52 protein-coding genes are annotated in these 55,529 nt (G+C 37.3%); 16 read left to right on the forward strand and 36 right to left on the reverse strand.

What is annotated here, in order from left to right:
- Positions 1–105: 105 nt before the first annotated feature.
- Positions 106–720: an alpha/beta fold hydrolase gene (locus KIT27_06835; GenBank protein ID MCW5589365.1), complete on the reverse strand. Its 615-nt coding sequence runs from the start codon at positions 718–720 to the stop codon at positions 106–108.
- Between KIT27_06835 and KIT27_06840 the strand changes: the two genes are divergently transcribed.
- Positions 719–1,528 (forward strand): DUF2169 domain-containing protein, encoded by an 810-nt coding sequence (locus KIT27_06840; protein MCW5589366.1) that lies wholly within the window; start codon positions 719–721, stop codon positions 1,526–1,528. The genes KIT27_06835 and KIT27_06840 overlap by 2 nt on opposite strands.
- Positions 1,529–1,601: 73 nt before the next feature.
- On the forward strand, positions 1,602–5,372 hold the full coding sequence (locus KIT27_06845) for a hypothetical protein (protein MCW5589367.1): 3,771 nt from the start codon (positions 1,602–1,604) through the stop codon (positions 5,370–5,372).
- Between the two features lie 38 nt (positions 5,373–5,410).
- Here KIT27_06845 and waaA read toward each other — a convergent pair whose 3' ends face one another.
- Complete coding sequence (gene waaA / locus KIT27_06850) at positions 5,411–6,685, reverse strand: lipid IV(A) 3-deoxy-D-manno-octulosonic acid transferase (GenBank protein MCW5589368.1); 1,275 nt, start codon at positions 6,683–6,685, stop codon at positions 5,411–5,413.
- Positions 6,686–6,792: 107 nt separating this feature from the next.
- Here waaA and KIT27_06855 point away from each other — a divergent pair, with 107 nt between their 5' ends.
- Complete coding sequence (locus KIT27_06855; GenBank protein ID MCW5589369.1) at positions 6,793–7,428, forward strand: thymidine kinase; 636 nt, start codon at positions 6,793–6,795, stop codon at positions 7,426–7,428.
- On the opposite strand, the gene KIT27_06860 is transcribed toward KIT27_06855, so the two are convergent.
- Positions 7,397–8,062 (reverse strand): hypothetical protein, encoded by a 666-nt coding sequence (locus tag KIT27_06860; GenBank protein MCW5589370.1) that lies wholly within the window; start codon positions 8,060–8,062, stop codon positions 7,397–7,399. The genes KIT27_06855 and KIT27_06860 overlap by 32 nt on opposite strands.
- Before the next feature lie 536 nt (positions 8,063–8,598).
- Between KIT27_06860 and KIT27_06865 the strand changes: the two genes are divergently transcribed.
- Complete coding sequence (locus tag KIT27_06865; protein MCW5589371.1) at positions 8,599–9,936, forward strand: MFS transporter; 1,338 nt, start codon at positions 8,599–8,601, stop codon at positions 9,934–9,936.
- Between the two features lie 83 nt (positions 9,937–10,019).
- Here the strand turns inward: KIT27_06865 and KIT27_06870 are convergent, their stop codons facing one another.
- Complete coding sequence (locus KIT27_06870) at positions 10,020–10,868, reverse strand: AraC family transcriptional regulator (GenBank protein MCW5589372.1); 849 nt, start codon at positions 10,866–10,868, stop codon at positions 10,020–10,022.
- A gap of 351 nt (positions 10,869–11,219) precedes the next feature.
- On the opposite strand from KIT27_06870, the gene KIT27_06875 reads away from it, so the two are divergent.
- Both KIT27_06875 and add read left to right on the forward strand, forming a co-directional pair.
- Positions 11,220–11,519, forward strand: a complete 300-nt coding sequence (locus KIT27_06875; GenBank protein ID MCW5589373.1) for a hypothetical protein — start codon at positions 11,220–11,222, stop codon at positions 11,517–11,519.
- 120 nt (positions 11,520–11,639) lie between these two features.
- On the forward strand, positions 11,640–12,623 hold the full coding sequence (gene add / locus KIT27_06880; GenBank protein ID MCW5589374.1) for an adenosine deaminase: 984 nt from the start codon (positions 11,640–11,642) through the stop codon (positions 12,621–12,623).
- On the opposite strand, the gene KIT27_06885 is transcribed toward add, so the two are convergent.
- The 10 genes from KIT27_06885 to KIT27_06930 all read right to left on the reverse strand — a co-directional run bounded on the left by KIT27_06885 (position 12,581) and on the right by KIT27_06930 (position 23,388).
- Positions 12,581–12,742, reverse strand: coding sequence for a hypothetical protein (locus KIT27_06885; protein ID MCW5589375.1), 162 nt, complete (start codon positions 12,740–12,742; stop codon positions 12,581–12,583). The two genes, add and KIT27_06885, sit on opposite strands and share 43 nt — an antisense overlap.
- Before the next feature lie 293 nt (positions 12,743–13,035).
- Positions 13,036–13,470, reverse strand: a complete 435-nt coding sequence (locus tag KIT27_06890) for an IS3 family transposase (GenBank protein MCW5589376.1) — start codon at positions 13,468–13,470, stop codon at positions 13,036–13,038.
- A gap of 496 nt (positions 13,471–13,966) precedes the next feature.
- Positions 13,967–14,239, reverse strand: a complete 273-nt coding sequence (locus tag KIT27_06895; protein ID MCW5589377.1) for a hypothetical protein — start codon at positions 14,237–14,239, stop codon at positions 13,967–13,969.
- A 3,148-nt stretch (positions 14,240–17,387) separates the two neighbouring features.
- Entirely contained in the window at positions 17,388–17,888 is a 501-nt protein-coding gene (locus KIT27_06900) for a helix-turn-helix transcriptional regulator (protein MCW5589378.1), read from the reverse strand.
- A 54-nt stretch (positions 17,889–17,942) separates the two neighbouring features.
- Positions 17,943–18,689 carry a hypothetical protein gene (locus KIT27_06905; GenBank protein ID MCW5589379.1) on the reverse strand — a complete coding sequence of 249 codons (747 nt, stop codon included), beginning with the start codon at positions 18,687–18,689 and terminating at the stop codon, positions 17,943–17,945.
- Positions 18,682–19,428 carry a methyltransferase domain-containing protein gene (locus KIT27_06910; GenBank protein ID MCW5589380.1) on the reverse strand — a complete coding sequence of 249 codons (747 nt, stop codon included), beginning with the start codon at positions 19,426–19,428 and terminating at the stop codon, positions 18,682–18,684. The genes KIT27_06905 and KIT27_06910 overlap by 8 nt, the downstream gene beginning before the upstream one ends.
- A gap of 266 nt (positions 19,429–19,694) precedes the next feature.
- Positions 19,695–21,179, reverse strand: coding sequence for an oligopeptide:H+ symporter (locus KIT27_06915; GenBank protein ID MCW5589381.1), 1,485 nt, complete (start codon positions 21,177–21,179; stop codon positions 19,695–19,697).
- 473 nt (positions 21,180–21,652) lie between these two features.
- Positions 21,653–22,363 carry an RES family NAD+ phosphorylase gene (locus KIT27_06920; protein ID MCW5589382.1) on the reverse strand — a complete coding sequence of 237 codons (711 nt, stop codon included), beginning with the start codon at positions 22,361–22,363 and terminating at the stop codon, positions 21,653–21,655.
- Positions 22,364–22,774: a DUF2384 domain-containing protein gene (locus tag KIT27_06925; GenBank protein MCW5589383.1), complete on the reverse strand. Its 411-nt coding sequence runs from the start codon at positions 22,772–22,774 to the stop codon at positions 22,364–22,366.
- Between the two features lie 197 nt (positions 22,775–22,971).
- A complete protein-coding gene (locus KIT27_06930) occupies positions 22,972–23,388 on the reverse strand; it encodes a hypothetical protein (GenBank protein ID MCW5589384.1) in 417 nt (138 codons plus the stop codon).
- 215 nt (positions 23,389–23,603) lie between these two features.
- Between KIT27_06930 and KIT27_06935 the strand changes: the two genes are divergently transcribed.
- The 7 genes from KIT27_06935 to KIT27_06965 are packed head-to-tail and all read left to right on the forward strand — an operon-like array spanning position 23,604 to position 30,508.
- Positions 23,604–24,599, forward strand: coding sequence for a MoxR family ATPase (locus tag KIT27_06935; protein MCW5589385.1), 996 nt, complete (start codon positions 23,604–23,606; stop codon positions 24,597–24,599).
- 29 nt (positions 24,600–24,628) lie between these two features.
- The gene (locus tag KIT27_06940) at positions 24,629–25,597 is read left to right on the forward strand and encodes a DUF58 domain-containing protein (protein MCW5589386.1); all 969 of its coding nucleotides are present in this window, start codon (positions 24,629–24,631) and stop codon (positions 25,595–25,597) included.
- Positions 25,584–26,057: a DUF4381 domain-containing protein gene (locus KIT27_06945; protein ID MCW5589387.1), complete on the forward strand. Its 474-nt coding sequence runs from the start codon at positions 25,584–25,586 to the stop codon at positions 26,055–26,057. The genes KIT27_06940 and KIT27_06945 overlap by 14 nt, the downstream gene beginning before the upstream one ends.
- Complete coding sequence (locus tag KIT27_06950) at positions 26,054–27,058, forward strand: VWA domain-containing protein (protein MCW5589388.1); 1,005 nt, start codon at positions 26,054–26,056, stop codon at positions 27,056–27,058. Before KIT27_06945 ends, KIT27_06950 begins: the two co-directional genes overlap by 4 nt.
- Positions 27,058–28,053 carry a VWA domain-containing protein gene (locus KIT27_06955; protein ID MCW5589389.1) on the forward strand — a complete coding sequence of 332 codons (996 nt, stop codon included), beginning with the start codon at positions 27,058–27,060 and terminating at the stop codon, positions 28,051–28,053. Before KIT27_06950 ends, KIT27_06955 begins: the two co-directional genes overlap by 1 nt.
- Positions 28,050–28,787 carry a tetratricopeptide repeat protein gene (locus tag KIT27_06960; GenBank protein MCW5589390.1) on the forward strand — a complete coding sequence of 246 codons (738 nt, stop codon included), beginning with the start codon at positions 28,050–28,052 and terminating at the stop codon, positions 28,785–28,787. The genes KIT27_06955 and KIT27_06960 overlap by 4 nt, the downstream gene beginning before the upstream one ends.
- Positions 28,787–30,508 (forward strand): protein BatD, encoded by a 1,722-nt coding sequence (locus KIT27_06965; GenBank protein MCW5589391.1) that lies wholly within the window; start codon positions 28,787–28,789, stop codon positions 30,506–30,508. The genes KIT27_06960 and KIT27_06965 overlap by 1 nt, the downstream gene beginning before the upstream one ends.
- A 203-nt stretch (positions 30,509–30,711) precedes the next feature.
- On the opposite strand, the gene KIT27_06970 is transcribed toward KIT27_06965, so the two are convergent.
- The 16 genes from KIT27_06970 to KIT27_07045 are packed head-to-tail and all read right to left on the reverse strand — an operon-like array spanning position 30,712 to position 45,829.
- Complete coding sequence (locus tag KIT27_06970) at positions 30,712–31,413, reverse strand: N-formylglutamate amidohydrolase (GenBank protein ID MCW5589392.1); 702 nt, start codon at positions 31,411–31,413, stop codon at positions 30,712–30,714.
- Complete coding sequence (locus KIT27_06975) at positions 31,410–32,639, reverse strand: glutamate--cysteine ligase (protein ID MCW5589393.1); 1,230 nt, start codon at positions 32,637–32,639, stop codon at positions 31,410–31,412. Before KIT27_06975 ends, KIT27_06970 begins: the two co-directional genes overlap by 4 nt.
- 11 nt (positions 32,640–32,650) lie before the next feature.
- Positions 32,651–34,108, reverse strand: coding sequence for a RimK family protein (locus KIT27_06980; protein ID MCW5589394.1), 1,458 nt, complete (start codon positions 34,106–34,108; stop codon positions 32,651–32,653).
- Entirely contained in the window at positions 34,086–34,829 is a 744-nt protein-coding gene (locus KIT27_06985) for a C39 family peptidase (GenBank protein MCW5589395.1), read from the reverse strand. The genes KIT27_06980 and KIT27_06985 overlap by 23 nt, the downstream gene beginning before the upstream one ends.
- Positions 34,830–34,840: 11 nt before the next feature.
- Positions 34,841–36,397, reverse strand: a complete 1,557-nt coding sequence (locus KIT27_06990; protein ID MCW5589396.1) for a GNAT family N-acetyltransferase — start codon at positions 36,395–36,397, stop codon at positions 34,841–34,843.
- Between the two features lie 52 nt (positions 36,398–36,449).
- The gene (locus KIT27_06995; GenBank protein MCW5589397.1) at positions 36,450–37,850 is read right to left on the reverse strand and encodes an amidase; all 1,401 of its coding nucleotides are present in this window, start codon (positions 37,848–37,850) and stop codon (positions 36,450–36,452) included.
- Between the two features lie 6 nt (positions 37,851–37,856).
- Complete coding sequence (gene rfaD, locus KIT27_07000) at positions 37,857–38,804, reverse strand: ADP-glyceromanno-heptose 6-epimerase (protein MCW5589398.1); 948 nt, start codon at positions 38,802–38,804, stop codon at positions 37,857–37,859.
- The gene (gene hldE / locus KIT27_07005; GenBank protein ID MCW5589399.1) at positions 38,801–40,237 is read right to left on the reverse strand and encodes a bifunctional D-glycero-beta-D-manno-heptose-7-phosphate kinase/D-glycero-beta-D-manno-heptose 1-phosphate adenylyltransferase HldE; all 1,437 of its coding nucleotides are present in this window, start codon (positions 40,235–40,237) and stop codon (positions 38,801–38,803) included. Before hldE ends, rfaD begins: the two co-directional genes overlap by 4 nt.
- Before the next feature lie 44 nt (positions 40,238–40,281).
- Entirely contained in the window at positions 40,282–40,644 is a 363-nt protein-coding gene (locus KIT27_07010) for a hypothetical protein (GenBank protein ID MCW5589400.1), read from the reverse strand.
- A 15-nt stretch (positions 40,645–40,659) separates the two neighbouring features.
- Positions 40,660–41,835: a hypothetical protein gene (locus tag KIT27_07015; GenBank protein ID MCW5589401.1), complete on the reverse strand. Its 1,176-nt coding sequence runs from the start codon at positions 41,833–41,835 to the stop codon at positions 40,660–40,662.
- A gap of 3 nt (positions 41,836–41,838) precedes the next feature.
- Complete coding sequence (locus KIT27_07020) at positions 41,839–42,873, reverse strand: uroporphyrinogen-III C-methyltransferase (GenBank protein MCW5589402.1); 1,035 nt, start codon at positions 42,871–42,873, stop codon at positions 41,839–41,841.
- Positions 42,866–43,642 carry a uroporphyrinogen-III synthase gene (locus KIT27_07025; GenBank protein ID MCW5589403.1) on the reverse strand — a complete coding sequence of 259 codons (777 nt, stop codon included), beginning with the start codon at positions 43,640–43,642 and terminating at the stop codon, positions 42,866–42,868. The genes KIT27_07020 and KIT27_07025 overlap by 8 nt, the downstream gene beginning before the upstream one ends.
- Positions 43,643–43,663: 21 nt before the next feature.
- Positions 43,664–43,933, reverse strand: a complete 270-nt coding sequence (locus KIT27_07030; GenBank protein ID MCW5589404.1) for a hypothetical protein — start codon at positions 43,931–43,933, stop codon at positions 43,664–43,666.
- Between the two features lie 15 nt (positions 43,934–43,948).
- Positions 43,949–45,184 carry a hypothetical protein gene (locus KIT27_07035; GenBank protein ID MCW5589405.1) on the reverse strand — a complete coding sequence of 412 codons (1,236 nt, stop codon included), beginning with the start codon at positions 45,182–45,184 and terminating at the stop codon, positions 43,949–43,951.
- 10 nt (positions 45,185–45,194) lie between these two features.
- Positions 45,195–45,533 carry a P-II family nitrogen regulator gene (locus tag KIT27_07040; GenBank protein ID MCW5589406.1) on the reverse strand — a complete coding sequence of 113 codons (339 nt, stop codon included), beginning with the start codon at positions 45,531–45,533 and terminating at the stop codon, positions 45,195–45,197.
- Between the two features lie 5 nt (positions 45,534–45,538).
- Positions 45,539–45,829 carry a hypothetical protein gene (locus tag KIT27_07045; protein ID MCW5589407.1) on the reverse strand — a complete coding sequence of 97 codons (291 nt, stop codon included), beginning with the start codon at positions 45,827–45,829 and terminating at the stop codon, positions 45,539–45,541.
- Between the two features lie 120 nt (positions 45,830–45,949).
- On the opposite strand from KIT27_07045, the gene KIT27_07050 reads away from it, so the two are divergent.
- Both KIT27_07050 and KIT27_07055 read left to right on the forward strand, forming a co-directional pair.
- Positions 45,950–46,189, forward strand: a complete 240-nt coding sequence (locus KIT27_07050) for an accessory factor UbiK family protein (protein ID MCW5589408.1) — start codon at positions 45,950–45,952, stop codon at positions 46,187–46,189.
- A 9-nt stretch (positions 46,190–46,198) separates the two neighbouring features.
- Entirely contained in the window at positions 46,199–47,692 is a 1,494-nt protein-coding gene (locus KIT27_07055) for a YifB family Mg chelatase-like AAA ATPase (protein MCW5589409.1), read from the forward strand.
- Between the two features lie 155 nt (positions 47,693–47,847).
- On the opposite strand, the gene KIT27_07060 is transcribed toward KIT27_07055, so the two are convergent.
- The 5 genes from KIT27_07060 to polA all read right to left on the reverse strand — a co-directional run bounded on the left by KIT27_07060 (position 47,848) and on the right by polA (position 53,608).
- Positions 47,848–48,756, reverse strand: coding sequence for an alpha/beta fold hydrolase (locus KIT27_07060; protein ID MCW5589410.1), 909 nt, complete (start codon positions 48,754–48,756; stop codon positions 47,848–47,850).
- A 53-nt stretch (positions 48,757–48,809) separates the two neighbouring features.
- Positions 48,810–49,676: a bifunctional methionine sulfoxide reductase B/A protein gene (locus KIT27_07065; protein ID MCW5589411.1), complete on the reverse strand. Its 867-nt coding sequence runs from the start codon at positions 49,674–49,676 to the stop codon at positions 48,810–48,812.
- Between the two features lie 102 nt (positions 49,677–49,778).
- Entirely contained in the window at positions 49,779–50,258 is a 480-nt protein-coding gene (locus KIT27_07070) for a hypothetical protein (GenBank protein MCW5589412.1), read from the reverse strand.
- Between the two features lie 30 nt (positions 50,259–50,288).
- On the reverse strand, positions 50,289–50,843 hold the full coding sequence (locus KIT27_07075) for a hypothetical protein (protein ID MCW5589413.1): 555 nt from the start codon (positions 50,841–50,843) through the stop codon (positions 50,289–50,291).
- An 80-nt stretch (positions 50,844–50,923) separates the two neighbouring features.
- The gene (gene polA, locus KIT27_07080) at positions 50,924–53,608 is read right to left on the reverse strand and encodes a DNA polymerase I (protein MCW5589414.1); all 2,685 of its coding nucleotides are present in this window, start codon (positions 53,606–53,608) and stop codon (positions 50,924–50,926) included.
- Positions 53,609–53,714: 106 nt separating this feature from the next.
- On the opposite strand from polA, the gene KIT27_07085 reads away from it, so the two are divergent.
- Complete coding sequence (locus KIT27_07085; GenBank protein MCW5589415.1) at positions 53,715–54,641, forward strand: homoserine kinase; 927 nt, start codon at positions 53,715–53,717, stop codon at positions 54,639–54,641.
- On the opposite strand, the gene dapF is transcribed toward KIT27_07085, so the two are convergent.
- On the reverse strand, positions 54,619–55,529 hold a 911-nt coding region (gene dapF, locus KIT27_07090; GenBank protein ID MCW5589416.1), incomplete at its 5' end, for a diaminopimelate epimerase. The genes KIT27_07085 and dapF overlap by 23 nt on opposite strands.

Genomic DNA, 55,529 nt, shown 5'->3' on the forward strand with positions numbered 1-55,529 from the left:
CTGTCCGCCTACAGCGGACTAAATTAAGAAACCAAAACTTGATAGCCAACACCGAACCCCGCAATTAAATAAACACGGTGTTGCCGGCTGGGCTGATTCTCACGACTATTTATTTTCAGTTTTGTTAATAAAATTCTCAACTTCTCTAAAATAGTTGTCGCTATCATCCCAAAAGGAAAAGTGTCCACCATTAGGACAAATAAAAATATAGCTATCAGGAATTACTTTTTTCATCTGAAAGAGTTCATGTTTGTCTACAAAATCACGGTCCCCACCAATTAATAGTGTTGGTTCTTTGATAGATTGTAGTCTATCGTATATGTCCCAAGATGAATAATTAGTAATGTAAAATCTTCTATTATTCTTTCTTGAATTAACCATTGGTTCAGGTATTGGTTGTATTGTACGAAGGTATCTTCTTTCGAAATCGAGGTCAATTTTTTTTAATGTCGATGTATCAGAAACTTGTTTGCCTGATTCAAGTTGTTTAATAATTTCTTGCCCTGAGGCGTATCCTTTGGCTATTTCATTCCAAAGTTTTACTCGTGAGTTAATTAAATTTGGTGTACTGTATCCCTTATTGGAGATGATTAGCCCCTTTACATTGTTAGGGTATTTAATTGCATATTCCATTGCTAAGGCACCACCCCAAGAGTGGCCTAGAATGTAGAATTCATTTAATTCATCCGGAGAATTATTCTTTTCACACTCTGCTGAAATTTATGAACATCATTTATTCCTTGGTGAAAAGAATAACAGTAGTTTGCAGCATGCCGCAGATAATGTCCCTTTTAAACAAGGTGCAGAAATTTTAGTTCAAGGAATGGCGTATCCTAATGGAAATGAATATTGCGATGTTTCATTAATCGTAAACCGTGCCAAACTCACAAAACCACTAGTTGAAAAATCTTTACGAGTATTTGGCGAACGTGAATGGCGCCGTTCGCCTATCCATTTTTACATCAGCAAAAAACCTCTTAGTGAGCCGTTAGCCTTGCACTATGAATATGCTTACGGCGGGAAAGATCCGGCAAATCCCTATAATATTTACCCGTATAATCCCTGTGGTTTAGGTTTTACCGAAGATTATTTCAAAATAAATCGCTTAGCATTACCGCGCATCGAAAAATTATCACGCTTAATTGAAAAAATTTCCGACCAAGTCGCCCCAGGCGGCTTTGGCCCTATGCCAGTAGAATGGCTAGCACCCAATCATGCTCACGCCAAAATTTATGATCGCCCCGAGTATTTTTACAATGCTGCACCACGCGATCAACGCATTGAAAGCGCTTGGCTTGGTAATGAAAGTATTTGTTTAGCAGGATTTTTTCCCGACCAGCCAGCACTCACCCTAACACTACCTGATCTGAAATTACGCCTAATCACCCCACAACAAGGCACCATCACTCCGTTATGCGATACGATACTGATTGATACCGAAAAACATTCACTAGAGATGATTTGGCGCTTTGCCTATTGCGAAAATATTAATAGGCTAAGTGGGGAGATTGTTATCCAATGTGAATGATTTGTCATATTTCATTAATAATAGATTGCTAGACTTGCCCAAGTTTAATATAAAAATAACAATATAGAATATTATGCAAAGCACGCCATCCAATCCTCAACTTTTGATAACTGAAAATTACTGCATCCAATCTGAACTCTTGATTCAGGAAATTAATAAAAATTTTCATCCTTATGCAATAAGTTCTTCAGAGATTATAAACAGTGATGATACTTTACACGATATTGAAAAAAATCTAAAAAGCGCACGCGCCCAGGCGATAGAAAATATTTTAAATCAAATTAAAGCGCATTTTCTAGGAAAAAAAATAAACAAAGTATTATTGCCAAAAAAAAACGCGTTAGATGACCACATTAAAAATACTCTAAAAGAAAACTTCAGAAAAATTTTTGAACCCGGAAGCAATAGAGAAAAAACAAAATCATTCATTACCATGATGATATGCTCCTTAGGAAGTTGGGAATTATATGATTACTTTACAAATAACCTGGAAGTTAATCTTCCCATACAGTTAGGCGCCAATTTACATAAAAAACTGCAAATACAGTTAAAACTCTCTAAATTTGTTAATAATAAAGACAAGATAAAATATTGGGATATTATTTTTCACGCCTTAGTTATGAGCCCACTATCTTTTGTCCGCGAAAAAATCGAATTTTTGGAAAAAATTTCACAATCATCCAATTCTGTTATCCCTATATACCATCCATTTCTCTTGAATGAAAAGCATTTTCAAGTTCCATTAGCTTTAATCACCCAAAATCCTGATAAAAGACTCGTTTATTTCATTAGAGATAAAATACCAAACGATCAATATCTAACTCAGATTTTAAGCATTGATGAGTATCTTTCCCCTTCGGCGCCAACTGGATATTTAATCTTAAAAAGTGATAAGCATCACGTAATGGACTATTCCCGTGAAGATTTTAGTTTTTCTCAAATATTAACAACTTGTGTTGAATCAATTATAAAACCTCAGTTATTCGATCAACAACCCATAGATGGTCTTAAGAATCATGAAATTTATATTTATAACATAATCGATAAAATTTTTAAAAAGTTTACTACATTTTACATGGCTCTAACACTAGCCCATCCACAATATCAATTTCTGACAGCTAGTGACGAAATTAATAATGATAATCTTACGTTCATATTAAGCAACGCTTTAAATGATATTGTCAGCGACGTGATTGATCCTAAAATTAGCAAAATCAACCAGGGTAAAACAAAATCAGGGTTAAAAAAATTTTCTGATTATATAGAAAAAGAAATAAACATTGAAAATCTATTTTATAACAATATTAATGGGATTCGATATATAGTAGAAGGTTTCTTTATATTATCTGAACTAAAAGAAATTAATAGATGCTATCAAAATGGGAGTAATTTTTCCTTAACAAACACTGAAGTTAGCTACTTGGAAAAAATTATTAGCAATTATCTAATATTAATCAATTCACTGAATAATCAAACAAAATTAATAATAAAAAGAACCTCCGAATACTATAAGTATAATGAACACAATCTTTGGCCTGACTTCCTCGCCAATTTACACCCTAATGAATCCGACCTCAAAATTGAATCTGAAATTAACTCCGAAGAAGATATTATTCAAAAAATTGATAATCTATTAAAATCTAATGATATACGAACCTCCCAACCCGAGAATCAGCCTTTACTCTCTAAACCATCAAAAAAAAATTCTAATGCCAAGATAAAAAAACCAGTTATAGGAAAAAATCAGAAAAAACATCGCCGCGCCCCCGATTTCAGCTCGCCGGATAATGAATCAGAGCAAGAAGAATGCCCCATTAATAACGAAAATGATAATCAAAACGCTTCGAAGCAATCAAGCAATGATAATAACCCAACACCTGCATCTTCATCTTCTTTAAAGCGAAACCAACGTTCTAAACTACGTAGGAAAAAAAAGCGAGAAGAAATATTAAGTGGCCGAAAGAAAAATAAAAATCAAGAACTGAATTCTCAGTCTAGAGAATCAGATACATCAAATATATTAGATGAGCAAGATGAAGAACATACAGCACAGCAAGAAATTAAAAAGCAAGCAGAATACAGTGATGAGGAAGAAGATACACCAGGAGTTACAAATACCCTAAATACAATACAAGCATCTGATCAAGAACTCACAGCACAACAAGAAAGCAAAAGACAAGCAGAATGCCTAGAAGCCGAAGAAGATATAACAGGAAGTAGACTGGTCGACTCATCAAAAACAACAGAAAACTCTCAAACTATTCATGATGCTGAATTACAAAAATTATTCAATAGACTTCATCAGCAAGTAAAAAATCATCTAACATTAGCAAAAAATATTAACGTCACCTTTACGACAACCAACCCTAACTCTTTAAAAAATTATTTAAATCAGTTTATCTCATTATTATCAAATTTGGATGAATACTTATCCAAAAAATTTAATGATTTTATGATTAATCATTCACAGTATAATCAAGAAGAAACTTTAAGCAACGACATAAACGAACCCCATCTTCTAATTAAAAGCTGGAACCATACATTATGTTTATTTTCTAGCAAATTAAACGAACACTCACCATCTGAGGTAGTTAGCGAGCTTGTATTAACTTTATCTGATTTCTATTTTAAGTTATTACCAATTAACCTAGATGAGGAAAATATTAGAAATATTATGTTTTCTGTATTTAATTTAGGTGATAACTGTGCAAAAAAATACGATATATATCAAGTAGGTTCGCAGCTATTGTGTGGCCCCATGTATAACACGCCGCTAAATGATTGCGATTTTGTTATCTACACCAATGATGATAATTTTTCCATAGATGTCACTGCTATAGAAGACACTCTGAAAAAAATTACAAGTCTTAAAAAAATTACTAACTTCTTGGGGACTGATGAAGAAAATTACAAGTTTAAAAACTATCAATTTTATTTATATTCTAATAATCAATATTTTTCAAATGAAATATCGGTTGATTTAACGGTTTCTACTCGACCTAAATATAAAGATTTAGAATTGCGTCATGTTAATATGGCTTCAGTGTTATTATCTCCTCAAAATCGCATGAGCTTATTACCAGGCACTTACGACGCTTTAATCAATAGACAAGTATTATTAAATAAAAAACTGCCACTTATTACAGACTCCAATCTCAATAATGTCCATATTAAAATTAGCATCACCATCCGTATGTTTGCCAAGCTTTCGTGTGCAACTACCGCTTTTTGCACGCTAGACGAATCGGTTATCAAAGCAAGTAAAGAGATAGAGTATTTAAATTCATTTGAAACAGCATTGTGGACATTATGGACTAAAAAAATTAACTTCAGAGGGTTATTTAGTTTTTTTGAAAAAACTGATTTTAACATTTTAAAAATCATTGATAATTCAAGTCAAATTTTATTAACCACTGAGTATATAAACCACCTTAAAAATTTAGAAAATTCTCAACTTAACTGTTTAAGAGACTATGAATTCCGAACACAACAATACCCCAATACTCAATACGCAGGAAATCGTTTTTTCAATAACGCCAACTCAGTAAAAAAAGTTTATGCCTCAGTTCAATTTTTGGCGATACTCTATTTAGGTTCTTGGATTGAGGATAATGATAATCATGCCAAAATAATTAGCAAGCTAGAAAAAATAATTGCCCCTAGTTGCCGCAACCCCATAACACAGCTATTAGAAGCCTTATCAAATTGCTTAAGCATGAAATCTAACAATAACGATAATTCAATATATGAATATCACTCATGTGCTGAATATTTAATTAAAAATTTCGAACTATCTAATTATTTTAATGCAAGAAATTTAAAAAAAAACCAGATTAAATCATAATTAATTATTAATTTTTTGACATGTATTTTTTAACTATTTTATAAATTCACGGCTGCTTGTATAATCGCCAGATGTTTATCCAAAGCACCGCGATTTTTTTCAACGACGTGCTTCCCCTTTTCGCCAATTTGCACACGTTTTTCGGTATTTTGTAACAGGTAAATCACCTCATTTGCGAGTTCTATTTCTGAATGCACTTGTTTAGCCGCCGCGACATCGACAAGTAAGCGGGTAATTTCGGTGAAATTAAACATAAATGGGCCGGTTAACATTGGAATACCAATAGCGGCGGGCTCTAACAAATTGTGCCCACCCACTTCAACAAAACTACCACCTACAAAGGCCAAATCGGACGCGGCGTAAAATAACATTAATTCTCCCATGGTATCGCCAAGAAAGACTGCAGTATTTTTGTTACAACGTTCACCCGAACTGCGCAACACCACTTCGTATCCTTCGCGTTCTGCTAAGTGCGCGACTTTGTTAAATCGTTCAGGATGACGCGGCACTAAAACCAGTAACGTGGTGGGTAACGCTTTTTTAACTAACGCAAATGCGCGCAAAATAATTTCTTCTTCACCGTCATGCGTACTCGCAGCAATCCATATAGGTCGATCGACTCCCCATTGTTGACGGAGTATTTCTGCACTTTCACACAAACTTGCTGGCAGTTGCAAATCAAATTTCATACTACCACTGACGGTTATTTTATTTTTATCAACACCGAGTCGCAGATAGCGATCAGCATCGTCTTGCGTTTGCGCAATAATTTGCGTCACATTATTTAACATAGGTTTTACTAAATATAAAAACCGCGCATAACGTTGATAAGAACGTTGTGATAAACGCGCATTTGCCACAAACAGCGGGATTTTTTTACGCTGACAATAATAAAAAATATTAGGCCACAGTTCTGTTTCCATCATGATGGCCATTTTTGGTTTGATTATTTTTAAAAACCGTTCGACGACATGAGGTAAATCATAAGGTGCATAGATATGAAAAATATCTTGCGTTTTCATATTAACAAAATGTTTTTTAATTTGCTGTGAACCTGTGGGGGTGGTAGAGGTTATTACAATGGCAAAATCAGGATAGGCTTGTTTTAATTTTTTGATTAGAGGAATAGCGAGGATCACCTCACCCACAGAAACGGCATGTACCCATATCACCTGTTGCGTGGGCGACTCAATATGGGCAAAACGTTCGTGGATACGACGACGATAATCTGGCGCACGTCGCGAACGCCAAATTAGCCGCAGTACTATAAAAGGAGTCAATAAATACAATAATATGCTGTAAAGAATACGCAAGGTGATTATCTTCGTTACACTGTAGAGGCTGCCATTTTAACTTTGCCATTTAGCCCTAATCAAGCTAGCATAGCGAATTAATTTATCATTTTTGTCATGGTGAGAGTGTGGCCAAGCTATATTTTTATTATTCTGCAATGAATGCCGGTAAAAGTACGACGTTGTTGCAATCGAGCTATAATTATCAAGAGCGTGGTATGGCTACTATTTTATTTACTCCGGCCATTGATACGCGTTACTCACGCAATAGCATCCATTCGCGCATTGGTCTTTCAGCAGAAGCTATCACTTTTACCACCGAAACCAATTTGTTCGATTATGTTCAAGCCTGCATGCCAGGCCTAAAAAAATTGGCTTGTGTCTTAGTGGATGAAGCACAGTTTTTAAGTAAACAACAAGTTCATCAATTAACTGAAATTACCGATCGTTTAAATATTCCTGTCCTTGCCTATGGTTTACGCAGTGATTTCCAAGGTGAAGTTTTTCCAGGCAGTTTATATTTATTAGCTTGGGCAGAAGAAATTATTGAAATCAAAACCATTTGTTATTGCGGGCGCAAAGCCACAATGAATATGCGAATTGATGAACAGGGTCGAACCGTGACCGAAGGTAATCAAATCGAAATTGGTGGCAACGATCGCTACATTGCCACTTGTCGTAAATGTTTTAAAAAAGCATCGCCTCCACAGGAGTTATTTACCCCCATTATTCTTAACGAGAATGAACCGGCGGACGTGGGATAAATTCATCGGGTTCTACTAACGGGTAATCGGCAATTAACTCTTGAGCCTTTAAAAGAGGTAATCTTAGTAAAAACTCATGTTCTTTTTGGGTAATTAACTGATTATCCATCATTTTTTCTAAAATCTCATAGGCGCGATTATTATTATCACATATAGTGGTATAAATATTTTGAACACGTTCTATTATTTCTGGGGCAGGAATACGGTCGTCATGGAAAAGATTGTAAATTGCCACGTTATAACTTAGCAAAATTTCTTCTTCTTGTTTTTTCAGTAAATGAAAATACTCGTAAAAAGTTGAGTCTACTCCCCTTCTGACTATTAAATCTAGATGAAATCGATACTTAGCAACAAAAATGTTAGGATTATTTTTAAAAATATTCATCAATATCGCTATCATTTTCATGGCCATTTGATTAAGCATTTTTAACGAAACAGGTAAAACTTTTTGAGTTCTATAACTTAAATTTATGTAGGAATTATGTTCAAATAAAAATGCAATAATTTCCTTGCAAAATTTTTTTAATCCAATGAATTCTTCATGAGCTTTTTTTATTTGCTCTTCCAGAGTTTTTTCCCATTTTTTAACTAAATTTTCACCGTGTTCAAGATGGTTTTTCAATAATTTTTCCATAAATTTCGATAATCCTTGATTAGATAATATTTTGTTTGGCCGCGCTATTCTAATCTTTAATCTATTTATAAACAATCAGTTTTAATTATTAAGCCTAGCTTAATAATTTTGTAAAAATTCTGCGGTAGGTAATGTGAGTTTACCCTGTTTAACCATTTTCTTAGCCTCTGTTAAAGGATGTTTTTGCAAATAATGATGAACCATTAAAATAGAAGCTATAGTAACAAAAACGCTGTTTTGTTTATTATAGAAAAATCTAACTAAAAGAATTTTATTAAGCAATCACGTTAATAAAAGAAAGTGCCTTTTTCTTTATCAAAAAGAGAAATTTTTGAGAACACTTGGCCGTTATGATGCGTTTTTTTATTGGTCGCAGTATTGGCAAATATTTTATTCGTTACTTAGGGCGTGTTGAACTAGCACTAGCCCAGCCGATTTTGTTATGCATAATAAGCACAGAAATTCAATTTCCTCTATTACCATAACTCGTAACTTCTGTTAGAATGGCGCGATTTTTTAACTCTGGCAGAGCATACATGCAAACCCATTTTACTAACTCACAAGGCGCAACCACTTTGACTACTTCAACTCGTTTTTCTTTGTATCCTTGGTTCGTATTAGTTTGTACCTCTTGTTTTTTCTTTTACGAATTCGCTCAACTCAATATTTTTAATGCGATCGATGAACAAGTCAGAATATCATTTTCCCTAAATGCCTCCGATTTAGGCCGTTTTTCCGCGTTTTATGCCGATGCTAATTTATTATTTTTATTTCCCGCCGGCTTATTGCTCGACCGCTTCTCTGCACGTAATTTAATTATCCTAGCCATGTTAGTTTGTTCTGGCGCGACGTATGCCTTTGCCCACGCGCATAGTTTGTGGATTGCAGAGCTTTGTCGTTTTTTAACAGGAATGGGTGGTTCGTTTTGTTTACTCGCCTGTTTACGTCTAGCCTCTCGTTGGTTTACGCCGAAACACATGGCACTGGCATCAGGAATTATTGTCACCCTAGGCATGGCCGGTGGCGCGGTGGCGCAAGCACCGTTTACTTATCTGGTCGAAAATTATGGTTGGCGCCAAGCAATGACGATCAACGCATTCGTTGGTTTAGCCATTATTCTGATCATCTTAGCCATTGTGCGTGACTACCCTCCTACGGAACAACAACACTACGAATCCGATCATAACAAACTTCATCAACTCGGATTTTGGCGCAGCATTGTTTTGGCACTGTCTAATCGTCAAAATTTTTTATGCGGTGTTTACACCAGTTTATTAAATTTACCCGTAGCGTTATTAGGCGCCATTTGGGGCGTGCCATATTTGCAAACAGCGTGTGGGTTAACTCGTGATCAAGCATCACTCGTTACCATGATGATTTTTATCGGCACGTTAATTGGTAGCCCTACTGTAGGTTGGATCTCCGATAAAATCGCGCGTCGCAAATTACCCATGCTCATCGGTGGGATTTTATCCTTAGCCTTTATTTTATTAGTCATGTATATTCCTTTTCATTCTTATCTCACTTATATGATTTTATTTTTAGCCCTCGGTTTTATAACAAGCTCTCAAGTGATCTCTTATCCTTTAATTGCAGAAAGTAATCCCAGTTTTTTAACGGGTACCAGCACCAGTATTGCTTCTATTTTAATTTTAGGTGGCTATGCATTTTTCCAACCGATTTTTGGAAAATTAATGGATTTAAATTGGCATGGTCATTTAGAACATGGCGTGCGTCATTACTCGCCCAGCGACTTTACGCTTCCCATGTTAGTATTTCCAGCCGCGTTCGCCGTGGGCATTGTGATTACCTTTTTTATCCGCGAAACGTATTGTCGCTCGGTGGAAGAATTAAAGTCGGCGAAAGAAATTTAAATTGAATTGATAATATGCCAATAAATATCATGTCCTATCAGTGTCGAAAATGTTACCCATAGGACATGATGTAAAGCAGGATCTTACTTCAGCAAGACCCAAATTTCCGTGAGCAGTTCTGTTTCTGCCACTTCATGATCAAAATTATGGTAGCAGAAAATGCAGGGTAAATCGCCCAACTCCTCTCCAGATTGCGGAAGCCAATCACGATACAAACCGTAAATTGTATCGCCGATATTATCGCGGGATCCCTTATGAGTAGTAACCGCATATCGACCCGCAGGCAATTCTCTTTCGATGACTTCATCGTTGAGTTTAAAGTCTTGCGGCACAGTAAGTGCTAAATCAAATTGCCATTCTTCTGCTGGGGTTTCTCGAGGATCGTGATATCCAAATCCAAAGGCTTCTCCAGCTTTAGGCTTTAAATTAATTGGCTGAGCTTTAGCCCAGGATATTAATTTATCCACCGTCATGGATAATTTCATTGGATCGCCATGATGTTCCATTACTGCCAATCTTCTTGATGGCAGATCTTTTATGGTGATGGTCATAATTTTTTTACCTTTAATATGCAATGAATACGGTGGGTTTTCCCATGTCCGCCAATTCGCTTTATGTCTAAAACTACTTGGCGATTGGCCACAAGCTTGTTTAAAAGCTCGGCTAAATGCTTCATGAGAGTCAAACCCCGCAGCCAAAGCGATGTTAATAATGGTATCTTCTTTTTGCACAATCAATTGGTGAGCAGCTCGTTTCAGCCGCAGCCATTTGATATAACTTTTCAAAGATACACCGGCGTGTGCGGTAAATAGACGATGAAAATGGTATTTTGAAAAACAAGCAATGCGACACAGTTCCTCCAGCACAAGATCTTCATCCAGATGCTGGCCTATAAATTCAATCACTCTGTTAACACGTTCTTGGTAACTCATCATAACCCTAATTTTTTGTCTATCTATTCACGACGTCAAGAATATAGGTAATGCAGATTTTGTGCTTGACCACTTTTGCTAAAATCTCGATAAACATTTAGTAGTACCACATACTCCGCATAATTTATACAGGCAAGAAACGGATGGGGTTATGGACGCGATGAAAGAATTTATTTTGAATCATGGCTAAGAAAATGCGCACACAAATTTCCGACATTGTCTATAAAAAATACCGTCATTATATGTCATAATAACGCTATGGCAATTTTATGACTTGTGGAAATGGAGCAATAACAATCCCTTCTAATCTCAATCACGTTTTTTCACAAGAGCACAACACGGAGGTGTGTGATGAAATTACGGATTCATTCCATTGGCGTTAATTCTAACTACTTTCATAGCGATTTACGCAAAATTGGTTTAGCGTGTATGTTAGGCTGTTTAACGCATTTTTTTATGATTAAACAACCGGAACGCATCATTCCCTTGGTGGTAATTTTCGGTATTGGCATTTTCATTTGGCTGATTGGAATTTGCGCTCCTTTACCTCATAGCAATGCTTATGAATATGCGCAATATCACGTGACGTATTCACCAATCCACCACGAACATGTTATTGAGGTGGCAGACATAAAATATCGTGCGGAATAAAATTAAATCATCAGCCTGGATGTGAGTTCAGCCGTTAAAAATCCAATACGGCTATAGCAATTGCCCTGCAAAATTCGGTATTATATTAACCCTTAATTTATGATTAAAAGCAGGTGCCACGTGATCCCAAAAGCCGAATTACATGTTCATTTTGAAGGTTCGATTTTTCCCGATCTCGCGAAAAAGCTCGCACAAAAAAATAAAATAACATTACCCGATGAAATTTTTACGCCGCACAATACTTATGCCTGGAAAGATTTTAGCGATTTTCTCAACGCCTATGATGTGGTAAGCCAAGTCATTCGCACTCCGGAAGATTATCGTGATATCGGCTACGAGTATTTAAAACGCTCCGCTCAAGAAGGAGTCATTTACACTGAGTTAATGCCCTCACCCGATCATGCAAAAAATTCAGGTTTAAGTTATCAAGATATGCTAGAAGGCGTGGTGGCAGGCATGCAAGATGCCAAACGAGATTTTAATATTGAATCGCGGATTATGATCTCCGGCGTTCGGCATTACGGCATAGAAGCCTGTGAAGCGGTGGCAAAGTTAACCCAGCAATACCCCCATCCGCTCGTCACTGGATTTGGTTTAGGTGGAGATGAATTGAATTTCCCGCCGCAGTTATTTAAAAAAACCTACGCCATTGCCAAAGACGCCGGATTACAATTAACCTGTCACGCCGGTGAATGGGGCGCACCCGACACGGTTCGCACCGCGATTGAAGTATTAAATTTACAACGCATTGGCCATGGCGTACGCAGCATTGAAGACGATGCTGTCTTGCAATTCATTATCGATCGCAATGTTACCTTAGAAGTAGCGCCCGGTAGCAATATCAGTTTACGTGTCTATCCTAATTTTGCTGCTCATCCCTTATTAAAATTACGCGCCAGAGGTGTGCGCGTTACGCTGAACTCGGATGATCCTCCATTTTTTGGCACGACTATCGGCCAAGAATATGAAACTGCGAAAACTCAATTTAATTTGACGGATAATGAATTAATCTCGATAACACAAAACGCTATCCTTGGCGCCTTTGTGGATGAAAACACACGTCAAGAATTATTGGCAAGAGTGAAAAAATTGACTAGGCAGTAATTTCGTCTGTTTTTCTTAGAGACAACTTGAAAAACCATAGGTTTTTGGTGTGAAGCGCCATAAAATCCAGCTGCGCTGAGTAATGCAACATAGTACTCTGCATCAAGATATTTCATCATAATAGGAATTAATTCCTCAGCTGGAATAGAACCCTATAATTTGTGTTTAGAAGATACTATAACGTATAGTCTGTTAACTGGATTAATAAGCTTTCCAGCTCTTTTTAGTCGAGACAAACCCGCTCTTGCAGCACCATAAGAGAGGTTAAGAGCTTACATGATCTCTTGAGAAGTAAAACATCTCTTACCGCCAGATCGTAATTTTTCAAGATACTCAATAAACACGAGATGTCCTAATAGTGAGGTTTTTTATCACTATTAGGACATATAATTATTGAATGGTTAATGTGATCCTACCCCACCTCAATACACTGAAAAATACTTTGTTTGGCGATTTCTCGTGTAGCATATTGTTGCGTATAAATTAATTCTGTTTTTAAGGTATGGAAAAAACTTTCACTCACTGCATTATCCCAATAATTACCTTTACGACTCATACTACAAATAAAATTAAATTTTTTAAAAAATTTCTGATAATCGTGCGAGCAATATTGAGAACCCCGATCGGAATGAAATAACACACCGCGAGGAAAACCGCGTCGCCACAAAGCAATCATCAGCGCATTACAGACGAGATCTCGTGATAGGGTAGACTGAATAGACCAACCGAATACAGCACGCGAATACAGGTCAATAGCAACAGCTAAATATAACCAACCTTCATTTGTCCAAATGTAACTAATATCACCGACCCACTTTTGGTTAGGATCATTTATCAGTTTGAAGATGAAGCGTTGGCAAAGTGGATCAGGGGTTTATAACATTTGCATTGAATATATTGTTCTTCCACATCAGATTAATAATTAATATCTTCGAGGGTGACGCTCAAATATTTTAAGCAAATTAATGAGGTTCTGGCTGCACCACGCTCATTACAACCGAATGCATTATCGCCCACCCAAAAATTTCAGTGGCTTCATTTTGCGATAGCAGCAGTATGTATTTTCTGATCTAATAAATTTCAGTTTGAGTGAGTGGCCATCTATTTCAGCTTTAAAAGCATCGCACGCTTTTATTTTTAAATGTGGGAGTGAAGTAACGTAAATTCTGCCACGAATGGTGTCGCTAACGAGACAAGTTTTTACTAGACTCGACAATTTTACGCAGACTTGTTTTTCCAAAATGTTTTCTATTGTCCTTAAATCCTTAAAAATCTCTCCTCAGGTACAAAACCTAAGGAGAGTAGTTACACACATTGGCTATCGGGCAAGCCTAGTTGGATTTTTAGTCGTTCTTAAGATTTAAATGCGTCTCATCACAGGAAACAACAAATTTTTTATTCAACAAACTCTGATTCGATTCCCAACCGTAAATGTAACTAATTAATTTTTTATCTCTAACGCTAAAATCAGCCAGTTTATTATCATCATTAAATAATGCTTGTGCTGTTGTTCTATCTGTTTCTTCTGCTTCATTATCGTAAACGACTAACTGACATTGCGGATCACCGGGTGTAAAATCTTGACTGAGCAATTGATAACGAGTGGTGTTTTCCATAGCAATTTTCCTCATTTTTCCAAACTTGCATGTCTATTTTGCTCATTAATTGCTATAGCAATAATGTAATAGCTTCAATGAGCAGGCTTTAACGGTGAGCAATATATTTGCTCACCCCTTATTGTTCCTTCATCATTATCCTGTTTCCCTTTCAACAGATGTGATGTTTGTCTGTAATAATTATGTTTTTTTTGCTATTTACCTCCCTCTTATGTTATTAAAATTTGATTGCATTGCTCACACATAGTAAAGACATAGCAAACACTTACCATTGCTTCAGATAATCCAGGTTGATAATTTCCTGTTGCTCATCTATTAAGTCGCGTGGATCCTCAATCATCACTGTAAAAATCCCTGCCCTTTTAGGATTGCCTTGTGGTGTCATATTTTATTCAACTCCCGTAATAAAAATTTTTTTGCTACTTAGTATTCTGTTTTTCTTTCTTAAAAATTAGTTTCTTGTTATATTTTTAAAAAATATGTAACCTAGCCTTTATTATTCATTTATTGAAAAATAAATCAATATTTGATATATATTATCAAATATTGCTAATTAGTCAACAGGTGATTGTAAAATAAAATTTTTGTTCATATTTTGAACTAAACTGGATATGTATGAGAAAGACTTCTGCTATTTTAACAATCGGTATCAACAACTATAAAGACACCTCTTTTTCCCCTTTATCTTTTGCTATTAGTGATTCAGTAAAAATTAACAGACTTCTAAACGCTATTGAATTATATGAAAATTCGACTTCATTACACAATGAACATGCTACTACTGCTAATATAATTAACGAAGTTAGTAAATTGGGCAAAAAATCAAAAAAAATATTTATTTATTTCTCAGGACATGGCGAATATATTGATGGAATCTCTTACCTTTGCACGTATGATACTCAGAAAAGAGATATCATTAATACTGCTCTTTCTCTAAATAAATTAATTCAAATAATTAAAAAAGAAAATTTCACTGAAATAACTTTATTATTAGATGCTTGTGATCTTATCGTTGAGAAAATTAATATAGATAAAAAAATAAAGGTGTTTTCCCCCAAAGATAGGGTTGCTTACGAAGATACACTATTAAGCGGAAGCCTCTTTACAAAGAAATGGATATTAAATTTTCTGCATAACCTTGACGGAAAAAATTTAAATATGAATCGTCATCAGAGAATTAAGAAAAATTTAGAAATCATATTCCACACAGAAAGCAATCAAGTATTAATACATGGCAAGTCTGGATTAGGAAAAAGTTACTTCTTAATAGAAACAGCAGAAAATGATAAAAATATTTTTTACATTTCTGTTCCTAAAATTAAAGGAATGACTTTTCAATTGTTATTGAATTTGATTAGTGAGGCCATAGCAAGCAAAATATCCAATAGAGATAGGCCATCTTTAGATTCAGATCCCGAAAGATATATTAGATTTTATGTTCAAAATAACCCACATGTCATTTTCATGGTTGATCATGTTGATCACCTAGGAAACGTCTTACGTCAAAGACTTTCTGAATTTTTGTCTGAACTTCCCGTGTGCAAAATATTAGCATCCCGATATAAACATTCATCATTGAAAAATTATAAACATTACAAATTCCCTGCTATGAAAACCCATGATATTGAAGAAACTCTTAGATTAATGGGAATTAACAATTTTGTAACCATTCGTCGTTGTAAAGAAATATCGAAAGGTAATTATTTAGAATTATTAAAAGTAATTAATGATCAAGAGCCATTGAAAAACCAAAATAAAAATGAGATTTTTAGTAATCCATCTATGATAATCACTGTTTCATCTATCATTATTAGCGGCGGATTCGTTAACCAAGATTTATTCTGTAAAACAACTGGATCAACAAATGGCGATTTGGAAAATTTAAAAAAACTAGGGATGCTAATATACCATCAAGGATTCTATTATCCACATGACTCTATATACGATCTCGACATTTCTGAAAAGTCAAAAGTCATTGAGGAAAAGGTATGTCATTACTGGAGGTCAGAAATAGAACTTAATACGAAAAACTATCCTGCCATAAAAAATTATATCTTAGTTTTGAAGCACCTTAATCCAAAATTTAATTCTGAAGATGAATCAACCTATATGAAAATTTTTGAAAGTCTTAATGGTAGGCAAAATTCCGCATTTATATTAATGTTAAGTCACTATCTTGAAGATAAAGCGATATCATCAAGAATAAAAAATTTACTTATTGAGAAATTAATTGACATAGGTGAATTTGAAACAGCTCTACATATAGTTAAATATGATTCTAATAATAGCTGCATTGAAATTGACATCCTAGAATCAGAAATTCTTTGGTGGTTAGGAAAGTTTGATGATTGCATAACTCTAGCTACTCATTTTTTAACAAAAAAAATTTCTAAAGAAGCTAAAGCACTTTTCAAGTGCGCAAGGGGAATAGGTTATTTTTTTATAGGAAAATGGGATGAATCTCAAAAAGATCTAGAGTATCTTGTGAGCGATAATAATATTACTAAGAAAAAAGCTATATTTTTATCTTATTTAGTTTTAGCAACGATACAAGGACTACGAGGAACTAATTTTCCAGAGAGCGTTAAAAATTTTAAATTAGCAATTGATTATGCCAATGAATCAGGAAAACTTTATTGGCTTGCACTTACTTTCGGTAATATTGGTGAAATGTTATGGAAAGCAGGTTTTTATAAAAATTCAATTAATGCCCTTGAGATGGGAAGTCATTTAGCGTATATAACTGGGAACGATCCTGTAGAATTAGAAATGAATCGCAATTTGTTACATGCGTACCACTATTCCCGTCAATGTGACAAAGAGAGAACTCAGCTTGCTAGATTAGAAAACATATTTAAAAAGAACGTCGATAGCTATGTAAAAATGCAAATTATTAACACATTGGCGACTCATTACATTTTTAATGGTAACAAAAAATATCAGCCACTTATTAAAGAAGCATCTGAATTAACAAAGGATAATTTAGAATATAAAATTTATACCCTAGCAAATAGAGCAATCGCAGACTTAAGTAAAGGAAAACAAAATACCGCAAAAAAATTTATGGAGGAAGCGCTAAATTTATGTGAAAAAGGTTCAAATTGGCTTGCAATGAAGCAAATATTAGATGATTGGGATGAAGTAATTTTTATTCATCAGCGCAATCTAAACGGTTCACAACAAGTCTTTCAAAAATGGCATCAAATGCTTGGAAAAAAACTTCTACCATACCTTTCTCATCTTGAACTTTTGTGCAAATATCTTGAACACATTTAAATATAGTAGTAGCCAAATAAATTTTAGCTGAATTTTCTACATCTATTTTATAACGATCACATAATTTTTCAAGTTTCGTATAAATTGTTGGAATGAGATAAATATCTACACTATCTGAATTTTTATTAGATAGGTCACTATTGGTATCGCTTATATTATCTTCATTTAAAAGCTTAGAGACTGGAACTTTTAAAGCTTTAGCTAATTGAGACAACATATCAATTGTCATCTGTGTTTCACCACGTTCCATGCGGCCTACTTTCTGATAATCAACTCCCATTTTATCTGCGAGATCGTGCAATGACATGCCTTTCTCTCTACGAACATCACGTAGTTTTAAAAGTATTTTCTTTTTTTCATCTGAATTAGGCATTTTGAAATATCCTGCTCAATGATTTAAAGTAACCTATTTATTGTAAAATTATATTTATTTTTGAATACTCAGTTGTTCAAACGCTTTTATAAAACTGTTTTTATCTTCTAAAAATGGATAATGTCCTAAACCTGGAATTATCACAGCATGTTTTAGTAAAACTTCATCATTTGTAAAAAAAACATCTTTATCACCAGCAATATAGCCCCAAGGTATGTCCAATGATTTAACTAAATTTTTATCATTATAATCTGTTATTTGACCTGAAATATCTAAACATGCTTGGATATCAAAGGGAACTTCCATTCTGCTAACCGATTTTTCAATATAAAATGGCATTAAATCATTAAACAGTTCAACCCCATTATCATGAGCACTAAGTTCTGGTTTTTCACATTTTTCTAATACTTTTGGTGTAAAGCGAGTTCCAAGTGTTTTTATACATTTTTCCCATTCGCTCATTTCTAAGGGCATAGGTGATAACATTAAAAGCGCTGATACATTGTGATCTTTTTGTTCTAATATTCTTAACGCAATATAATTACTAAATGAATGTGTTATTAACCCATATTTTTTTAATCCAAGGTTATTTGCCACATCCGTAACTTGTTTGACTAAATCATTTATGGTAATTCCAGTTCTTTTAGCAGATTCAGGCGCACCATACACGTCGTAAAAATGAAGTTTACAAGTACTGTTTAATGGTTCTAAGCCAATTTTTAAATAATTCGAAGACATGCCAGGTCCGCCAGGAATAACTATCCAGTCTACAGATTTTAAATCATCAATATTCTTAAACATCGTTATTCCCTATAAAGCTACTCATAGATAAACCCATCTGAAAAAATGAAGCAGGATTATCATACCAATTATTAATTTCACTTGTTATTTCTTCGGAAAAGCCTAACATATTACTCGTTGCAATAAGATAGTCTCGATACATTTCTTTATATGAAGTTAATAAACTAGGAATATAATAATCTTCACTATCTGAAAGTTTAAAATTTAATTTTGCCATTTCGTTATTTATATAATCATATACATTACGCTTAGCATTACCTGGCGTTAAAACTGCACGTAAATCTTTTAAACGCTGCATAAATTTAGGTGAGGTAGGATACATGTGAAATTTAGTATCCAGGGGATCGATTATAATTACCTTAATATCATGATCTACTTTACTAATCAAATTAGTTAAAAAGGCTAATCTATCTGTTACCTGATGCAATACCAATCTTAAGATAACTATATCAAATTTTTCTGTAATATTATCGACGCTTCCTAATTTAAATGTCACTTTCGAATCATTATTATTTTTCTTAGCATAATTAATCATAGCTTCATTATGATCAATGCCTATGTAATGGGGTTCAGGGAAAAAGGATTTTAGTTTTTTCATGAAATATCCATTACCGCACCCAAAATCTAAAATGGTTTTTACTTGATTTAAATGTTGATTCAAGAAAAAAGCATATTCAAACGGAAAGCACATTTCCGTTTGTAGCTCTATCATTTTGGAATAAGCTTCGTTATCTAGCATTAAATTTACCTACAAAAACATATTATTGAGTGCCTGCATACTCAAATTCTGATAAATCAGTGATACTGCGAGAAAAAATATTCAAATATTGATAATATTAATATATAATTATTTAAAATGCAAATTTTTATTAAATAAAATAATCCCTATTGAATCATTTTATGAAGCAATCTTCCGCCAAAAGGACCAAACAATGAATAGAAAAATTGTTTTTATTGAGCTTTTTGCAAGTATTTTTGTTACCTTTGTAAATCAATAAAAATAAACTAAATATTCGGCAGCAGTTTAGTTAAATTTCTTGAAATTACCCTTAAAAAAATTGCTGAAAAAAATATGGCAATAGTCATCGATATGAATATTAATGACAGATTATTTATACTTATTTGTGTTGATGCAGTAATATTTGAATTTGAATAATTTAATAGATTATCAATATAGCTGCTCAAATATCCTGCTATAGCCATAAAGAAATACCATAATCCCATCATTGTATTTGAAATACCTTGAGGACTACATTGACTAATGGCGCTCAAAACTGCTGGTGACAAACATATCTCTCCTGCGCCTATAAAAGCGTATCCAATAACCAAGAATATTATCGTCCAATAATGCGCTTTTATTATTGAGAGTTTGATTGCAAAAAGAAATGCAATAAAGCCACATCCTCCTAAATTTAGTCCATAAATTAATTTTTTAGTTACAGTAGGTTCTCTATTATTTTTAGCCATTCTTGACCATATTAAAGAAAATATAGGGGCAAAAGCAACAACAAAAAATGGATCAAGTGCAGTAAAAAATGATGTTGGGATCTGGAAGCCAAAAAAACCCTTATCTACATATCCATTGATAAATGATGTAATTGAACTGCCAACCTGAAAACTCGTTAAAAAGAAAAAAACACAAAATGTTAGCAATACTAAAATTCCATAAATTCCACGTCTTATACCCTCATGGAGATTTGATACAATTTTACCTAGTGTACCTATTGCTAACATTAATGCTATGACTAGTATATATGAAAAATAACTGGAACTATAAAATGAAATTATAACTGCAAAATAAACTAGAATTACAGACGAAAAAAATATATGCTTTTTTTTCGATTCTAGTTTATTTCTAAAATCAAGAGCATTTTTAATGCGATTTCTCATTAAAAGCATTACTGTTAAAGCGGAAGTCAATCCTACAGCACTAAATAAAAAACAACCTCCCCAACCAAAAAATTTGATAATTATTCCATATACAATTGGACCAGCAATTGCTCCACAATTTAAAATTGCATAAAAAAATGAATAGGCTTTCTCCCTTGAGTTGTCATCGTTATTATAAATAATACCAACTATATTTGTACAAATAGGTTTATATAAACTTGTTCCGCAAATTGTACCAGCTAATCCTAAATATAAATAATTTTGATTATTAATTATCAAAATTATATTGCCTGCTATTAATAAAATGGCACCTACCACCAGCGCTATAAAACCGTCAATAAATTTATCGCTTAAAAAGCCACCAATAACAGGTAATCCACAGAGCAATGCTAAATATATCCCATAGATGGCGTAACTTTTTTCGATAGAAAAGTCGAAACTTTGACAGTATAAAACGAGGATAGCTACAGTTCCAAAGTAACTTAAAAGTTCCCAGAACTCAGCAAATGACACTAGATAAAGAAGCTGTTGCTTTTGTATTTGATGCACGTATTTGATGTGTGTTATTTTAGAAAGAACTTTTACAGAAATTATCTGCAAAAGTTCCTATCTAAATTTAAATTATTAAGACGGACATCCATCGGAAAGTGATGAGCAACCGTCGGAAAGTGATGGGCAACCGTCGGAAAGTGATGGGCAACCGTCGGAAAGTGATGGGCATCCATCCATAACATTCAGTCTTTTCATGTTAGCTCCTTAAATTTTTCACTTAATTTATACACACAAATGTTGCTATTATTTCAAACTTTCAAGTTATAGCATCATTCCTCACGAAAACAATATATCATATTATGATACAAGTTTTCAAATTTTAATGATTTTTTTTATTTTATGATATACCATGATTGGGTGCGTGTGATAACTAACTGTAAATACTGCAAAATTTCACAACCAATCTGGGATCGTATTCTCAGTCTAAATTTATATATTTGTATATGACATGCCTGAGGTATTCTCAACTTTAGGTATTCCTTTTATTTGCATACTCCTAAATAGTTAACTATTTAATTAAATCAGGTTAATTCTATCAACGATTGTAAATTCGATTTCAAATAATAACTGCTGATCCGCGCTCCATCCCATACATAAGTATAGTGTTGAGTCTGATAGCATTCTGTAAATAATTTTGGGGTAAATAATGCGTAATTAATTCCTGATTGCAAACGGACTGAATAATATTTTATTCCTGGCAGTTTATTGCTTTTAACTTGCTTACCGATTTGTTGAGCATAATGATAGTTTTCGGGATGATAAATTTCCATCGAACGATACACTTCTGTTGCCAAATTAATGAGATCGGCATTAAAGATAGCCGTTAAACAACGCATATCCATTTCTTGAGCAGGTTCTTTAGTATGACGAAAAAATTTTTCTCGATGATAAATGGTTTCTGCCAGAGCTGTTTCTACTGTTTGAGCAGCGTAATAAATTCCGTAATCACCATTCGAAAATCGACTTCCATTCGGATTAATATGGGTAAATGCCGCCATGATATAACTACAATCAGGAACTCCAAATAAACGCTCATCGTTAGGAATTAAGTGAATATAACCAATTTCATCTTGTATCCGCGGATTGGTGAGTGATTGTACTTTGAAAATTGCTTCGAACTCATCATTCGTGGCAACATCTTCAAATAAATGAATGGGTGGATATTTTGATGGAATTAAACGAAAGCATTTTTCTTTTTTTAAAGTGATGGTAGGCAAATCATTGATCTTCATTTACGCCCAACCACCTCGTTCTGCATTTAAGCGAGAGGCCACTGCCCAAAGATCAACGACGCGTCCTTGTAACATAATTTCCATGGCTGAATGGCCATTAAAAAAGGGCGCATCATTCGGTTTTCTTACCCAGCCATAAACGGAATCAGGATGAGAAAATAAGATGCGTAATGCGGAATGAATATTAAGAATATAGGAAAGTCTTTCTAAGAAATCCTGATTTACTTTGATCGATTGGGGATCTTTTTGATATTTGAAATACGTTGATTTTTTTAATCCCAGTAAAATTAATTTTTCTTCTAACGTTGCATGCCATTTTTCTAGGATATTTACCACCACCTTAAATACCTTTTTCGCTTCATCGGGATCCAAATTAGGATTAACGTTATGCGCTTGAAATAAACTATTCATGGCTAATCACCTCTAGTCTAATTGTAGACTCAAATGGTGATTTTGTCTATTTATGACCTCCCCCAATATGAAACGGCATGAAAATGCAGTAAACAATGGCTCTCTGGGTTAAGATCGTGCAAAATGTAGGGGCTACGATTACATAAACGACAAAACTTTCGATAGCCCACAGGCTATCCTAACATTTTTAGTCTGAATTATGTTCGACAAAGAAAGTTAGTCAGTCTGGTGCACAATGAGGGGTTTGGAGTAGATTCTGATCGACTACCACTTGGCTTGTCGATTAGTGCATTCTCCATATCATGATTATTACCTGAAGTTTGCGAACCAAACCATGAAGCGGGTAATACTCTTTCAACAATTCCCTTCTTACTGTTACTGCACCAACGAACTGTTTGATCGAGTAATAGTAATGAAGTAATTACTGTTGTTGTTATGGGTTTGATATAATCTGTGGATTCAGGGCCAGAGCAATTATGACGAAGATCTACAACACAAGATTGCTGGAATAAATCAACCCAAAAGTCCAGAGAAAATCCAATACCTACTCCAGTTAACACAAATTCCGCTCCCTTAGCAACGGTTCCTGTATTCAATTCACATGAGCTGAGCATAATTTGCTACTCTTTAATCTTATTATGAGACATACATGTTACTGAATAATTTCCCTCACTGTCAATTTATTTCGCTTCCTTTAATTTAAAACTCGACCATTGATATGGTCATAAAAATACTTCGATTCTTATAAATTTCCCATCATTTGCTGACATCATCTGCAAGCCTATGTTACACTCACCCCTCATCTAAAAAGGCAGAGAGAATGAAGATTATGGAACAATCCAATGTCGTTGCACTTTCTACTCATCAACAAAATTTCCAGCAATTATATCAACATTTAAAAAATCGTATTATTGGTCAACCCGGATTATTAAAAAAATTATTAATTGCTTTACTCGCCGATGGCCATTTACTCGTAGAAGGCGCGCCAGGTTTGGCAAAAACCCGTGCTATTAAAGAACTCGCTCAATGTTTAGAAGGCGATTTTCATCGCATTCAATTCACCCCCGATTTATTACCCGCCGATTTAACCGGAACCGAAGTGTATCGCCCGCAAGACGGATCGTTTTCCTTTAAGCGCGGCCCTATTTTTCATCATGTCATTTTAGCCGATGAAATTAATCGCGCTCCAGCCAAAGTGCAATCGGCCTTGCTCGAAGCGATGGCAGAACGTCAAGTTACTGTAGGAAATATGACTTATTCATTACCAAAATTATTTTTAGTCATGGCAACACAAAATCCTTTGGAACAAGAAGGCACGTATCCTTTGCCGGAAGCGCAATTGGATCGTTTTTTAATGTATGTGAAAATTGGTTATCCCGACGCCAAAGCCGAGCGCAAAATTTTACAACTCAATCGGCAAGAAACCTTGCAATCACTCGATCATAAAACTCCTAATCACATTACGATTAGCCAAGAGAGTATTATGCAAGCACGACATGCTATTTTAGAATTGCACGTCAGTGCAGCGTTAGAAGAATATATGGTGCAATTAGTGATTGCCACTCGTAATCCCGCCGCTTATGGCAGTGAACTCAGTAAATGGACACAATTTGGTGCAAGCCCACGCGCTACACTCGCGCTCGATCGTTGTGCGCGCGCTCATGCTTGGCTTAATGGCCGCGATTATGTTTCACCGGAAGATATTCATGCTATCGCGCACGATGTGTTACGTCATCGCGTGATTTTATCGTACGAAGCACAAGCCGAAGGAGTGGATGCCGATTTATTCATCACGGCATTACTTGATCGCGTAGCCGTACCCTAATTATTTTCGTTTTTAAGCAGGGATCATGGATGTTTAAACGCAAAAAATACCAGCAACAACCTCTTGAAAATGGTGTGACAGTCAGCTTGTCGCAATTACTGGCATTGCGCCATCATGCTAAACAAATTAATTTACATTCTGCTGCTAAAGTAAAAACTTTTTTAGCGGGCTATCAAACTTCTCAACTTCGCGGGCGTGGCATTGATTTTGCGGAAGTCAGAGCTTATCAACCGGGTGATGATATTCGTCATATTGATTGGCGAGTGACTGCAAGAAGTGGCAAAGCGCACACTAAAATTTTTCAAGAAGAACGAGAACGTCCCATATATTTAATTGTCGATGCCAGTCCCAGTATGTTTTTTGGCACGAAAGTGTGTTTTAAATCGGTAATTGCTGCCAAATTGGCAGCGCTCTACGGATGGAGTGCGTTTAATCGCAATGATCGCGTGGGCGGATTTATTTTTTCTGGCCGGCAATGCCAAGAATTTTCTGCGCGTGCGGGCATGAATGGTATTTTGCCACTGTTAAAAGCATTAACGGTAAGCGAGCCACCTATAGCGGATGCTATCGCAACCGGTGCACTTGCCAATGTATTAAAACGTTTACGGCGCGTCATCAAACCTGGAAGTCTAGTAATTATTTGCAGCGATTTTCGTGATTTAAGTGGCGATGCTGAGCAACAACTCGCGCAATTATGCCGTTATAATCATTTTATATTTAATTTTATTTACGATCATCTCGAAACAGAACCGCCACCAGCCGATTATTATGCAATTACCGATGGTCAAGAAATTGCAACCATCAACACCTACAGTGCTGATCTCTGCAAAAATTATCGCGCACAATTTATTAATCGTTTTGAACAATTAAAAAAAATAGCGCGGACCTACAAAATTCCATTACACATTTTTGCAACCAGTGATGATATTATCAATCGACTGAAACAGTACCATCAACCGACTGTAAAAAAGCGCCAGGTGAAGTATGAATTCAACTGATCCACTTTCACAATTAAAACCTTTACATTTACCACCCGCCATTACCTTTTGGCCACCAGCACCGGGTTGGCTAATATTAAGCGCCTTGGTTATTTTTATGAGCGCAGGTATCGTTTATTATTTTATTCGTCGCTATCAAAACCAACGTGGAAAACGTTTTGCACTTCAACAACTCCACACGTTACAACAACAATTTGCTCAACCCGATTATCGTCCGCAAATTATCAGCAATATTTCCCAATTATTAAAACGCGTGGCCTTATTACATCATCCACGCCAACAGGTCGCCGGATTAACGGGCACGAAATGGCTACAATTTTTAGATGAGTCAGGACACACCCAAGATTTTCAACACGGCATTGGCAAAATTTTAATTAGCGCCCCTTATAATCAGCATATTCCAGAAAATGCGGAAGAATTATTTCCTTTAGTCAAACGTTGGATTGAGAAAAACGCATGATTAATCTCGCAACACCTTTTGCCTTGTTATTATTACCCGTGCCCTGGCTAATTCGCCGTTTTTTGCTCAGCAAACCACAACCGCACACGCTGGCGTTAAAAATTCCTTTTTTTGCTACGCTGCGTAAATTATCGGGGATCAGTTCAAATCCTCTACCCAGCAAATCTTGGCGTCATCATTTGGAATATATTATTTGGTTTTTATTAGTATTCAGTTTAAGTGGGCCACAATGGTTGGGAAAACCTATTACAACAGACCGCAGTGGACATAATATAATGTTGGCCATTGATTTATCGGGATCGATGTCTCTGCCCGATTTTACGTTAAATAATCAACGATACGATCGCCTATCGGTAGTGAAACAAGTGGCTGGAAATTTTATTCAACAACGCGAAGGCGATCGCGTAGGTTTAATTTTTTTTGGCACTAAAGCCTACATGCGCACTCCTCTCACCTTTGATTTAACGGCAGTAAAACACGCGTTAGACACGGCAAACATCGGCCTCGCCGGACAAATGACCGCCATCGGAGATGCGATTGGTTTAGGCATTAAGCGTTTACAACATTTTCCTGCCAATTCTCGCATGATCATTTTATTAACCGATGGTGCCAGTAATATAGGCGAAGTAGAACCCTTGCAAGCCGCAGAATTAGCCGCAGCACAACAGGTAAAAATTTATACCATTGGCATTGGTTCGGAACATTTAGAAATTCCCACCTTATTTGGGCCACAAGAAATTAATCCTTCTTTAACGTTGGATACCGAAACTTTACAAAAAATCGCCGATATTACTCACGGACAATTTTTTCGCGCACGCGATACCCAAGCGTTAAAAAATATTTATCAAAAAATTGATGAATTAGAACCCGTTGACTCTCAACAATCGATTTATCGACCGATTAAACCGCTTTATCCTTACCCTTTGGCATTGGCCTTATTACTGTTGTTTTGCTTATGCCTTACGCCATTCAGATTGATAACTCAATGGGAGGCAAAATAATGACATTTCATTTTTTACGCCCTCTGTGGTTATATGGATTTATTCCAGTGATGGGATTAATTATTTTATGGTGGCTTTTTCGCGAACGCCAAAGTAATTGGCAACGCGTGTGTGATCCCCATTTATTAAGCCATTTATTAAATAAACCCATCCAATCCTCTGCATTAAATTGGTCATTACTATTCATCGCACTCACCTTAAGTTTAGGAATAATTGCTTTAGCTGGCCCCACGTGGCGAGAAATTCCACAAGCCACTTATCAAACGTTGAGTTCACGCATGATTGTGCTCGATATGTCAAATTCAATGAATGCGACAGATTTAACACCGAGTCGTTTAGCACGCGCTCGTTATAAAATTTTAGATTTATTGCAGCATAATCAAGGTGCGCGAGTTGGCATGGTCGTATTTAGTGGGGATGCCTTTACCGTTTCACCATTAACTGAAGATGCCAATACCATCTCTCTATTAGTCCCCACCCTTGCGACATCGATAATGCCGATTGCCGGAGATAATCTTAGCAGTGGCTTACAACAAGCGGCTCAACTTTTACAACAAAGCAATGCCACCGATGGATCTATTATTTTAATTACCGATAGCCAACCCACGACTCATGATGTGCAATTAGCACAACAATTGCATCAACAAGGAATGGAAATTTCTGTATTAGGCATGGGCCGTGAACAATCGGTACCGTTACGTGATGAGCAAGGACAATTAATTCAAGATGGCGATGGCGAAGTGGTGATGACCCATTTTGATCCTGCGGCGTTAGCCCAATTAGCTCAAGCAGGTGGCGGTCTCTATCAAACCTATACCACTGATAATAGCGATATTAATGCCATTCTTAATTCAATAAAAACTCATGCGGATGCCACACTGACTAAAACTACTCACGTCATTTGGCAAGATGAAGGACGTTGGTTTATTTTATTCATGATGATAATGATCGCTCTTGCACTAAGACGAGGTTGGTTACATGAGGTATTACGATGATGAAAAAATTATTGCTTATCTCATTATTATTTATCGCGCTAAACGCCCAAGCTTTTACTTGGCAAGATTTATGGCTTAGGCGCGATCAACAAGGTATTCGCGCTTTAAGAAATGGTGATCCTCGTCAAGCTGCGCAGTTATTTCAATCTATCCCCTGGCAAGGCGTTGCAGAATATCAAGCAGGAAATTTTAATCACGCTAGCAAAAAATTTTCGCAACAAAAAACCAGCGATGGTTATTATAATCAAGGTAACAGCTTAGCGCAGCTAAAAGATTACGATGGCGCTATTGCAGCTTATGATAAAGCCATTCAATTAAATCCTAATAATCACGATGCTATTTATAATCGAGATTTATTAAAAAAATTACAACAACAGCAGCAACAGGCTGCAAATTCGTCATCCGCGCAGCAAGCAAATCCACATCCGACTCATTCAAAAAATCAGCAACACGCGCCGTCGTCGAACCTATCACATTCAGCAGAGTCTCACTCTGCGGCGAAGCCCACTGATAAAACTCAAGATCCTTCCTCTTTGCCAAATCCACCCCAAGAACTTGCGAATAAAACAGACCCAAACGCTACAAACAAAGTAGAGCAAATTATTTCACAACGTGAGCAGCAACAAGCCACGCAACAATGGCTACGCCGAATTCCCGATGAACCCGGTAGTTTATTAAAACAAATTTTTTGGCAAGAATATCGTAAACGCCTAGAAGCAGGAGGCCACGCGTGATGAAAAAATATCTCTTACTCGCGATTTTATTATGGATCATCCCTACCTTTGCTCTTAATCTAACCGCGAGTATCGATCGCAATACCATTAATCTTGGTGAAACGTTTATCCTAACCCTCACTACCGATGATCAAAATTCCCCCGCACCACAATTGCAGGGATTAGAAAAAGATTTTACGATTTTAGCGCAAGCCAAAAATAGTCAAGTAGCGGTCACCAACGATCACGTTGAAGCAAAAACTGCGTGGATAATTCAACTACAACCTAAAAATATCGGTAATTTAACCATCCCGAGCATTACTGTTGGCAATCAAGCCACCAAACCCATCGAGATTAAGGTTAATAAAAATACCACCACTCTTAATACTAACGATGACCTTATAATAAAAAATACGATTAATCTGCAATCTGCTTATGTTCAGCAACAAATTCTTTATCAAGTTGAATTATACGCAACTTCCGCTTTGGCCAATGCTTGGCAAGATGCGAAATTAACTCCCCCCCAAGCCAATGATATGATCGTTCAACAATTAGGAAATTATCACTATCATCAAACAACATTAAATGGAAAACAATATTTAGTAGCGACTGTTAATTATGCTTTATTTCCGCAAAAAAGCGGCACCTATACGATTACGCCGCCGCAATTTCATGGCAATGCTATTGTGTCTCCGAGTTCTCAACAATTACAACAATCGTTATTTAATAATACGCCATTTTATTCCACGAGTATTAAACCGCTAGCAGCACGGGGTAAAGAAATAACTATCGATGTGCAACCTCAACCCGCAGCATTCACGGGTAAAACCTGGTTGCCAGCGCAACAATTAAGTGTGGAAGAATCTTGGTCTTCCTCACCGCAACACTTAAAAATAGGCCAACCCATCACACGCACGATTACGATAAAAGCCATCGGCTTAACCGCAGAGCAATTACCAAGCTTACCCACAGCCGCATTTGATCACGTCAATAGTTATCCTGATTTACCCCAGTTGCAAACTCAACCTTCCGCGCAAGGTGTGATAGGCAGCCGTAGTGAAAAATGGGTATACGTGCCCACGCAAGCGGGAAAAATTAATTTACCCGCAATTACTCTTCCTTGGTGGAATACCAACACTAATCAACTCGAAATCGCACAAATTCCCGCCTATACCTTAACCGTTAGTGGCCAAGCAGCAACCACTGCATTGCCTGCGCCAAGTAATCATTCAGCGATATCCACCGTGACACCTTCGCAAAAACCCGCATTCACGACACATAAAATAAATTCTCTATCGGCATCGTGGAGTATCTGGATTGCGATGCTATTTGCCGGTTTATGGCTAGTCACACTGGGATTATGGCTTTTTAGTCGAAGAAAAAAATCGCATAACCCTTCACCCACCTCCGACGTCGTCAGTTTAAAAGCCTCACGTGCGAAAATTAAACAAGCCTGTTATCAACAAAATCCCCAGCAATTAAAAGAAGCATTAATTGCCTGGGCACAAGCACGTTGGCATAAAAAACAACTGTTAAGTTTAGGGCAAATAAATGAAAAAATTGGAGATGATCCATTAGCCGAAGAAATAAAACGCCTGGATTATGTCTTATATTCTGGCGGAAAAATGACGTGGGATGGTCAACACTTTTGGAAAATTTTTATTAATTATATTCGTCAACATAAAATTTTAAAAAAGAAATCCGCTAAACCGAGTTTACCGTTACTGTATCCTAAAAAATAAGTAGGGCACAAAAAATTAGCAAGATTCCATAAAATCCACTTTAATTTTTGTATGCTCCTCCAGAATAGTTAATATTTCTGTAGCACAATATAATTTATCGCGTTTGTTATTATCGAAATTGTCAATATTCGCTAATAGTGCATTTAATCCATCAGCTGGTCGTCCACCCACGTTTTCTTTGCCGCACAACAATCACGGCTTCTTTAAGCTTGGATTTTTGCTAAACCAACCGCCACACTCTCGGCAATGGCTTGAAATAATCTGAGCTGATTACGCGGTGTTTGTTTGACTAAGCGTTGATTCATTTCAATTTCAATTCCTAAATAATGTTCTGGGGGCAAAGTTTGGCGTAAATGAGTAGTGAAGCCATCGCTGGTACCTTGATACGGAGAATTAAAATGGATGGTATTAGTAATTTGCCGCTGCAAATGGCGGCGGAGGTTTTGACAAAAATCCCGTTCACCAGAACGCTTTGGATCAAACAATAATCCAATATCGGTTTCGCGCTTAACGCCACGCAGAATAGGAGTAAAACTGTGGATTGATAAATGAATAACGCCTTCACCTTGAGTTAAAATCGCTTGGATGTGATTTTCAATTTCTGAACGATAAGGTAAATAGTAACGCTGAATAATTTTTTCTGGGATTTTTTCTCCTAATTTCATTACTGCTGAATGAAATAATTGCGGATTATCCAACGAACGATTTAAATCGATGAGCAACCGACTCATTGTTGCGGCTTTAGCATAACACTTTAAATGCTTTGCTAAATACATAAATAATGCTTTTGCACCCTTATCAATCCCTCGATGACTGTTTAAAAAAGTTTGCGAAAACAGTGACTGAAAAGATTTAGGCATCGCATTGGTAGCATGTTCACAGGTTAAAATAACTCGATATTTCATGGCATGAATAACTCATTAGCCTGCAAACATTGCAGAGTTTTACTGTACACTTCTCGCAACTGGGTTACGGTTATAGTTTTTCCAGCAGCTTTTAATAAACGTGCGCTTAAATTACCATGCTTAAGAATTTTTTCAGCCGTTTGTAGATAGAGCGGCGCAATATAATGACTGGCTTGTTCAATGAGTTTATCAAGCAATGCTTTAAATTGCTGAATATTTTTCTGCGCTAAACCAAATTGTTGTAAATATTTTTTATCATCACAATGGGCTTGCATGCCCAGTTTTGTTGCTTCATCTAACAGATTTTTTAATACTATAGTATCGCAAGGCGAACACAAAAACTGATCGGTAGTATCGATTAAATAATGCAAAATACCGTTGATGATGGCCACACAAGTTAAATCTGCTAAAGGACACTCTTGTGAATCCATTAAGCGAATTTCAATCGCATCCCGTTCAAACCGGGCAATGGCACCACGCGAATTGACCCACTCATGTTGTAATATTTTTTCTGGATCAAGTGGTTGAAGGGCTTGATAAATTTTATTTAAAATTTTATCGTGATAATCATTCTCTGAGGTGACAAATTCTGGAATGATATTGCCGGAAATAATTGGGATTTTTTTCTGATTGTTTTTATAACAGTACAACCGACTATCTGCTAATTGCGTTGATTTTCCTTCTAAAAACGGTGTGCTCGCACATAATGCTGGAATTAAAGGCAAAATAATGCGGATCGCACTATGTAAACGATAAAATTCTTCATCATTGGCAAACGGTAAATTTAAATGAATACTTTGCAAGTTAGCAAATCCGTGTCCATGACAACCAAAAATTTTATCGTAAGCTTGATAAATTTCTTTATTGCCATGCGGCCATAATTCAATCGTGTGATCGGGAATAAGCCAAGGATGCGCGCCACTAGGCATTAATGTGGTATTAAACTCTGCTAATACGGGGTTCAATACTTCTGTTACTGTGCGATGAAATTGTTGATGGGTATTTTCCGTTAAAGGTTGTGGCGAACTCATTTTTAATTCGATAACATGGCGAACTAATTCATTGCTAATACCAATTTCGCCACACTCTACTTCATCGGTTATTTCACCAGCAATTTTTTCTAAAATTAAATCACAGTTGGGTTTAATGTTTAATGATTGTGGATCAACGAGCATATACTCAATTTCAACACCCACTGCGGAAAATAAGCCTAATTTCTGTGTCATAAATATTCCTATTATAAATAACCTTTTGCTTTACGCATTCGATTTAAAAACCCATTCATAATCACGGTATATAATTCATCGCCACTGACTGAATCTTCGATATTGGCATCAATATTAGGATTATCGTTTACTTCAATCACGTAAACTTCTTTATTCATTTCTTTTAAATCAACGCCATATAAGCCATCACCAATTGCTTTACTCGCACGTAACGCGGTGTTAATCACATTTTTAGGCGCTTCAAATACAGAAACCGCATCGAAATCTCCCATGGTTTCTTTTTCATCTTTCCAATTATAAATTTGCCAATGATCTTTCGCCATATAGTAACGACAAGCGAAAATAGGCTTGTTATCGAAAATGCCAATTCGCCAATCAAATGCGGTTGGCATATAGGCTTGTGCAATAATTAAATCTGATGTTGCAAAAAATTCTTTGACATAGACTGAATATTCTTCAAAAGATTCGGCTTTAGTCACGCCTAAAGAAAAAGCGCCAGCCGGTAATTTCAAAATACAAGGAAATCCAATTTCTTGAATGATAGTCTGCCAATTGTGTTTATGTAAAATAATGGTTTTTGGTGTGCGAATTTTATGTTTTGCTAATAATTCTGCTAAATAAACTTTATTGGCACATTTTAAAATAGATTGTGGATCGTCTATCACCACTAAACCATCGGCTGCAGCTCGGCGCGCAAAACGATAGGTATGATGATTAACCGCTGTGGTTTCGCGAATAAATAAGCCATCGTATTCACCGATATAACGATAATCATCGTGCTCTATGATATCGACATGAATTCCCAAATGCTCCCCTGCCCTGACAAATTTTTGAATGGCACCTTTGTCTGAGGGTGGGTTTTGCTCTTCACGATTAATGAGTAATGCCAAATCAAACACGGTATTTTTTTTATTAGGCGAATGAAAACGTTTTTTACTAAAATAGTCTTTTGCAGCTTCTTGCAAAAATTCGCGATGATTTTCTGGAACATCGTTAATGGTAATAATACTCACTTTTTTCATTACCCATAATTTTCGCCGCACAAACACAACACGGATTAATGGCGCTGGAAACAAATAATGAAGTTGTCGACACAAATGTTCGTAATGTTTTGCTAAATTTTTCCCAAAATAAATGCTTAAGTGGAATTCATCGGATTTAATTTTTGCTAGTGAGTGTTGAGCGTCATCAATAATGGTATCAAATAGTGCGGTAGATAACGAATTACTTTTTAAATCTTGAATTGAGAGTGCCGAAGGAATAATTTTATGACCACGGGCCTGAGCTAAAAGAGAAACATAATAGCCTAAGCTTTGATAGCGATAAGATTTGCATAAATTGATTACCCGCAGAGTGCGATGCTTGATGTATTTTTCATTGGTTAAATAATCTTGTGCCTCGACTATTTCGGTAAAATCCCGTGCAAACTCCCAAAAATCGGGTTTGTCAGTAACAAGTATAGTCTTCATATTTATCCTTCGGCGAGATAATTAATAAGTTTGAATCGTAGGTTAATACACCTAACATAATTGAATTAATTAAACGTGAACGCGTAACTTTATAGTAATTATTTTTAGAAATTGGATTCGTGCGATGCGGATCGGCGACAACAAGATTGCGGCCTTCATCGTCAATTCCGCATAAAATCACAAAATGCCCACAAGGATCGCCGCGAATATCATCGTAGATTGATTCACCTTTACGATTTGTACGTTCACGTGGCGATTGATAAAGATAGGTTGCGCTTAACCCCGTGAGTATTGGTTTCTTTTGAGCAAATAGACATTCTAGTAGCGTTAAATTTAAATCCTGAAAACGGATTTCACCACCTTTACGCAACATTTTAATATAGGCATTTGAGGCTTCGATATCGCGGCGATAGGTCAGATATTTTTTTTGTTGATGAAGTTTTTTTAAGAGATCTTTATTTTCGGTACGATGGGTACGCCTATCAAACCAGGTCGGATCAAAAATATTGATATTATAAACGTAAGCAGTGACCCGATAATTTCGATCAAGTGCATGACACGCTAAATACGCCGGTAAGGTGCCGCCATTTCGCGCTTTTTTTACTTGTTTAATCACCTCGTCTAGGGAAATATTATCGCCATAATGACGATAAACGGCATGTAGGCTGGTAGGACCGCAAGTCTCATCGTCAGGTTGAGTTTGTATTTGAATCGGTATCATTAATCCTGCACTCAGCTTTTTGCCAGATGTTTCCAGGTTACTTGGTATAGATCATTTCGTCTATCTTTTAAATTTAACACTGTACCATTGGCACGGGCAATATCCAACGATTTTAAACTTAAATCCGCAAAAGAAACCATTTCCACGTTGGGGGTGGTATCCGCGGCAATACCATCGCGCGAAAAAGGAAAATCGCATGGTGTTAAAATACAACTCTGCGCATATTGAATATCCATGTTTTCAACGCCAGGCAAATTCCCGACATTGCCTGCCATAGCAACGTAACATTGATTTTCTACGGCGCGTGCTTGCGCACAATACCGCACGCGCAAATAACTTTGCCGTTCATCTGTGCAAAATGGAATAAAGAGAATTCGCGCGCCTTGATTTATTAAATGACGGCCTAATTCTGGAAATTCAGAATCATAGCAAATTAACACCCCAATAGTGCCGCAGTCGGTTGGAATAGCCACTAATTGATTAGCGCCTTTAACATTCCACCAATAGCGTTCGTTGGGAGTCGGATGAATTTTCGCTTGTTCGTAGATTGAGCCATCGCGCAAAAATACATAAGAAATATTATAAATATCTTCCCCAATTTTAGTCGGATGTGAGCCGCCAATAATATTGATATTATAACTGACGGCTAATTGCGTCATCATACTTTTAAATTGTTCGGTATAGTTTGTTAATGTGATAATTGATTCTTCCGGTTTTAATTTTTGATTTTCAATTGATAATAATTGCAGGGTAAATAATTCGGGGAATAAAACAAAATCGGCGTAGTAATCGGCAACCACATCTACAAAATATTCCACGTGTTGAGCAAATTCAGCAAAGGAACGCACCGCGCGCTGTTTATATTGAACACAACTAATGCGAATAGTATCGACTGAGCGCCCTCGTACTTTGCGAGATTGCTTGAGATCGGATTCTACCCGATCTTGATTATGCCAAATAATATGGCTTGCAAAACCGGCAGATTCTTTATCAGAAGGTAAATAATTTTTTAGCACCCCAATACATTCAAATCCATTGCGTAGTTGAAAGGATAAAGTTTTGTCTTTTATTTCTTTATTAATCACGGCATTGACATAATCATCGGCTGTGGCATATTTTTTGCGTTGACGAGAAAATCCAGGAATACGCCCGCCACTGATGATCCCTTTTAAATTTTCACTTTTACATAATTTTTGCCGTGCTTGATACAAGCGATTGCCAATACGTAACCCACGATAAGATTGATCAACGCAAACTTCCATAGCGTATAAATAATCGCCGTGATTATCATGATGTGCTGCAAAACCTTGACCGGTGATTGACTCCCAGGTGTGTGGTTGCAATGCTAATGCACCTTGAATTTTAAACGTTGCGCAATATCCCACGATTTTACCGTTAAATTCTGCGACAAATTGGCCTTGCGGATAATGATTCATGTGACTGCGCAACGCTTCATGTGAATAAGGGGACACATTAGGATAAACATGTTTGACCAATTCGCGAATTGCCGCAACATCATGAATGGTTGCTTGACGAATAATTAAATGAGTTTTTGCTACTGTAGTCATGAAAAATAACCCAGTTTATTTTAGTAGACAAAATTATAACATTATTAAAATATTAACTTCTACCCGCACCAGGCCACGGTTGCTGTTCTGCTAATTGCAACGCTAATTGTAATAATTTTCCTTCCTGCCCTATGCCACTCATCAATTGTACGGCTAGCGGGGTGGGATAATCTTCTAAAAAAATCGGCACGGAAATAGCTGGGATCCCGCTATTATTCGCCAGCAGAGTAAACGGCGTAAAAGAATAGGTAATGTCACGATAAAATGCTAAAGGATCGCCATGCTGATAAATTAGTTCATTTAATTTTAATTGTGGTGCAGCGAGCATAGGCGTGAGATAAATATCGTAATCCTTAAAAAAATCATGCACGGTGTGACTGGCCGCTTCAATCTCTTGCGCTGCTTGGAAAAATTCCTGCATAGTAAGTGTTGAGCCATATTGAGCAAATTCCCAGGACAAGGGTTCAACCATCGATTCCTTGATTCCATATTCAATAAAACTCTTCGCCAATGCTTTTGCTGTTAGCGTGAAACGGGCTTCCATTGTTGTAAAATGCGGATAACTTAACTGTGCTTCTTCAATATGATGTCCATGAGTTAATAATTTGTTGACCGCATTGATGAGTGCTTGTTGACAGATAGGACTGACTTTTCCGCCTAAAGGTGATTGAGGATCGACAGCAATTTTTAACGGTTTTAGCGGTAACGTTAATTGTTGCGAAAAGGATATCGCTGGAGAATCTAATAAAAATTTATCTCCGGGTTGATTACCGCAGGCAATATCTAATAATGCAGCACTATCGCGAACACTGCGCGTAATTGCATGTAATACTGAAATTTGATGCCAACCTTTATCAGGGTGAGGAGAAAAGCTGATGCGTCCGCGCGACGGTTTTAATCCCAAACACCCACACAAAGCAGCAGGCACACGAATCGAACCTCCGGCATCGGAAGCACTGGCAATCGTTACCATCCCACTTGCGACAGCCGCGGCACTACCTCCAGACGATCCGCCTGCACTTAATGATACATCCCACGGATTACGACAAACGCCTAAAAAAGTGGATTCCGTCGTCCAGTGAATTCCAAATTCAGGAACATTGGTTTTACCTAAAATAATGAATCCCGCCTCAAGATAACGTTTAACGATATGGCTGGTGACTGGTGCAGGTTGAGTAGCAAAAAATGGATTACCACTTGACGTCGGATAACCTTGCAAATCCATGCTTAAATCTTTTAATAAACACGGCACGCCAGCAAATATACTTTCCGGTTGATATTTTTTTAACGATTGATAAGCAAAATCATAGAGTTTTTGTGAAATGGCATTAATACGAGGATTAATTTTTTCACATTGCAGAATAGTAGCTTGCAATACTTCTTCAGCAGAAAGAATTTTATCGCGAATTAATTCTGCAATACCTAAACCATCGTAAGCCGTTAAATCAATCATATTATGCTATTTTTGCTGCTGCAAAAAATCAAAATAATCACGAATGCCTTGTTCGATTGCAATAAACGTTTCTTTAAAACCTGCCGCTCTTAAAGCACTCATGTCTGCTTGGGTAAAGGTTTGATAACATCCGCGCAATTTTTCCGGCAAGGGTTTATAGTCAATTTCACCTTGTCCTTTGCAATGAATTAATTGTTGCGCAATATGATTAAATGGTGTAGCAACACCACTACCACAATTAAATAAACCACTGACTTTGGGATTGTCCCAACACCATAAATTAACTTTAATGACATCTTCTACGGTAATAAAATCACGTTGTTGTTCGCCAGGCGCACAATTTTCACAAGAAAAAATAGTAATTTTATTTTCGCTCATTAATTGATTGTAAAAATGACGAATAGCACTGCACATATGTTTTTTATGATCTTCGCGTGCGCCATAGACATTAAAATATCTCAAACCAACAATTTGGCTTTCGACATTCTCCGCCAATTGATTCACATAACGATCAAATAATAGTTTGGTGTAGCCATAAAAATTTAATGGGCGTTCTTGGGATAAATTCGGAGTAAAATGTTGAGACATGCCATACGTTGCCGCACTGGATGCGTAAATAAAGGGGATCTGATCATCCAGCGCCATATGTAAAAGGGCTTTAGAAAATTCGTAATTGGTTTCCATCATGGCTAGGCCATCCCAATTGGTGGTATCAGAACACGCACCTTGATGAAAAATCACATCGATATCGAAGGGTAAAGGATTTTGACTTAAACATAATTCGAGAAAAGCGTTTTTATCGATATAATCATAAATATCACAATCGACAATATTGTGATATTTAATGGCATCACTTAAATCGTCTACGACTAAAATATCCGTACGTCCGCGCTGATTGAGTGCTTTTACTAGATTACTGCCAATAAATCCCGCACCGCCCGTTACAATAATCATGACACCACCTCTATTTTTTTGATGCGCTCGATTAATTCAGTGCTCGACCAATTTTTTTCTGGTCCCACTAATTTTACTTCGCCCCCATGTTCTAACACATGTTGATGACCAGCAATTTCATGCACTTGATAGTCGATACCTTTGACTAAGACATTGGGAGTAATTTTTTTGATTAAATTTTCCGGCGTATCTTCGTAAAATGGCACTACCCAATCGACGGCTCGTAATCCCGCTAAAATTGCCATGCGATCGGCTAGATTTTTAATGGGACGACCTTCGCCTTTAATACGGCGAATCGAGTCATCGCTATTAACCGCGACTAAGAGCCGATGTCCTTGTTGTTTTGCTGCCTCTAGATAGCCAATATGACCCGGGTGCAAAATATCAAAACAACCATTGGTCATCACCACTTTCTCACCCCGTTCTTTGGCATCTGCTGTGGCTAAAATGGCTTCTTCTTCACTCAACACACCTAGTTGAGAAAATTGTTGTTTACGCACCACGCGTCGTAATTCGGATACGCTCACTTGCGCCGCGCCCAAATGTTGAACCGTAATTCCTGCCGCGACATTGGCTAAATACATCGCAATTTCGATGGGACTGCCCGCCGCCAATGAAGCCGCAAGAACGGCAATAACGGTATCGCCAGCACCAGTAACATCTAATACTTCAAATGCTCGCGCCGGTAAATGAATCGGCGCATGATGCTCTCGAATTAAACTCATGCCTTCGCTGCCGCGGGTTACTAACAATGCGCCAATCTGATGTTCGTGTAACACGCGCTGTGCTTTATTCACCAACTCTTCGTCATTGCGGCACTGCCCCACGATCATCTCAAATTCTTTACGATTGGGCGTGATCACATCGACACCGCGATATTTTTCAAAACTTTCACCTTTAGGATCGGCAAACGTTAAAACATTATGTGCTTTCGCCTGTCGAATAATGTTTTCACTATCAGTTAACGTGCCTTTGTGATAATCCGACAGAATAATCGCGTGATATTGAGGGAGATTTTGCAGAAAGTGATGATGAATATGTGGTGTCGATAAATTTGCAAAAGTTTCTTCGAAATCTAAACGTATCAGTTGTTGATGTAAACTTAATACTCGTAATTTCGTGATCGTCGGTAAATCATCAATTTGCTGAAGATGGTTTTCAATTCCACTGTGTTGTAGTGTATTTAGTAGACGAGCGCCTGCTTCATCGCGACCTATAATACCGTATAAACTGGTATGAACTCCCAGACTTTTTAAATTCATCGCGACGTTGCCCGCGCCGCCTGGACATTCTTTAATGTCATTTACATGAACCACGGGCACCGGTGCTTCTGGAGAAATTCGTTTGGTATTGCCCGTCCAATAACGATCGAGCATCACATCTCCCACCACCGCCATCTTAATCTTGCTAAAATCTGGAATAATTAAATTCATGGTCAAACTATTAAGTTAATAAAAATGGCGCGATTGTACCATAGTTAATGATAATTCGCGTTAAATGTTTGTAATTGATGACGAATACATTCTAAGACTGGGGTAAATTCTTGTTTATACGGGCTATCTTCGATGACGTCTTGCCAACAGACGATTAATGTTTTTAATTCTTGAGCGTAGTTCATCAGTTCTTCAATGTTATCGCGTTCAGGATTAGTGAAGAAACTGCGTTGTTGCGCGCATAATTTGACAGCGGCGGCTATTAAACCAAAGCGAAAAAAATCGTTTTTATCGATGTGTTGAGCAGTAAATAATTGATTATTTGAACAATGATCGGCATAGGTGACGCGCTGCATGGCTTCATAAAGATGTTGGTAGGTTTGACTTAACCATTTTGTGACGTTCATGGGCATTCACTCACGTTATTGTCGACACGTGTATTCTACTGCTTGACGATAATAATGAAAAGCCTGTTCGGGCTGGCCTTGCGTTTCATACCACTGGCCTAAAGCGGCAAAAATTTGAGGATTGGCAGCCAAGGCGGCACTTTGTTCGAAATAATGTTTGGCTTTGCCCCATAATTTGGCGGCATTCGCGATCATCCCTAACGCCAACAATAATTGCGGATTTTGCGGTTGTGATTTTAACCATTGCTCGGCTAAGGCTAAGCGTTGCGTGGGATTTCCGCCATGCAAATTTGCGTAAAGCAAAATCAATTGATCATCATAGTGTTTTTTTAAGGTGTCTTGTAATAATTTTTCGGCTTGCGACCATGCTTGATTGTGAATAAGCTGCTCAGCGTAAATTAACACAACCTCGGCATCCTGCTTAAGCGCTTTAGGTAGCATTTGCCAATAGTGTTCAAGCTGCGGAGTGTTGGCATATTTTAATAATACTTCACGATAGATTTCTTTTTCTAAGGTAAATAATTCTTGCTCTTTACACACTTTTGCTTTGCGGAGTTTTGGCAATAACTCCATTAATTTTTCCCATTCTTTTAATTGCAAATATAATTGCATTAATAAGCGCAAGACATAAGTATGTTCGGGAATTAACTGATATAACCGATTTAAGGTAGCTAATGCTTGTTCATACTGATGATGATTTAATTGTAATTGCGCCTGCATTAAACTCACGGCAATATCGGCTTTTTTGCTCACCCCATGCGCCAAACGTAAATATTCATCGCGCCTATCATACGCTCTCAACTCATGAGCAGCTCGTGCTGCCGCTAAATAATTTACTACGGGGATGGTACTAAACTTGGCGGAATTCATTAAATATTTTTCAGCCAACTGCCAATGACCAAAAGTTAATTCAATTAATCCTTTATTGATTTTACGCTGGGCTATATGATGACGTCGCTTTTTCCACCAATAGTGAAAATGCTGCGTTGTGTTAATGCTGCTGTAAATGATTTGGTAAATCGCTATAATAATTATTATTACCGTAAAGAATAAAATAAATCCAAACCATAAAGGCATTTCAACCGTCCATTGTCCATAGGCAAATAAGGCATAGCCAGGATCGTGTTGAATTTTTAAACCAAGAATAACCGCCAACACTAAAAATAAAATATACAATAAAAATCGCTTCATCGCTTAAGTTGTCCGATTTAAATGTTGTAATAACGATAATGAATCATCAATATTTGGCAAAGCGGGTTGCACGTTAGTCGTGCGTAATTGTTCGATACTCGTTAAAAACCCACGGGCGTCTGCTTGATTTATATCATAATATTGTTTTATGGTTTCTATAACCCGAGTTAAATTATTTTGATATAACGCTTGGTTTTTTTGTAGCACTGCCCATTGTGCTTGCTGCAGTAATAATTGAATATTTTGCCGTAAATAAACGGCTTGCTCGGCAGGCAACAAAGGTTCAATAGGTTTATCATGATGGCGAATGACAATTAATTTTTCAATATGATGTAAACTATTTTTTAATTTTTCACGCCACGTCGTTGCGGGTAATACGGGTAAACTTGCATGATTAGCATCATTGACGGGATTATTTAAACCAAGTTTCTCCACTTGATCAGATAGCGCCTGCAATTTTAAAATTAATGCCACGTAATCTACCTGTGGCACCGCTTGTAAACGCGTAATATCTTGAGCTAAGGTTTGTCTTATCGCCAGAAATTTAGGATTATTTAAGCTCGCTAAGCGTTGATCGGCATTTTCTAACATCAGAATGGTTTGAGAGATTTTACCCGTTAAGTGTAACGTATAATTGGCCAAACGTACTAAATACAAGGTTTCTGCTAACACCAACGATTGATTCTTATTCGCCCTATCTTGAGTTAGGGTTTGAATTTTTTTTGTATATTCATTCAATTGTGTTTGGGTGTTTTGAGTGAATTGTTGTGCTTGGACTGAAAGTTGTTTTAGTGCTGTTTCATTGGTTGATTGATTGGTGATTACCGTTTGTTGTAATTGTGCTATTTGTGTTTGCAATGATCGAACTGTTTGTTGCGTAGTTGACTCGCGAATCATAGGATACAAAACGGCAAATAAAATAACAATAATGGCAATTATCAGTAAATAGCTGGCTAAAGGAATTTTCCGATAAAATTTTTCATCAGTCAGCGACGCTTCTGCTAAGGTTTCTTTATGGATGCTTGGTTGTTCAGTCATGGCGTTTTTCCTTGCCTATCCCAGAAGCGATGATCGCCTCCATTAAAGATTCTTCGTTGGCATTTTTGGCACAATAAATATTATTAATTCCCAAGTTTTTCGCGAAAATTTCCATCATAGGAGTAATAACTATAAAGCGCTTGTGACGAATTAAATCAAGCCCAGCGGCTCCACACAAATTTAAAAAATTTTCTAAACAAGCAAGACTCGTACAAACAATCCCATCAATAGGATGACTAACTAGCGTACTGAGCATATCACATTGCGGCAATTCACTGCGATAAACGTAGGTTGAAATAACGTTGGCACCGCGTTCTATCAATTCTTTGGCTAATTTAGGACGAGGATTTATCCCAGAGATAATCGCAATTGTTTGCTTATTAACATTTTGTAAGCGTTCTAAGTCTAATAAGGTTTCAGTATTAAAAATATCTTGGGGGTATATTACTTTGTCTATGCCATGTTGGGTTAATAAACGTGCGCTGGCATTTCCTATGGTAGCAAATTCTTGTGATTTATTGAGTTGAGATTGGATTAAGGGTAACCCATAAATAACAGCATTTTGACTAACGAAAATAAATAAATTAACCTTATCTATATTATTTAATAAATTTTTAATACTGGGATCGTCTAAGGTTGGAATAATTTCCATGGTTGGTTGCGAAATAGCAACTCCACCATAAGCATTAATCATATTACAGAGAGGTTCTGCTTGCTTTTTGGGACGCGTGACTAAAATAGTTGCGCCATTTAAATGGGTTGTATTCATACTATAAAGCTTCCTCCTTCATTATTTATCGTCAGATGATGCCGCTTTTTTCGCAGTAACTGGATTTTTCATCCAAGTCTCCCAAAATTGTTTCTGCATTGTTTGCAGGGTCTGAAGATTATCTGGGAAAATCATCTTCATTAAATTCATTGGATCAAATCCATCAATACCTTGTGTCATTTTTTCACGTAAATTATTTATTATCTCATTTTGCAAGCTTTGCACATCCGGTAATCCTAAAAAACGTCGCAATTCCTCAGGTGTTAAATCTACCTCGATATTAAATTTCATCCGCTAATGCTCCTGTTATTTATTAATAAAATCGGGATAGGCTTTTACACTGCATTCAATAACATCATTACCCAGAATTTCTGCTTCAGCACAGACTCGCAAACCCATCACAAAGTTTATAATAATCCAAATAATGAGTGTTGTTAGAAACACCCAAAAGGTGATAATCATCGTGCTATTCAGTTGAATGAAAAATTGTTTGAACCAGCTTAATGCCGAATGAGCAGAATTCGGCGCAGTGATCAAACTCGCACTGAGTAAACTACAAATACTGGCCATGCCGAATCCTCCGATGGCCCCGATAGGATCGTCAATTTTTAACTTGTCTAATAAAATAATACTAAAAAAGCAAATAATGCTGCCAATCGCGCTAATGGTCACTACATCTGAAAGCGCGAGTGAAGGTGCTGTCGCAGAAATTAAAATTACGCCAATTAATAAACCGTTTAAGACTAAACTTAAATCCACCGATCCATAAATGATGCGTGTTAATATGGCCATGACCAGCGAACTCACGCTACTGGCCATCAGTGAATTAATAAACACAGCAAAAAATCCGTGAGTATCCTGATGCAAAATCGAATATGCCCCCAAAAACCCAAAACTGGCTATTAATACTAACCAGGTTCCTAATACGGCAATTGGCATATTGCCACCTAAAATGGGTTTTATACCGGTGGGATTATTGTAACGTCCGGGGCGCGCGCCTAAAATTAATATGCCACTCAATGAGCTTGCCGCAGCACTTAAAAAAATCAGCGCACAATTTCCTCGATCGATAAAATGCATTTGATAAATAAATCCACCCTCGTGTAACCAATAACCCAGAACTGGATAAACAAAAATCATAAATAACAGACAAAATATCACATAAGACCACAGTTTTAATTGTTCTGCTGTCGCACCCGCGATGATGGCCATGGTAATTAAGGCTAAACCAAAATGATAAAATGCCGTGGCAATTGAGGTATCGCTAATTTCCACATCCCAAAAGTGATGCCAAGATTGTTGCGATTGAAAGATAATGCTTAAATCGGGAAAATAGGCATGATGATCATGATTCATAAAAATAATCGAGTATCCCAGGCCTAAAAATGTCATTGCGGTCACTGCCAGCCCTAAACAATTTTTCGCAAAGAGTGATCCCATATTGCAGGTGCGAATTAATCCAGCAGCAAACATCGCCATGCCACAAAAGACTAAAATATTTAATACACCGGCCGTTAATAAATATATTTCATTAGTTGCCATAGCTATTCCTTTATAATGCCTCAATGCCTTGCTCACCCGTGCGCACGCGCACGACTTCTTCTAATCCTAAAACAAAAATTTTTCCATCTCCCATTTTTCCAGAATATGCCGCGGTAGAGATCGCTTCAATGGCTTTATCTACTAAGCTTGCTTCCAAGGCAATTTCAATTTTTAATTTGGGTAAAAAATCGACGACATACTCTGCGCCACGATAGAGTTCCGTATGTCCGCGTTGACGACCAAATCCTTTGACTTCAGTGACTGTCATCCCTTGCACGCCTATTTCCGCCAGCGCATCGCGCACATCATCGAGTTTAAAAGGTTTAATAATCGCTATGAGAAATTTCATCATCGTCATTCATCCGCTAAGGTTAACACACGAAAATGGCTAAATTGTCGATTCATTAACGATCGCACAGCCCAAATGCTGCCAGGGATCATGTAAATAAAAATCGCAAATAAGCCAATAATCCAACGATGTTCATAATAAACATAAAAATTAATGGGTTTACCCAATAATGCCATGGTAATTAAGGCAAACACATACATAAAAAACATTACTACGGCAGTGAGGCGAGATGCTAACAAAAAATGCATCCACCATACTTGCAACGCCATACCCACACTGACTTTTGTTGACTTCATACATAAATCTCATTAGCAAAGATTTTCTCATTGTAAGCGATCATCTCGCGAAAAGGTATTTTTACTGACGCTTGAACCCAAGCTTGTTACACTTGCGTTTTTATCAAAAAGGAAAAAATCATGTTTGATCCTAAATTGCTCGATGAAATTGCAGAAAAACTCAGCCAAGTGATCCCTCCTGAATTACGTAACATCCAACGTGATATTCAAGATAACTTCCGGCGAATTTTACAAAGTTATTTTGCTAAATTAGATTTAGTCACGCGCGAAGAGTTTGATGTGCAAACTAAGGTATTAGCCAAAACGCGTGAGAAATTAATGGAGTTAGAAAAAATTGTGACGACTTTAGAACAAAAGTAATTGTGAGTTATGTCGAATGCTATCGTTTATACTCGCGCCGCATTAGGCATTGATGCGCCGCTGGTTACCGTGGAAACTCATATCTCAAATGGTTTACCTCGATTATCAATTGTCGGTTTACCCGAAGCCACGGTGCGCGAAAGTAAAGATCGCGTACGCAGTGCTATTTTAAATGCCCAATTCGAATTTCCTGCCAAACGCATTACCATTAATCTAGCACCGGCTGATTTACCCAAACAAGGAAGCCGTTTTGATTTACCCATTGCGTTAGGCATTTTGGCAGCGTCGCAACAAATTAAAAAAGATCATTTAAGTCATTGTGAGTTTACTGGCGAATTAGCCTTAAATGGCGAGTTGCGGCCTGCCGATGCTATTTTGCCGATGGCGATTGCGGCGCATCAAGCCAAGCGGGAATTAATTATTCCGCAAGACAATGCCATAGACGCGCGTTTTGCGCGTTATGGCAAAACGTGGTGCGCTCCCCATTTATTGGATGTCTGTGGATTTTTAAACGATCAAACAACATTAACCGCCGTAGAAATTCAAACCATTCACCACGCGGTAAGTTATGCGGTGGATATGCAAGATATTCAAGGCCAAGATAATGCTAAACGCGCTTTGGTAATTGCAGCCAGTGGTGGGCATTCCTTGTTAATGTCGGGTTCACCTGGTACCGGTAAAACCATGCTCGCCACGCGTTTACCCACCATTTTGCCCGCGTTATCAGAACAACTCGCGTTAGAAACGGCGATGATTTATTCTTTAGCCGATTGCAAACGCGAAGAAAATCATTTTTTCCAACCGCCTTTTCGCGCCCCCCATCACACAGCATCGAGCATTGCCTTAGTCGGTGGCAGTTCGCCTCCACGCCCGGGTGAAATTTCGTTAGCGCATAATGGGATTTTATTTTTAGATGAATTAACTGAATTTAATCGCCATGTCTTAGAAGCATTACGCGAACCGTTAGAATCGGGAAAAATTATGATTTCGCGCGCCGCACGTCGCGCTGAATTTCCTGCACGTTTTCAATTTATTGCGGCCATGAATCCGTGTCCATGTGGTTATTATGGTGATGCAAGTGGGCGCTGTCGTTGCAGTCCTGATTATGTAGAACGTTATAAACGCAAAATTTCGGGACCCTTGCTGGATCGCATTGATTTACATATTGAAGTCAAACGCATTGCCAATGAATTACTCCTAGAAACTTCGCGCAAAAATCCTACGAGTGCTAATCTCAAACAATTAGTCCACGAAACAAGACAGCGCCAACTCACTCGCCAAGGGTATTTAAACAGTGCGCTCACCAACGCCGATTTACATCACTATTGTGTTTTAACGCCGAGTGCGCAAACTATCATTGATAAAGCCTTAACTCGTTATCAATTATCAGCGCGCAGTTTTCATCGCTTATTAAAAGTGGCGCGGACGATAGCCGATTTACAAGGTGTCGAAGCATTAACTGAAGAATCAATTTTAGAAGCGCTGGCGTATCGTTCAACCTAAGAGCCTATTCAAAAGATTCAAGCATAAAAATTTTGAACTGACGCTAAGAGCCTGTTCAAAGTCTCCAAGCTTGAGTCAGAAAGTGTCGATTTTTGAGCACCGGAGCGCAGTTTACACGTCAGTAAATGAGCATCGGAGCACAGAAAATCGGCAGTTTATGGCCAAGATTGGAGACTTTGAACAGGCTCTAAAAAGTTTAGAGCGTCCTCGACAAATATTTCCCATTGATCTATCCATAGCATATGCATGCATTTGGGATATATTTTTAGGGAACAGTTTGGAATAGAATGATACATCATATCAATATGCGATCTTGGCATGATCCATTCATTTTCTCCCAATAAAATTAATGTCTCGCATTTAACATTAATTAATTGGTTTTCATAATTAAAATGTTTTAAAAAAGTTCCCCAACCATAATTCATGATATCAATGTTGTAACCAATTTCCAGAGGAGGTTCCCCTGGCTCGAAAGAATAAGAATACAAAGGAGACATTAATCGATAAAAGTCGGTAATTTCTTTTTTAGAACCATCAAATGCACCATTCCATAATTTCTCTGCAAACGCAATTTGCTCGGGTGTGCCAATTTCATTTAAGTTGGCTTTAGCTTCCGCATAAAAAGCGGAACTGACCACACCGCCAATGAGTAATAATTTTTTTAATGACTCTGCATACCGAATCGAATAACCTAAGGCTACTATTGAGCCATAAGATTGTCCGAAAACAAAAAAATGATCGGGATTGATATTAAAATGCTGACGAATTGCCTCTACATCATCGATATAATGATCAAGCGAACACCATTCGATATCGCATCGTTCACTCTTACCACAAGCCCTTGGATCGAAAAGAATCACATCGGCGACTTGAAAAAATGTTTGAGCAAGTGACATGGCCGGATCATCATACATTCCCATATCATTACCTGGGCCACCCGGTAAAAGAATAATGGTATTTCTCTCACCTAATTTTTTTTGCACATATTGCTTGGTGAAAATTTTGCAAGCTGGAATGCCAGGCCTTTCTGGTAACGTTATAAAATTTTCTTGGGAATGAATCATAGTTAGCCCTTTTGAGAATCTCCGAATAAAAATTAGTAAAGTCGAGCAGCAGATTAAAATATTTTATTATGCCGATGACAATAAGGTGATTTTTGCATTTTATCATAATAATGTTGATGATACTCTTCCGCCGACCAAAAATGTGTCACTTTTCTTAATTGTGTTGTCACCTGATAGCCTTTTTCTTTCAATATTTTTATCACCTGTTCTGCGGTATCGCGTTGTGATGGATTGAAATAAAAAATAGCACTTAAATATTGTTCACCAATATCAGGACCTTGCCCATTATCTTGAGTAAAATTATGTATTTCAAAAAAATATTTAATTACTTGTTCGTACGTTAGTTTATCTTTATCGTAAATTACACGTAAGACTTCAAGGTGATGCGTATTACCGCGGCAAACATCTTCATAAGTTGGGTTGGAAGTGGCACCACCGCTATAGCCAACTTGTGTCGCGATAACACCAGCCAGTTTTTCAAAATAATATTCTACGCCCCAAAAACAACCCGCAGCAATGATGGCTTCTTCAGTATCCATGACTTCATTATCCTGCACGAACTCAATGGCTAAAGAATTAACGCAGTGACGCAAATTTTTTGCGGTATGTCCTTCCCCTTCAAATACATGGCCTAGGTGACCGTCGCACCGCGCACAGAGGATCTCCGTGCGACGACCATCAGCATCCGCTTGGCGTTTAATGCGATGGGGAATTTCATCATCAAAACTTGGCCAACCACAGCCAGAAATAAATTCATGATGTGCCCGAAACAAAGCCATACCACAACCACGGCAGATAAAAGTTCCTCGTTCAGGAATGGTTTTAATATCAACGGTGAAAGGCGGTTCGGTATGCTTCTCTTTTAAAATAGCATAGCTTTCCGGTGTGAGGCTCGCGTATTTGTCCATGGGTGTTCCTATGCAACAGTGTTTGCAAGATTTTACTATAAAATCTGTTCGATCTCGATAAGATGCATAATACAAACAATATTAATTTTGATTCGCTTTTAAGCGATGGAAACTTCAAAGAGTGGGTCTTAAACGATAATGCATGGCTTCTTCTAATTCTTGTTGATGTTCTTTATCTGCTTCAATGGTAGCAAGTTGATATAATGCCAATGCTCTCACGCGAGCATCGTGCAAACTTTTATCTTCTTGATGTTGTTTGATCCAAGACTCATGAGAATTAGCACATTTGACTAACGTATCTTCTAACAAACGATCTTCAAAAAGACTCGTCCCTTCGGCATGCCCGCCGACAAAAGCGTAGTGATCCATTAATGGCGCTTGAGCACCATAACTCCCGAGAACATTCGCCCCCACGCGATTACCATTACCAGGAGTATCACTTCCCTGAATGTAGCGAATAAATTCTTCTTGGGAAACCATTTCTTTAGTCGCTAATAAACACAATCCTTGAATTTCTTGCTCGGAAACGCATAACTCTTTTTTGTGTTTATCAATCCAACGCAAACGATTATGAATATTAAAATAAGAGTGCATAGTCATTCCTCAGTTTTCTGTCACCGATTTTTAGCCTCCCACAGAACTACGATAGCGGTAATGTTTCTTGTCCCATTCATATTCTGCATTGGCGTTTTCTTCAGCTATTTTATTCGTTACCATTCCTCGAGCTAATGCCGCTTCTTCGAGTACTTCCGCATAAGAGTTTTTTGCGCTTTTCGAAGGATTAGGTTGCAAATACTGTATCGAACGTCGCTGTTTTTGTTCTTGATAGTAAATATCTTCAAGCGCGCTGCCGCCATCGTTAATAGCACCAAACGCATAGCCAGGATCGAGGTTTGCGAATGATTCAACTGAACGACTGCCACTTACCATATCACCTCGTATGGTGCCTTGCGGTCCGCCCCCTTGTGCAAATAAAATAAAGGCCGCGGCAATATTTTTTGTTCCGAACTGATCGCCACCGGCAAATAATTGACCGGATTGAACGGCATTATTCAAGTCGATTTCTCCGCCATCAGGAATTAGATTCGCTAGCTGTTGGAGAAAAGCTAATTGCAGTTGACTAAAACCCATTTGCGGGCTTTTTTGTAGCAGTTCACGTACGCGTTGATAACTTAGCATTGGGATTACTCCTCTTTACTAAAAGAATAGCACAATATTGAGCGAACATCCCTTCATTCATCAATTAAGTTTATATCCTATCAATGCGCCTCATCCCAATTTGCGCCGACCCCCACTTCAACCGCTAGTGGAACTACTAAGGTTAACGCGCGGCTCATGCGTTCGGCAATTTCGTGTTTCACGTTTTCTACACAGTGATGATGAACTTCAAAGACCAATTCATCGTGGACTTGCATGATCATCACCGCAGCGATTTTTTCGCGCTGTATCCACCGATCAATATCAATCATCGCAAGTTTAATAATATCGGCCGCACTGCCCTGCATAGGCGCGTTAATGGCAGCCCGTTCTGCGGCACGTTGCCGCTGAAACTGTTTAGAATTAATTTCAGGTAAGTATAATCGCCGTCCGCTGATGGTTTCCACATAGCCTAGTTGTTTGGCTTGTTGACGCGTATTTTCCATATACTGTTTTACGCCTGGGTAACGATGAAAATATAAATCCATGTATTCTTGCGCATTATTTCTGTCGATCCCTAATTGTTTAGCTAAGCCAAAGGCGGACATGCCATAAATTAAACCAAAATTAATCGCTTTGGCACTCCGCCGTTGATCGCTGGTGACCTCATTTAATGGCACACCGAAAACTTCAGCGGCGGTGGCTTTATGAATATCTAAGCCTTGGGCAAAGGCGTTTAATAAACCACGATCACCCGATAAATGCGCCATAATTCGTAATTCAATTTGTGAATAATCTGCCGCCACGATAACGTGTTCTGCTCGTGCAATGAATGCGCGACGAATTTGACGACCCGCTTCATGACGAATAGGAATATTTTGTAAATTAGGATTAGAAGATGATAAGCGCCCGGTAGACGTCACCGCTTGCTGATAGGACGTGTGAACTCTCCCCGTCTTAAGATCGATTTGTTCGGGTAGACGATCGGTATAGGTCGATTTTAATTTACTGAGACTGCGAAATTCTAAAATCACTTTAGGTAATTCATACTCATACGCTAATTCTTCTAAGACATTTTCAGCCGTCGAAGGTTGACCTGAAGGGGTTTTTTGAATGATCGGTAATTTTAATTCGGTAAATAAAATATCTTGTAATTGTTTGGGTGAACCTAAATTAAATTCACACTTGGCTAATTGAAATGCTTGTTGCTCAAGTTCTTTTATGCGTTTAGCCAATGTTTGGCTTTGTTGCGCTAATAAGGTTTTATCAATTAATACACCTTCACATTCCATGCGCGATAACACTGGAACTAAAGGCAATTCAATGGTTTGATAAATGTGATTTAATTTTTCTTCTGCCAAAATTTTGGGGTGTAATACGTGATGTAAGCGTAACGTAATATCAGCGTCTTCTGCAGCATATGCTGTGGCTGTGGCGATGTCGACTTGATTAAACGTCACTTGTTTAGCACCTTTACCGGCAATTTCTTCAAAGGTAATCGTGTGATAATTTAAATAATGCAACGCTAGCGTATCCATATCGTGCCGATTACTGGTGCTGTTTAACACATACGATTCAAGCATGGTATCGCCTGCTAAACTAGAAATATTAATTCCATAGCGGCATAGAATATTCATATCGTATTTTATATTTTGCCCAATGATTTTTTGTGGGATTTCTAAAATGGGTTTTAACAAAGTTAATATTTTCTCACGATTTAATTGCTGAGGTGCATTTTCATAATTGTGTGCAAGAGGAATATACGCAGCTTCTTCCGCCGTGACTGCAAACGACAATCCCACTAATTCGGCTTGCATATAATCGAGGCTCGTTGTTTCAATATCGAAAGCAAAGTGTGGAGCTTGTTGTAACCGAGCTAACCACGGCAGCAATTGTTCTTCTGTAAAAATAGTGTGGTAGTGATGGCTGACTGATTTTTTTTCCGCGTCAGTGGTTTCGGTTAATTCTTTTAACCAGGTTTTAAATTCATAGCGGGTGAATAATTCTTTTAAGGTTTGAGTATCGGCAGGATGCACTAATAAATCATTTAATTGATACGGCATATCAACCGTGCAATGAATGGTGACTAATTGTTTGGAGAGTGGCAAAAATTCCACACTTTCGCGCAAATATTCTCCCACTTTACCTTTAATATTTTTAGCATTCGCTATTATCCCATTTAAATCGCCAAATTCTTGCAGCCATTTTACCGCCGTTTTAGGACCACATTTATTAACGCCAGGAACGTTATCAATTTTATCGCCGATTAATGCCAAATAATCGACGATGAGTTCTGGAGGCACACCAAATTTTTCGATAACGGCTTGGCGATCGTAACGTTTATTGCTCATGGTATTAATTAAATGAATATGATCATTAACTAATTGCGCCATATCTTTATCGGTAGTAGAAATTAATATTTCGCGTTTATCTTGCAAAGCCAAATGCGCAAAACTCCCAATTACATCATCGGCTTCTACTTTATCCACAATAATCAACGGAAAACCTAAGGCTTTTATCAGGCTAAATACCGGCTCAATTTGCACTCGCAAATCATCCGGCATGGGCGGACGCGTGGCTTTATAGTCTTTGAATAAATCGTGACGAAATGTTTTTCCTTTGGGATCGAAAATCACCGCCATCAATTCGGGTTGATAATCTTTTTGCAAACGCTTTAACATGCTAATTACACCATATATCGCTCCGGTGGGTTCTCCGTGCGAGTTGGTGAGTGGTGGTAGTGCGTGAAATGCACGGTATAAATAAGAGGAGCCATCTACTAAAATAATCGGTTTGTTTTGCGTCATATTCAATTGCCTTCTAAACTCAGTGGGGTATTATCCTAAATTAAAAGACCCAGGGGCAAGCTCCATCGCATAAATTTTAACGGATGAACCCTACACAGGAAAAACGATGGCGATTTATACCGCGTTAAGTGAACAAACGATTTTAGCAGTGGTACAGTATTACCATTTAGGGCACTATCAACAGTTTGCTCCCCTATCAGGCGGAACTCAAAATTCCAATTATGTAGTAAATTGTCGGGAAAAATCGTACGTGATCACGGTGTTAGAATCTGGAACGCTTGCCGATCTCAACATCACCCTACAATTGCTGGAAGCATTAGGCGCGCACTTTTTTCCGGTGCCCAAACTGTATTATCGCCAACCGCTATTTTGTTATCATCACAAACCGCTGATTGTCACAGAATTAATTCAAGGCCAACATGAAATTAATTTATCTTTAGAACAAATTCAGCAAGTGGCATTCTTTTTAGCGCGACTGCATACTTTTTCAAACCAACATGAATTTAAGCGCGAGAATAAACGCAACCGCATATGGCAAATGAATATGATTGATAAATTGCACCAACAACTTCAACCCGCTGAAAAAATCGATTTAGCCAATGCACTCGCTATTTTGAATAATGTCGATTTTATTGATTTACCTAAGGGCATTACTCACTCTGATTTATTTCGTGATAATTTATTTTTTCAACAACAACAATTAATCAGCGTCATCGATTTTTATGATGCAGCATATGACTATTATTTATATGATGTTGCTGTAGCGATTAATGATTGTTGCCAAACCACAGAAGGTTATGTAGATGAGAAATTAACCCAACATTTTTTAACGTGTTATCAAACGCTTCGTCCCTTTGCCCCCTTAGAAAAAAAATACTGGCCCGCCATGCAATTATACGCTGCAGTCAATTTTTGGCTTTTACGCTTAAATCGATTTTATGATGAAAAGATTTCACAAGGGAATTTACTTAAAGATCCGCAGATTTATCAATTAATCGTTCGCCAGTTGATTAGCAATTATCAGGAAGAGTAATAATTCCTTCAAACACCGTCACTGCTTCGCCAAGCATAAATACGGGTGCTTCGCCACCTTCCCATATCACGGTTAAATCGCCACCCGCTTGTTGAACAATTACTTCACTATTGCATAAACCTAATTTTTTAGCGGCGACCATCGTCGCGCACGCACCACTACCACAGGCTAAAGTCAGTCCGCTGCCACGCTCGTAAACACGCAATTGAATGTTTTTTTCATTGACTATTCGCGCTGCACTGAGATTAACCCCTTGCGGGAATTGCGGGTGTTGATTTAACGCTTGGCCTAATTTTTCTAACATTAAATTCGCTTCATCGTGATTAATAATTACCGCGTGCGGATTGCCCATGGATAACACAGACATGGGCAATGTCATTTGATTGATAGATACTTGATAACTATCATGCTCAGATTCTGTGATAAATGGAATTGCAGCTGGAGTAAAAATAGGTTTGCCTAAATTGACTTTAATCGATTGCGAATCAACATACTCCAACTCAATCAAACCTTTTGTAGTGGCTAAACAAAATTTCGTGTTATTCGGTTGTAAATAATCATGAATGTATTTAGCCATGCAACGCGCGCCATTGCCACATTGTTCGGCTTCACGGCCATCGGCATTGATAATTCGATAATAATAATCGGCATGAGGATGTTCTGAAGGTTCTAATAATAAAATTTGATCGCAGCCGATGCCATAATGACGATCGGCGAGAGAGCGATATTGCGATGAATTAAGGTGAATGGCTAAATCGAGATTATTAATCACAATAAAATCATTTCCCAATCCTTGCATTTTAGTAAAAGCTATTTTCATAAATAACCCTATAATCTGGATTTTGACGTAGCCTGGAACGGAATGTAGCCTGGAACGGAGCGCAGCGG

This window comes from Legionellales bacterium, assembly GCA_026125385.1.
In the GTDB taxonomy this organism is placed as follows: Bacteria; Pseudomonadota; Gammaproteobacteria; order JAHCLG01; family JAHCLG01; genus JAHCLG01.

Coding starts and splice junctions, on each gene's coding strand:
- KIT27_06845 (MCW5589367.1), top strand. CDS start 1,602: ATGCAAAGCACGCCATCCAATCCTCAACTTTTGATAACTGAAAATTAC.
- KIT27_06860 (MCW5589370.1), bottom strand. CDS start 8,062: ATGGAAAAATTATTGAAAAACCATCTTGAACACGGTGAAAATTTAGTT.
- KIT27_06865 (MCW5589371.1), top strand. CDS start 8,599: ATGCAAACCCATTTTACTAACTCACAAGGCGCAACCACTTTGACTACT.
- KIT27_06870 (MCW5589372.1), bottom strand. CDS start 10,868: ATGAGTTACCAAGAACGTGTTAACAGAGTGATTGAATTTATAGGCCAG.
- KIT27_06875 (MCW5589373.1), top strand. CDS start 11,220: ATGAAATTACGGATTCATTCCATTGGCGTTAATTCTAACTACTTTCAT.
- KIT27_06885 (MCW5589375.1), bottom strand. CDS start 12,742: ATGATGAAATATCTTGATGCAGAGTACTATGTTGCATTACTCAGCGCA.
- KIT27_06895 (MCW5589377.1), bottom strand. CDS start 14,239: ATGGAAAACACCACTCGTTATCAATTGCTCAGTCAAGATTTTACACCC.
- KIT27_06900 (MCW5589378.1), bottom strand. CDS start 17,888: ATGCCTAATTCAGATGAAAAAAAGAAAATACTTTTAAAACTACGTGAT.
- KIT27_06905 (MCW5589379.1), bottom strand. CDS start 18,689: ATGTTTAAGAATATTGATGATTTAAAATCTGTAGACTGGATAGTTATT.
- KIT27_06910 (MCW5589380.1), bottom strand. CDS start 19,428: ATGCTAGATAACGAAGCTTATTCCAAAATGATAGAGCTACAAACGGAA.
- KIT27_06920 (MCW5589382.1), bottom strand. CDS start 22,363: ATGAAGATCAATGATTTGCCTACCATCACTTTAAAAAAAGAAAAATGC.
- KIT27_06925 (MCW5589383.1), bottom strand. CDS start 22,774: ATGAATAGTTTATTTCAAGCGCATAACGTTAATCCTAATTTGGATCCC.
- KIT27_06930 (MCW5589384.1), bottom strand. CDS start 23,388: ATGCTCAGCTCATGTGAATTGAATACAGGAACCGTTGCTAAGGGAGCG.
- KIT27_06935 (MCW5589385.1), top strand. CDS start 23,604: ATGGAACAATCCAATGTCGTTGCACTTTCTACTCATCAACAAAATTTC.
- KIT27_06940 (MCW5589386.1), top strand. CDS start 24,629: ATGTTTAAACGCAAAAAATACCAGCAACAACCTCTTGAAAATGGTGTG.
- KIT27_06945 (MCW5589387.1), top strand. CDS start 25,584: ATGAATTCAACTGATCCACTTTCACAATTAAAACCTTTACATTTACCA.
- KIT27_06950 (MCW5589388.1), top strand. CDS start 26,054: ATGATTAATCTCGCAACACCTTTTGCCTTGTTATTATTACCCGTGCCC.
- KIT27_06955 (MCW5589389.1), top strand. CDS start 27,058: ATGACATTTCATTTTTTACGCCCTCTGTGGTTATATGGATTTATTCCA.
- KIT27_06960 (MCW5589390.1), top strand. CDS start 28,050: ATGATGAAAAAATTATTGCTTATCTCATTATTATTTATCGCGCTAAAC.
- KIT27_06965 (MCW5589391.1), top strand. CDS start 28,787: ATGAAAAAATATCTCTTACTCGCGATTTTATTATGGATCATCCCTACC.
- KIT27_06970 (MCW5589392.1), bottom strand. CDS start 31,413: ATGAAATATCGAGTTATTTTAACCTGTGAACATGCTACCAATGCGATG.
- KIT27_06975 (MCW5589393.1), bottom strand. CDS start 32,639: ATGACACAGAAATTAGGCTTATTTTCCGCAGTGGGTGTTGAAATTGAG.
- KIT27_06980 (MCW5589394.1), bottom strand. CDS start 34,108: ATGAAGACTATACTTGTTACTGACAAACCCGATTTTTGGGAGTTTGCA.
- KIT27_06985 (MCW5589395.1), bottom strand. CDS start 34,829: ATGATACCGATTCAAATACAAACTCAACCTGACGATGAGACTTGCGGT.
- KIT27_06990 (MCW5589396.1), bottom strand. CDS start 36,397: ATGACTACAGTAGCAAAAACTCATTTAATTATTCGTCAAGCAACCATT.
- KIT27_06995 (MCW5589397.1), bottom strand. CDS start 37,850: ATGATTGATTTAACGGCTTACGATGGTTTAGGTATTGCAGAATTAATT.
- rfaD (MCW5589398.1), bottom strand. CDS start 38,804: ATGATTATTGTAACGGGCGGTGCGGGATTTATTGGCAGTAATCTAGTA.
- hldE (MCW5589399.1), bottom strand. CDS start 40,237: ATGAATTTAATTATTCCAGATTTTAGCAAGATTAAGATGGCGGTGGTG.
- KIT27_07010 (MCW5589400.1), bottom strand. CDS start 40,644: ATGAACGTCACAAAATGGTTAAGTCAAACCTACCAACATCTTTATGAA.
- KIT27_07015 (MCW5589401.1), bottom strand. CDS start 41,835: ATGAAGCGATTTTTATTGTATATTTTATTTTTAGTGTTGGCGGTTATT.
- KIT27_07020 (MCW5589402.1), bottom strand. CDS start 42,873: ATGACTGAACAACCAAGCATCCATAAAGAAACCTTAGCAGAAGCGTCG.
- KIT27_07025 (MCW5589403.1), bottom strand. CDS start 43,642: ATGAATACAACCCATTTAAATGGCGCAACTATTTTAGTCACGCGTCCC.
- KIT27_07030 (MCW5589404.1), bottom strand. CDS start 43,933: ATGAAATTTAATATCGAGGTAGATTTAACACCTGAGGAATTGCGACGT.
- KIT27_07035 (MCW5589405.1), bottom strand. CDS start 45,184: ATGGCAACTAATGAAATATATTTATTAACGGCCGGTGTATTAAATATT.
- KIT27_07040 (MCW5589406.1), bottom strand. CDS start 45,533: ATGAAATTTCTCATAGCGATTATTAAACCTTTTAAACTCGATGATGTG.
- KIT27_07045 (MCW5589407.1), bottom strand. CDS start 45,829: ATGAAGTCAACAAAAGTCAGTGTGGGTATGGCGTTGCAAGTATGGTGG.
- KIT27_07050 (MCW5589408.1), top strand. CDS start 45,950: ATGTTTGATCCTAAATTGCTCGATGAAATTGCAGAAAAACTCAGCCAA.
- KIT27_07055 (MCW5589409.1), top strand. CDS start 46,199: ATGTCGAATGCTATCGTTTATACTCGCGCCGCATTAGGCATTGATGCG.
- KIT27_07060 (MCW5589410.1), bottom strand. CDS start 48,756: ATGATTCATTCCCAAGAAAATTTTATAACGTTACCAGAAAGGCCTGGC.
- KIT27_07070 (MCW5589412.1), bottom strand. CDS start 50,258: ATGCACTCTTATTTTAATATTCATAATCGTTTGCGTTGGATTGATAAA.
- KIT27_07075 (MCW5589413.1), bottom strand. CDS start 50,843: ATGCTAAGTTATCAACGCGTACGTGAACTGCTACAAAAAAGCCCGCAA.
- polA (MCW5589414.1), bottom strand. CDS start 53,608: ATGACGCAAAACAAACCGATTATTTTAGTAGATGGCTCCTCTTATTTA.
- KIT27_07085 (MCW5589415.1), top strand. CDS start 53,715: ATGGCGATTTATACCGCGTTAAGTGAACAAACGATTTTAGCAGTGGTA.